Source organism: Oribacterium sp. FC2011 (genome assembly GCF_000701645.1).
Classification (GTDB): domain Bacteria; phylum Bacillota; class Clostridia; order Lachnospirales; family Lachnospiraceae; genus Oribacterium.
This window is the reverse complement of the sequence record NZ_JNJM01000018.1, coordinates 1-57,671: the sequence shown is the minus strand read 5'-3', so window position 1 is coordinate 57,671 and position 57,671 is coordinate 1. Positions and strand designations below refer to the sequence as shown.

Annotated in this window: 60 protein-coding genes, 16 tRNA genes and 1 pseudogene (1 of these 77 running past the window's edge); 70 read left to right on the top strand and 7 right to left on the bottom strand. The window is 43.4% G+C overall.

Translation table 11 applies throughout. From position 1 onward, the window contains the following. The 12 genes from hisG to pheT all read left to right on the top strand — a co-directional run. Positions 1–515: the 3' portion of an ATP phosphoribosyltransferase gene (hisG, locus tag T357_RS0114255; RefSeq protein WP_031554014.1), read on the top strand. The gene continues 142 nt to the left of window position 1, outside the view; only the last 515 of its 657 coding nucleotides appear in the window; the start codon falls outside the window, past its left edge; its stop codon occupies positions 513–515. Between the two features lie 17 nt (positions 516–532). Next, positions 533–1,819 (top strand): histidinol dehydrogenase, encoded by a 1,287-nt coding sequence (gene hisD / locus T357_RS0114250; protein ID WP_031554011.1) that lies wholly within the window; start codon positions 533–535, stop codon positions 1,817–1,819. 144 nt (positions 1,820–1,963) lie between these two features. Next, the gene (gene hisH, locus T357_RS0114245) at positions 1,964–2,593 is read left to right on the top strand and encodes an imidazole glycerol phosphate synthase subunit HisH (protein WP_031554008.1); all 630 of its coding nucleotides are present in this window, start codon (positions 1,964–1,966) and stop codon (positions 2,591–2,593) included. 13 nt (positions 2,594–2,606) lie between these two features. Further along, positions 2,607–3,323, top strand: coding sequence for a 1-(5-phosphoribosyl)-5-[(5-phosphoribosylamino)methylideneamino]imidazole-4-carboxamide isomerase (hisA, locus tag T357_RS0114240; protein WP_031554005.1), 717 nt, complete (start codon positions 2,607–2,609; stop codon positions 3,321–3,323). A 137-nt stretch (positions 3,324–3,460) separates the two neighbouring features. Continuing rightward, on the top strand, positions 3,461–4,219 hold the full coding sequence (gene hisF / locus T357_RS0114235; protein ID WP_031554001.1) for an imidazole glycerol phosphate synthase subunit HisF: 759 nt from the start codon (positions 3,461–3,463) through the stop codon (positions 4,217–4,219). A 22-nt stretch (positions 4,220–4,241) separates the two neighbouring features. Further along, on the top strand, positions 4,242–4,601 hold the full coding sequence (hisI, locus tag T357_RS0114230) for a phosphoribosyl-AMP cyclohydrolase (RefSeq protein ID WP_044917038.1): 360 nt from the start codon (positions 4,242–4,244) through the stop codon (positions 4,599–4,601). A 193-nt stretch (positions 4,602–4,794) separates the two neighbouring features. Next, the gene (locus tag T357_RS0114225; RefSeq protein ID WP_031553996.1) at positions 4,795–5,325 is read left to right on the top strand and encodes an NUDIX hydrolase; all 531 of its coding nucleotides are present in this window, start codon (positions 4,795–4,797) and stop codon (positions 5,323–5,325) included. A 175-nt stretch (positions 5,326–5,500) separates the two neighbouring features. Further along, positions 5,501–6,274 (top strand): spermidine synthase, encoded by a 774-nt coding sequence (locus T357_RS0114220; protein ID WP_031553994.1) that lies wholly within the window; start codon positions 5,501–5,503, stop codon positions 6,272–6,274. Positions 6,275–6,386: 112 nt separating this feature from the next. Continuing rightward, the gene (locus T357_RS0114215) at positions 6,387–7,319 is read left to right on the top strand and encodes a histidinol-phosphatase (RefSeq protein ID WP_049962453.1); all 933 of its coding nucleotides are present in this window, start codon (positions 6,387–6,389) and stop codon (positions 7,317–7,319) included. 374 nt (positions 7,320–7,693) lie between these two features. Continuing rightward, positions 7,694–9,166 carry an MATE family efflux transporter gene (locus tag T357_RS0114210; protein ID WP_242840123.1) on the top strand — a complete coding sequence of 491 codons (1,473 nt, stop codon included), beginning with the start codon at positions 7,694–7,696 and terminating at the stop codon, positions 9,164–9,166. 764 nt (positions 9,167–9,930) lie between these two features. Beyond that, complete coding sequence (pheS, locus tag T357_RS0114200; protein ID WP_031553985.1) at positions 9,931–10,953, top strand: phenylalanine--tRNA ligase subunit alpha; 1,023 nt, start codon at positions 9,931–9,933, stop codon at positions 10,951–10,953. A gap of 22 nt (positions 10,954–10,975) precedes the next feature. Beyond that, complete coding sequence (gene pheT / locus T357_RS0114195; protein ID WP_031553982.1) at positions 10,976–13,414, top strand: phenylalanine--tRNA ligase subunit beta; 2,439 nt, start codon at positions 10,976–10,978, stop codon at positions 13,412–13,414. A 32-nt stretch (positions 13,415–13,446) separates the two neighbouring features. On the opposite strand, the gene T357_RS0114190 is transcribed toward pheT, so the two are convergent. The 6 genes from T357_RS0114190 to murI form a co-directional block, all read right to left on the bottom strand. Beyond that, on the bottom strand, positions 13,447–13,857 hold the full coding sequence (locus tag T357_RS0114190) for a response regulator (protein WP_049962451.1): 411 nt from the start codon (positions 13,855–13,857) through the stop codon (positions 13,447–13,449). Between the two features lie 11 nt (positions 13,858–13,868). Then, positions 13,869–17,264: an ATP-binding protein gene (locus T357_RS20465; RefSeq protein WP_049962450.1), complete on the bottom strand. Its 3,396-nt coding sequence runs from the start codon at positions 17,262–17,264 to the stop codon at positions 13,869–13,871. A gap of 182 nt (positions 17,265–17,446) precedes the next feature. Next, positions 17,447–17,929, bottom strand: coding sequence for an SsrA-binding protein SmpB (gene smpB, locus T357_RS0114180; RefSeq protein ID WP_031553974.1), 483 nt, complete (start codon positions 17,927–17,929; stop codon positions 17,447–17,449). Continuing rightward, the gene (rnr, locus tag T357_RS0114175; protein WP_031553972.1) at positions 17,913–20,099 is read right to left on the bottom strand and encodes a ribonuclease R; all 2,187 of its coding nucleotides are present in this window, start codon (positions 20,097–20,099) and stop codon (positions 17,913–17,915) included. The genes smpB and rnr overlap by 17 nt, the downstream gene beginning before the upstream one ends. Positions 20,100–20,344: 245 nt before the next feature. Next, positions 20,345–20,572 carry a preprotein translocase subunit SecG gene (secG, locus tag T357_RS0114170; RefSeq protein ID WP_031553970.1) on the bottom strand — a complete coding sequence of 76 codons (228 nt, stop codon included), beginning with the start codon at positions 20,570–20,572 and terminating at the stop codon, positions 20,345–20,347. 875 nt (positions 20,573–21,447) lie between these two features. Then, entirely contained in the window at positions 21,448–22,266 is an 819-nt protein-coding gene (murI, locus tag T357_RS0114160) for a glutamate racemase (RefSeq protein ID WP_031553962.1), read from the bottom strand. Between the two features lie 384 nt (positions 22,267–22,650). On the opposite strand from murI, the gene hprK reads away from it, so the two are divergent. The 11 genes from hprK (at position 22,651) to lysS (ending at position 35,667) form a co-directional block, all read left to right on the top strand. Then, positions 22,651–23,586, top strand: a complete 936-nt coding sequence (gene hprK, locus T357_RS0114155) for an HPr(Ser) kinase/phosphatase (RefSeq protein WP_031553959.1) — start codon at positions 22,651–22,653, stop codon at positions 23,584–23,586. A 165-nt stretch (positions 23,587–23,751) separates the two neighbouring features. After that, positions 23,752–24,798: a UDP-N-acetylmuramate dehydrogenase gene (murB, locus tag T357_RS0114150; RefSeq protein WP_031553957.1), complete on the top strand. Its 1,047-nt coding sequence runs from the start codon at positions 23,752–23,754 to the stop codon at positions 24,796–24,798. After that, positions 24,783–25,646, top strand: a complete 864-nt coding sequence (gene rapZ / locus T357_RS0114145; protein WP_031553954.1) for an RNase adapter RapZ — start codon at positions 24,783–24,785, stop codon at positions 25,644–25,646. The genes murB and rapZ overlap by 16 nt, the downstream gene beginning before the upstream one ends. Positions 25,647–25,809: 163 nt before the next feature. Beyond that, the gene (gene whiA / locus T357_RS0114140) at positions 25,810–26,505 is read left to right on the top strand and encodes a DNA-binding protein WhiA (RefSeq protein WP_031553951.1); all 696 of its coding nucleotides are present in this window, start codon (positions 25,810–25,812) and stop codon (positions 26,503–26,505) included. Between the two features lie 88 nt (positions 26,506–26,593). Next, entirely contained in the window at positions 26,594–26,854 is a 261-nt protein-coding gene (locus T357_RS0114135) for an HPr family phosphocarrier protein (RefSeq protein WP_031553948.1), read from the top strand. Positions 26,855–27,026: 172 nt separating this feature from the next. After that, positions 27,027–30,509 (top strand): DNA polymerase III subunit alpha, encoded by a 3,483-nt coding sequence (locus tag T357_RS0114130; protein ID WP_031553945.1) that lies wholly within the window; start codon positions 27,027–27,029, stop codon positions 30,507–30,509. Between the two features lie 127 nt (positions 30,510–30,636). Next, positions 30,637–31,614, top strand: coding sequence for a 6-phosphofructokinase (gene pfkA, locus T357_RS0114125; RefSeq protein WP_031553942.1), 978 nt, complete (start codon positions 30,637–30,639; stop codon positions 31,612–31,614). A gap of 74 nt (positions 31,615–31,688) precedes the next feature. Further along, positions 31,689–32,312 (top strand): DUF6145 family protein, encoded by a 624-nt coding sequence (locus T357_RS21265; RefSeq protein ID WP_155991462.1) that lies wholly within the window; start codon positions 31,689–31,691, stop codon positions 32,310–32,312. Positions 32,313–32,455: 143 nt separating this feature from the next. Then, a complete protein-coding gene (gene dusB, locus T357_RS0114115; protein ID WP_031553936.1) occupies positions 32,456–33,415 on the top strand; it encodes a tRNA dihydrouridine synthase DusB in 960 nt (319 codons plus the stop codon). 111 nt (positions 33,416–33,526) lie between these two features. Further along, the gene (greA, locus tag T357_RS0114110) at positions 33,527–34,021 is read left to right on the top strand and encodes a transcription elongation factor GreA (RefSeq protein ID WP_031553935.1); all 495 of its coding nucleotides are present in this window, start codon (positions 33,527–33,529) and stop codon (positions 34,019–34,021) included. 131 nt (positions 34,022–34,152) lie between these two features. Next, the gene (gene lysS, locus T357_RS0114105) at positions 34,153–35,667 is read left to right on the top strand and encodes a lysine--tRNA ligase (RefSeq protein ID WP_031553932.1); all 1,515 of its coding nucleotides are present in this window, start codon (positions 34,153–34,155) and stop codon (positions 35,665–35,667) included. 302 nt (positions 35,668–35,969) lie between these two features. Here the strand turns inward: lysS and tnpA are convergent, their stop codons facing one another. Further along, the gene (gene tnpA / locus T357_RS0114100) at positions 35,970–36,425 is read right to left on the bottom strand and encodes an IS66 family insertion sequence element accessory protein TnpA (protein WP_049962449.1); all 456 of its coding nucleotides are present in this window, start codon (positions 36,423–36,425) and stop codon (positions 35,970–35,972) included. 82 nt (positions 36,426–36,507) lie between these two features. On the opposite strand from tnpA, the gene T357_RS19410 reads away from it, so the two are divergent. The 47 genes and pseudogenes from T357_RS19410 to T357_RS0113865 all read left to right on the top strand — a co-directional run. Next, positions 36,508–36,765 (top strand): helix-turn-helix domain-containing protein, encoded by a 258-nt coding sequence (locus tag T357_RS19410; protein WP_044917037.1) that lies wholly within the window; start codon positions 36,508–36,510, stop codon positions 36,763–36,765. 705 nt (positions 36,766–37,470) lie between these two features. Then, positions 37,471–38,052, top strand: coding sequence for a hypothetical protein (locus T357_RS0114085; RefSeq protein ID WP_031553921.1), 582 nt, complete (start codon positions 37,471–37,473; stop codon positions 38,050–38,052). After that, positions 38,052–38,249, top strand: coding sequence for a DUF6462 family protein (locus T357_RS0114080; RefSeq protein WP_031553918.1), 198 nt, complete (start codon positions 38,052–38,054; stop codon positions 38,247–38,249). The genes T357_RS0114085 and T357_RS0114080 overlap by 1 nt, the downstream gene beginning before the upstream one ends. Positions 38,250–38,388: 139 nt before the next feature. Then, a complete protein-coding gene (locus T357_RS0114075; protein WP_155991459.1) occupies positions 38,389–38,751 on the top strand; it encodes a helix-turn-helix domain-containing protein in 363 nt (120 codons plus the stop codon). 101 nt (positions 38,752–38,852) lie between these two features. Next, positions 38,853–39,467 (top strand): metallophosphoesterase, encoded by a 615-nt coding sequence (locus T357_RS0114070; RefSeq protein ID WP_081828184.1) that lies wholly within the window; start codon positions 38,853–38,855, stop codon positions 39,465–39,467. A gap of 158 nt (positions 39,468–39,625) precedes the next feature. Next, on the top strand, positions 39,626–40,270 hold the full coding sequence (locus T357_RS0114065; RefSeq protein WP_031553910.1) for a hypothetical protein: 645 nt from the start codon (positions 39,626–39,628) through the stop codon (positions 40,268–40,270). Between the two features lie 78 nt (positions 40,271–40,348). Then, positions 40,349–40,573: a hypothetical protein gene (locus tag T357_RS0114060; protein WP_031553907.1), complete on the top strand. Its 225-nt coding sequence runs from the start codon at positions 40,349–40,351 to the stop codon at positions 40,571–40,573. Positions 40,574–40,965: 392 nt separating this feature from the next. After that, positions 40,966–41,223, top strand: a pseudogene (locus T357_RS19405) (ATP-grasp domain-containing protein); the annotation flags it as partial. Positions 41,224–41,227: 4 nt separating this feature from the next. Further along, entirely contained in the window at positions 41,228–41,425 is a 198-nt protein-coding gene (locus tag T357_RS0114050; RefSeq protein WP_031553902.1) for a hypothetical protein, read from the top strand. Beyond that, entirely contained in the window at positions 41,406–41,981 is a 576-nt protein-coding gene (locus T357_RS0114045; RefSeq protein WP_031553893.1) for a hypothetical protein, read from the top strand. The genes T357_RS0114050 and T357_RS0114045 overlap by 20 nt, the downstream gene beginning before the upstream one ends. A 20-nt stretch (positions 41,982–42,001) precedes the next feature. Then, positions 42,002–42,541 (top strand): hypothetical protein, encoded by a 540-nt coding sequence (locus T357_RS21260; protein WP_155991456.1) that lies wholly within the window; start codon positions 42,002–42,004, stop codon positions 42,539–42,541. A gap of 89 nt (positions 42,542–42,630) precedes the next feature. After that, a tRNA-Ser gene (locus T357_RS0114035) sits at positions 42,631–42,714 on the top strand. A gap of 4 nt (positions 42,715–42,718) precedes the next feature. Further along, positions 42,719–42,790: transfer RNA gene (locus T357_RS0114030), tRNA-Trp, on the top strand. A gap of 4 nt (positions 42,791–42,794) precedes the next feature. Beyond that, positions 42,795–42,876, top strand: a tRNA-Leu gene (locus tag T357_RS0114025). Between the two features lie 29 nt (positions 42,877–42,905). Beyond that, a complete protein-coding gene (locus tag T357_RS0114020) occupies positions 42,906–43,163 on the top strand; it encodes a helix-turn-helix domain-containing protein (protein ID WP_044917036.1) in 258 nt (85 codons plus the stop codon). Positions 43,164–43,209: 46 nt separating this feature from the next. Next, positions 43,210–43,272: transfer RNA gene (locus T357_RS21255), tRNA-Glu, on the top strand. A 7-nt stretch (positions 43,273–43,279) separates the two neighbouring features. Continuing rightward, positions 43,280–43,363: transfer RNA gene (locus tag T357_RS21250), tRNA-Tyr, on the top strand. Between the two features lie 5 nt (positions 43,364–43,368). Next, positions 43,369–43,457 (top strand) — tRNA-Ser (locus T357_RS0114015). Between the two features lie 4 nt (positions 43,458–43,461). Then, positions 43,462–43,544 (top strand) — tRNA-Tyr (locus T357_RS0114010). A gap of 346 nt (positions 43,545–43,890) precedes the next feature. Further along, complete coding sequence (locus tag T357_RS0114005; protein WP_027206587.1) at positions 43,891–44,112, top strand: helix-turn-helix domain-containing protein; 222 nt, start codon at positions 43,891–43,893, stop codon at positions 44,110–44,112. 10 nt (positions 44,113–44,122) lie between these two features. Then, positions 44,123–44,193 (top strand) — tRNA-Gln (locus tag T357_RS0114000). A gap of 4 nt (positions 44,194–44,197) precedes the next feature. Further along, positions 44,198–44,269 (top strand) — tRNA-Cys (locus tag T357_RS0113995). 4 nt (positions 44,270–44,273) lie between these two features. Further along, positions 44,274–44,345 (top strand) — tRNA-Phe (locus T357_RS0113990). Positions 44,346–44,349: 4 nt separating this feature from the next. Continuing rightward, a tRNA-Lys gene (locus tag T357_RS0113985) sits at positions 44,350–44,421 on the top strand. A 4-nt stretch (positions 44,422–44,425) separates the two neighbouring features. Then, positions 44,426–44,498, top strand: a tRNA-Lys gene (locus T357_RS0113980). A gap of 4 nt (positions 44,499–44,502) precedes the next feature. Then, positions 44,503–44,575 (top strand) — tRNA-Gln (locus T357_RS0113975). Positions 44,576–44,579: 4 nt separating this feature from the next. Continuing rightward, positions 44,580–44,652: transfer RNA gene (locus T357_RS0113970), tRNA-Asn, on the top strand. 187 nt (positions 44,653–44,839) lie between these two features. After that, complete coding sequence (locus T357_RS20460; protein ID WP_049962445.1) at positions 44,840–45,196, top strand: helix-turn-helix domain-containing protein; 357 nt, start codon at positions 44,840–44,842, stop codon at positions 45,194–45,196. 287 nt (positions 45,197–45,483) lie between these two features. After that, a tRNA-Ile gene (locus tag T357_RS21245) sits at positions 45,484–45,553 on the top strand. A gap of 7 nt (positions 45,554–45,560) precedes the next feature. Continuing rightward, a tRNA-OTHER gene (locus T357_RS0113955) sits at positions 45,561–45,635 on the top strand. A gap of 150 nt (positions 45,636–45,785) precedes the next feature. Beyond that, positions 45,786–46,832, top strand: coding sequence for an RNA ligase (ATP) (locus tag T357_RS0113950; protein ID WP_031553881.1), 1,047 nt, complete (start codon positions 45,786–45,788; stop codon positions 46,830–46,832). 18 nt (positions 46,833–46,850) lie between these two features. Beyond that, on the top strand, positions 46,851–47,438 hold the full coding sequence (locus tag T357_RS20455; protein ID WP_049962444.1) for a metallophosphoesterase: 588 nt from the start codon (positions 46,851–46,853) through the stop codon (positions 47,436–47,438). Then, positions 47,435–48,541 (top strand): RNA ligase, encoded by a 1,107-nt coding sequence (locus tag T357_RS0113940; RefSeq protein ID WP_031553876.1) that lies wholly within the window; start codon positions 47,435–47,437, stop codon positions 48,539–48,541. Before T357_RS20455 ends, T357_RS0113940 begins: the two co-directional genes overlap by 4 nt. A 107-nt stretch (positions 48,542–48,648) precedes the next feature. Continuing rightward, positions 48,649–49,023 carry a hypothetical protein gene (locus tag T357_RS0113935; protein WP_031553874.1) on the top strand — a complete coding sequence of 125 codons (375 nt, stop codon included), beginning with the start codon at positions 48,649–48,651 and terminating at the stop codon, positions 49,021–49,023. Between the two features lie 42 nt (positions 49,024–49,065). Further along, positions 49,066–49,650: a hypothetical protein gene (locus tag T357_RS0113930; RefSeq protein ID WP_031553871.1), complete on the top strand. Its 585-nt coding sequence runs from the start codon at positions 49,066–49,068 to the stop codon at positions 49,648–49,650. A 30-nt stretch (positions 49,651–49,680) separates the two neighbouring features. Further along, a complete protein-coding gene (locus tag T357_RS19395) occupies positions 49,681–50,340 on the top strand; it encodes a TIGR02452 family protein (protein ID WP_242840122.1) in 660 nt (219 codons plus the stop codon). 193 nt (positions 50,341–50,533) lie between these two features. Beyond that, on the top strand, positions 50,534–51,355 hold the full coding sequence (locus T357_RS0113920) for a flavodoxin family protein (RefSeq protein ID WP_330373131.1): 822 nt from the start codon (positions 50,534–50,536) through the stop codon (positions 51,353–51,355). 44 nt (positions 51,356–51,399) lie between these two features. Beyond that, entirely contained in the window at positions 51,400–51,828 is a 429-nt protein-coding gene (locus T357_RS0113915; protein WP_031553865.1) for a GNAT family N-acetyltransferase, read from the top strand. Further along, positions 51,815–52,126, top strand: a complete 312-nt coding sequence (locus T357_RS0113910) for a TfoX/Sxy family protein (RefSeq protein ID WP_031553862.1) — start codon at positions 51,815–51,817, stop codon at positions 52,124–52,126. Before T357_RS0113915 ends, T357_RS0113910 begins: the two co-directional genes overlap by 14 nt. A 35-nt stretch (positions 52,127–52,161) precedes the next feature. After that, positions 52,162–53,022, top strand: a complete 861-nt coding sequence (locus tag T357_RS21490; protein WP_197027354.1) for a bifunctional class I SAM-dependent methyltransferase/N-acetyltransferase — start codon at positions 52,162–52,164, stop codon at positions 53,020–53,022. 237 nt (positions 53,023–53,259) lie between these two features. Next, positions 53,260–53,451, top strand: a complete 192-nt coding sequence (locus tag T357_RS0113895) for a DUF3791 domain-containing protein (protein ID WP_242840121.1) — start codon at positions 53,260–53,262, stop codon at positions 53,449–53,451. Beyond that, a complete protein-coding gene (locus tag T357_RS0113890) occupies positions 53,448–54,023 on the top strand; it encodes a DUF3990 domain-containing protein (protein ID WP_031553857.1) in 576 nt (191 codons plus the stop codon). Before T357_RS0113895 ends, T357_RS0113890 begins: the two co-directional genes overlap by 4 nt. Then, positions 54,013–54,237 carry a hypothetical protein gene (locus T357_RS0113885; protein ID WP_026512033.1) on the top strand — a complete coding sequence of 75 codons (225 nt, stop codon included), beginning with the start codon at positions 54,013–54,015 and terminating at the stop codon, positions 54,235–54,237. Before T357_RS0113890 ends, T357_RS0113885 begins: the two co-directional genes overlap by 11 nt. A 331-nt stretch (positions 54,238–54,568) precedes the next feature. Continuing rightward, positions 54,569–55,081 (top strand): TIGR02452 family protein, encoded by a 513-nt coding sequence (locus tag T357_RS0113880; RefSeq protein WP_049962442.1) that lies wholly within the window; start codon positions 54,569–54,571, stop codon positions 55,079–55,081. Between the two features lie 194 nt (positions 55,082–55,275). Continuing rightward, positions 55,276–56,442, top strand: coding sequence for a P-loop NTPase family protein (locus T357_RS0113875; protein WP_031553852.1), 1,167 nt, complete (start codon positions 55,276–55,278; stop codon positions 56,440–56,442). After that, the gene (locus T357_RS0113870; protein ID WP_031553849.1) at positions 56,420–57,142 is read left to right on the top strand and encodes a PD-(D/E)XK nuclease domain-containing protein; all 723 of its coding nucleotides are present in this window, start codon (positions 56,420–56,422) and stop codon (positions 57,140–57,142) included. The genes T357_RS0113875 and T357_RS0113870 overlap by 23 nt, the downstream gene beginning before the upstream one ends. Positions 57,143–57,501: 359 nt before the next feature. After that, positions 57,502–57,671: transposase (locus T357_RS0113865; RefSeq protein WP_031553846.1), on the top strand; the 170-nt coding region annotated here is incomplete at its 3' end.

Below are 57,671 nucleotides of genomic sequence, written 5' to 3'. Positions count from 1 at the left end.
TCTGGGTTAAGCCTTCGGATGTTGCGATCTATGTAGAGCGTGGCGCGGCAGACGTAGGTGTCTGCGGCAAAGACATTCTACTGGAGTACGATCCGGATTTATATGAGCTTCTGGATCTCGGGATAGGCAAATGCAGGATGTGCGTGGCCGGGCCCAAGGACTTTTATGACAATGAAGAGCGCACTCTGAGAGTTGCCACAAAGTTTTCCAATGTTGCCAGGACCTACTACGAGTCCATCGGCAGAGACATTGACATCATAAAGCTGAACGGTTCTATAGAGATCGCGCCGCTGCTTGGTCTCAGCGATGTCATCTTTGACATAGTGGAGACAGGCGGAACCCTGAGAGAAAACAATCTGGAGGTTCTGCAGGAGGTTGTGCCGGTCAGTGCGAGACTTGTATGCAACAAGGTGAGCTATCAGTTTAAGCATGAGGAAATCATACGACTGCGCGACGGCCTCGGGAATATCGTGAAGAGCGGCGAGGAAGTGCAGACTATAAAGCTGGAGCACTAAAAAAGGGAGGAGACACAATGATCAAGATTTTTGAAATGGGAAAGATCAAGGACGAAGAGATCTTTGCCAGGTTTGAACCAACTTCAAGCGTTGAAGATATTGTTAAAGACATCATCGCGAATGTCAGAAAGAATGGTGATGAGGCATTAAAGGAATACAGTTCAAAGTTTGATCATGTGGACCTTTCGGATTTTCAGGTGAGTGAATCGGAAATCGAAGCCGCTCTCAAGCAGGTGGAGCCGGAGTTTATAAAGGTTCTGGAAGAGGCTGCTGAAAACATAAGTGCATTCCATGAGAAGCAGGTTCGTAACAGCTTCATCATGGCTGACAAGCCGGGTGTTATCCTGGGACAGAGGGTGATCCCTCTTGAGAAGGTTGGTCTTTATGTTCCCGGCGGAACAGCAGCTTATCCTTCAACGGTATTGATGGATTCCATCCCGGCAAAGATCGCAGGAGTTGAAGAGATAGTCATGGTTACTCCTCCAAACAAGGAAGGATCAGTAAACCCGTACATCCTTGCGGCAGCTCATGTTGCCGGCGTTGGAAGAATCTTCAAGATTGGTGGTGCACAGGCGGTGGCAGCATTGGCTTACGGAACTGAGTCCATACCGAGAGTAGACAAGATCGTGGGCCCGGGTAATGCTTTCGTGGCAGAAGCCAAGAAGCAGGTTTTCGGTCAGGTGGGAATCGACATGATAGCAGGACCTTCGGAGGTTCTGGTGCTTGCAGACGGAAAATCAGATCCCCGTTTCGTAGCTGCGGATCTTCTTAGCCAGGCAGAACATGACAAGAATGCTTCTGCCGTGCTCATCACAGAATCAATGGAGCTCGCAAAGGCGGTTCAGCAGGAGCTTGAAGTTCAGCTCAAGCAGTTATCGAGAGAAGATATTGCACGTCCTTCCATCGAGAACAACGGAAAGATCATCGTTGCGAGAGACCTTAAAGAAGGAATCGATGCCGCAAACCGCATCGCCCCTGAGCACATGGAGGTTTGCGTGGATCAGCCATTTGATTACCTGCCGCTTATAAAGAATGCGGGATCTGTTTTCCTGGGACGCTACAATGCAGAGCCTACAGGCGACTATTTTGCAGGCCCTAACCACACGCTTCCCACATCCGGAACAGCCCGTTTCTATAGCCCACTTTCAGTGGATGACTTTGTGAAGAAAATGCAGTACAGCTACTACACAAAGGAAGCCCTGGAAAAGGACTATGACAAGATTTCGCTTTTTGCCCGCAGAGAAGGACTCACAGCCCACGCAAGAGCGGTGGACATCCGATTCGGTAAAGAAGACCGGGATTGAAGCGATGATCTATATGGACCATGGGTAACGGTGTTTATGGTACATCGTGCTAGATTCAGTATTTCGTAATGGGATCTGACCCCTTAAAGGGACTTGATCAAACATTAAATTATTGTATTGGGGGCTGACCCCTTTGGAGAAAAAATGATAGCAATTATTGACTATGGTGTTGGAAACCTGTTTTCACTAAAAAGCTCAATAGCCAGCATCGGAAAAGAAGCGGTGGTAACTTCAGATAAGAGTGTCATCGCCTCCGCAGATCAGGTTATCCTTCCGGGCGTTGGCGCTTTCGGGGATGCTGTTGAGAAGCTGAGAAGCAAAGGCCTCTTTGATTTCGTGAAAGAGCAAGCTGCTTCCGGAAAGCCTCTTCTCGGTATATGCCTCGGCATGCAGATGCTTTTTGACAAATCCTTTGAATACGGCGAGCATGAAGGTCTGGGACTGGTTCCCGGAGAAGTCAGACCTATAGAAGGTGTGATTCCTGCAAACCTTGACATTCCCCACATGGGCTGGAATGCTTTAAACTTTCACGCAGCTTCGGGAGAGGCATTTGCCGAAAGTCCGATCTTTAAAGAGCTCAAGGAAGGGGACTACGTTTACTTCGTTCACAGCTATGCGGCTTTCAACTGCGATAAAAATCTCATCGCAACCGCAGAGTACGGAGTTCCTCTGACCGCTGCAGTGCAAAATGGTAATGTTTATGGCACTCAGTTCCACCCTGAGAAGAGCGGTGAGATCGGCATGAAGATATTGAAGGCATTTGCAGAGTTGTAAAAAAGGAGGATATATGCTGCTTTTTCCGGCAATCGATTTATACGACAAAAAGGTGGTTCGACTTGTGAAAGGCGACTACCAACAGATGACCGTTTATAGCGAGGATCCTCTGGCAACTGCCAAAGATATCGAAGCAATAGGAGGCAAATGGCTACACCTTGTGGATCTGGAGGGTGCCAAGGACGGAACAACACCTAACTTTGATGTGGTAAAATCCATAGCACAGAACACCGGTCTCAAGGTTGAGATAGGCGGCGGCATCAGAAGCTTCGAGACTATCGAGAAGTATCTCAGTGCCGGTGTATCCAGGGTCATCCTTGGTACAAAGGCAGTTACAGATAAAGAATTTCTGAAGGAAACCCTTGGAAAATGGGGCGACAAAATCGCTGTCGGTGTGGACGCAAAGGATGGCAAGGTAGCAGTTAAAGGCTGGCTTGAGGTGCTGGATGTGGACATGTTCGACTTCCTGGAGGAACTCAGGGAAATGGGCGTGAAGACAGCCATCGTCACAGACATTTCAAAAGACGGCGCCATGAAAGGCACAAACCTTCCGCTTTATGAAAAGCTTTCAAAGCTTCAGGGCATTGACATCACTGCCTCCGGCGGAGTTTCAACTCTCGATGACATTAAAGCTTTGAAGGCTATGGATATCTACGGTGCAATACTTGGCAAGGCCATGTATAACGGAGCCATCAAGCTTGAAGATGCACTGATGCTGACCGAAGAATAAAACACAGAGTTAATCCACCGTCCCCGGTGGTATTCCGGGTGACTTAATAAAACCGTAATGGGGTCTGCCCCCTTACAGAGAATTAAACAATCATTCATATTATTGTAATGGGGTCTGACCCCATTTAAGGAGAAGTAATGATTACCAAACGAATCATTCCGTGCCTCGATGTCAGAGACGGGCGCGTTGTCAAAGGTGTAAATTTTGAAGGTCTCAGGGATGTAAATAACCCTGTGGAACTCGGAAAATATTATAGTAACTGCGGAGCAGATGAGCTGGTATTTTACGATATCACCGCAAGTTTTGAAGGAAGAAAGCTGTTCACCGATATACTTACAAAGGTGGCCAGCGAGATATTCATCCCTTTGACAGTTGGCGGCGGAATCAATACAGTAGATGACTTCGACAGAGTTTTGAAGTGCGGTGCCGACAAGGTTTCTGTAAACTCCGGAGCCATCAAAAATCCCGATCTTATAAATGAGGCGGCTCAAAAATACGGAAATCAGTGTGTGGTTCTGTCTGTTGACGCAAAGCGTGTGGATGGAAGCTTCCATGTGTTCCTGAACGGCGGCCGCGTGGATACCGGAATGGATGCTCTTAAATGGATTGAAGACGGCGTAAAGCGCGGAGCAGGTGAGGTTGTTCTCAATTCCATCGATACCGACGGCGTGAAACAGGGCTTCGACCTGGAGATGCTCAAAGCTGTCAATGCTATCGTCAAGGTCCCGGTCATTGCTTCGGGAGGAGCCGGCTCCATACAGGATTTCGTGACACTTTTCAAAGAAATCCCTGATATGTCCGCAGGTCTTGCCGCTTCCATTTTCCACTTCGGAGAAGTGAAGATCGACGACCTGAAGAAAACACTCAGAGACGAAGGCATACCTGTAAGATTGTAAACTTATCCACCGGGGAGGATTTATGGCGATTGAAGATTTTGATATTGATAAAGTGAAATTTGATGAGAAAGGTCTGGTGCCCTGTATCGTTCAGGATTACAAGACAAAAAGGGTGCTGACATTAGCATACATGAACCGTGAGTCCTTAGGCATCAGCCTCGAAAAAGGCTGCACCTGCTTCTGGTCCCGTTCACGTCAGGAGCTCTGGCTCAAGGGTTCCACTAGCGGTAACTTCCAGCATATCGTGACCATGGAGGCAGACTGCGACAGAGACGCCATACTTGTTCAGGTTATAAAGGATGGTCCTGCATGCCACCGCGGAAATGACAGCTGCTTTGATGACTCACTGTGTCAGTATTGGCCTGAGAACAAGCCATTCTAAGGTGCCAATCAGATCTGCATCTGTGTGTCAGATACTAAAGCTTCCAAATGCAACTTTAATTGAGCCGGTTATATTGACATATGTATGTCAGATATTAAAGCTCCCAAATGAAACTTACATATAGTCGGTTGGATCGACATCTGTGTGTCAGTAATAAAGGCGGAAAACATGCATTTATAGATGAGGAAAATATATGAGCAAAGAAACCGAATACATGGACATATATAACGAAAAAAAAGAAAAGACCGGAAGGGTAGTGGATCGAAAGACTCCTCTCAAAAAAGGTGAGTTCATGATGTATGTCCTGGCGATCCTGGAAAGGGAAGAAGACGGCAAACTCCTTATCACACAAAGATCTCTTGATAAAAAATGGGCTGCCGGTGCCTGGGAAATCCCGGGCGGAGGTTCCAAAGCCGGGGAGTCTTCATTAGACACAGTAAAACGTGAGGTAATGGAAGAAACAGGCCTTGATATCTCAGCATGTCCGGATGAACAGAAAACTCCGGTATTTTCCTATGTTAATGAAGACCTCGAGAGGGGTGACAACTACTTTGTGGACATATATCACTTCGTATTTCCTTTTGATGAGAAGGATGTAACTATAGAGCAATCCGAAGCCATAGACCACAAGTTTGCTACATTAGATGAAATCACAGAGCTAAACGAACAGTCGTCCTTCCTGCATTACAGAAGACTGCTTCAGGCACTTGGAAAAGAGAATTGAATATTTTATAATTTTATCAGTAGATTTCTGAATATACTTCAGAAATCTATTTTTAGTGAAACACTTTTTATCGTACATAGCAGGCAGATATCCACTGGGGACGGTTCTCTCCGGCGAGTAACATCCCCGGTGGATAACTGCTGAAATGCAGCTACACTCACATAGGAAAGCCTATATGGAAAACTTCAATATAGATGATTACATCGATGACCGCATAACAATTTACTCCACGGATGACCCGGATTTCGGACATATCGAAGTCTGCGAAGGTTATTACCTTGGGGATCATATGCGCTTTCTTTTAGTTGATGATGCCATGCAGTCAGCCAACTTTACGGACGAGGGCCTCGAAACCGCGCTGCCCTTTGACTATATGGAAAGCTTTAACTGGGTCTACAGAATCAACAAGCACATAAAGAAGACACTGCTGATCGGCGGTGGCGGATTTACATATCCTCGATATTATCTTGATATGTATCCCGACCGATATATTGACACCATCGAAATCAGCCCGACCATAGTCGATATTTCCAGAAAATATTTCGGCCTCACAGAGCTGGAAGAGAAGTACGGTGAGCACCTGAAGGTTATAGTGGAAGACGGCAATAAACACCTCATCGACCTTGCCCTCAGGATCAATGTTTCCGCTAATGCTGAATCTTTGAAATACGACCTGATCCTGAATGACGCCTACGTAGGTCACAAATCCAGTGATCTTTTGAGGAAATCTGCTGCTCTCATCAAGAGCTGCCTCAGGGAAGACGGCATTTATGCCGCAAATCTTGTGATTCCTCTCAAGGGAAACGGCGCCGTACAGCCTAAAAAGGATATGGAAATTTTTTCAGAAGTTTTTAACTACACCTTTTTGCTCCAGTGTGATGATGAGATAAACCCTTATGTACCCCAGAACTGCATCTTTTTTGCATCTGACGCACCTCTTGATATGTAAACAGGCAGTTATCAACCTGGACGGTTTTCTCCGGTAGATAAATGATTGATACTGAAGTATATCGATAGAAATATGATACAAATATGGTTCAAATCTGAGCCAAGGAGGTCTTATGACTATAAAAGCAAACTACCACACCCACACCACCTTCTGTGACGGCAGCGATTCCCCGGAGGAGGTTGTTCAGGAAGCCCTCAAAAAAGGCTTCACTCATCTCGGCTTCAGCGGTCACATGGATCCGGGCGTTCCCATGGATTTCGAAAAATATCTAGAAGAAATCAACCGCCTGCAGAGTCTCTATAAAGGTAAAATCCGGATCTTCCGGGGTGTCGAGCTTGATAATGTCTACGCCCCTGAAGCAGTCACCGGAGTCGAATACATCATCGGTTCCACACATTTTATCCCGATTCCGGGAAGCGAACTGTGGCAGAAAACCGCACCCTATGGCACTCATAAAGAAGGAGCTCAGGATTCTGAGGTCTGCGGTGTCGATGGCTCACCCGAGGCTGTCCATGACAATTGTAAAAAATATTTCCACGGTGATTACTATGAAATGTCCGAAAGATATTTCGCCTTTGAGTCAATGGTATGTGACAGACTGAAGCCTACCTTCATAGGACATCTCGACCTCATCACCAGATTCAATGACCTATCAAAAGAAGACGGAGGCCATTTCCTGAACGAAAGCGATGAGAGATATCTCGCACCTGCAAGAAAAGCCATAGATAAACTTGTGACCTATGGCATACCCTTTGAAGTGAACCTGGGAGCCGTAAACCGAAAAAGAAAACACCAGCCATATCCGTCTCTTGAGCTTCTTAAATACATAAAAGAAGCAGGCGGAGAAGTTCTTCTGTCATCAGACGCGCACCAAAAAGAACTCCTGGACGGAGCCTTCGAGGAAGGCATTGACCTTATAAAAGAAGCAGGCTTCGACCGTATAAACATACTATGCAGAATATCCGACTTCGAATACGTAATACCCGCCAAAAACACCAGGGATAATACCGGCGGCCCTCTGTACTGGAAACAGCTTCGGATTTAGTACAGTGTTTATTATATTTCTGACACATGAATTACCATAGAAGCCGCTTTAATACATCAATCGTACAATGCGTTATGTGCCGGTTACTAATTATTAGATATATTAGTCTTTATCCGGCGGACGAAACATTTAACCGTCTCGTCCGCCGGATATTTTTATTATTCTCGCGAGGTTGTGTAATCGCTTTCAACAAAATGCTGTGATAAGCATTAAACCATTCATATTATTTGTGAGACTCATCAATTGATGAAATTCAGAAAAGCATTATTATAGGATACTAATAAATGTAAAGGTTACTTATCATCATACTGGTGATTTAGCAAAGGAGGAACGTGAAATCCTCCTTTTAATTTAAAATAATTGGGATTTAAGTAATGAACAGTGCTAATACAGCAGGTCTTGGTCACATAACAAATAGTTTTAAAAAAAATAAAACACCATCAAATACATCAACAATGTCATCTAAGCCGGAAACAACAACAAAAATGAACCCCGCCACCAAAACCGCCAAATCCTCCGTCAACATGCTCGAAGGCTCCCTTCTCGACAAGATCCTGCTTTTCGCCATCCCACTTGCTCTCAGCAGCATGATACAGCAGCTCTTCAATACTGCCGACACCGCAGTGGTTGGCCGTTTTGCAAGCTCTCAGGATATGGCGGCAGTAGGTGCCAATGCCTCCGTCATCAGCCTCATCGTTTCCCTCTTCATCGGTCTTTCCGTGGGTGCCAATGTTGCCATCTCGAGACTCATCGGCTTAAACAAAACAAAAAAGATCAACGATGCCATAGGCTGCATCATGCTTCTTGCAGGCGGAAGCGGAGTAGTGCTTTTATTTGTCGGCATACTGTTATCAAGTCCCATACTAACCGCCATCAGCACGCCCTCGGACGTACTTCCCCTTGCCATAAAGTATCTCCGTATCTATTCGGCAGGCATGCCCTTTATCATGCTTTATAACTTCGGATCAGCGATCCTCAGAAGTAAAGGCGACAGCAAAACACCGCTTTACTCCCTGATAGTGGCAGGTGTGGTCAATGTCGTCCTTAACCTTCTCTTTGTTATCGTTTTTAAGCAGGGGGTTGCCGGAGTCGGCTATGCCACCGTGATCTCCAACATCATATCTTCGGGTCTGGTGGTGCAAACCCTCGTTAACGGAGAGGAAGATTTCAGATTAAAGCTCAGCAAACTAAAGCCTCAGAAAGATGTTTTATCCATTGTACTTAAGATAGGAGTTCCCGCAGGCCTTCAGGGCGTAATATTTGCCATCGCAAACACAGTCATCCAGAGCTCAATTAACAGCTTCGGTTCAGCCGCAGTAGCCGGCTCCACCGCCAGCCAGAACATGGAGTGTATGAGCTTTTTCTGGATTAATGCCTTCAACCAGGCAGCAACCACCTTCATCAGCCAGAACTACAGTGCGAAGAAGCCGGACAGATGCAGGAAGATATTTATCATGTGCCTCGTAAGTGCGTTCTTATCCTGCGGACTTATTAATGTCCTTTCACTGATTTTCCACGACAGTATCATTGCCATCTTCACCGGAGACCCTGAGGTAGCAGCATTCGCCCTTACCCGTATGTCCCACGTAATGATCTTCCAGTGGATGGCCGCTTCCTACGAAGTATCCGGATCCGCTCTCAGGGGCATGGGCATCTCAATGCTTCCAACCTTCCTTACTGTCTTCGGCTGCGTCGGTTTCCGCGTAATGTGGGTACTCCTGATATTCCCCCTGTTCGGCACCTTCACTTCACTCATGATGGTCTATATAGCTTCCTGGATCATCACCGGCACTTCAGTCCTGACAGCATATTACCTGAAATCAAAAAAACTTCTGAGATGGATTTAATAGTTAATCATCCTGAAGCAATAGATTTTCTGCAAACCTAATATCGCTGACTGACTCATATTGAATAAATCTGGATTTGCGGTCATTCCTTTAGTTAGCATCAGATGACTCATTTTGTATATATCTTGATATGCAGTCATATAGCTACCTTGCTATTGTTGACTCATATGGAACAATTCTGGAATTGCGGTCAATCCTTTAGTTAGCATCAGATGACTCATTTTGTATAAATCTTGATATGCAGTCATACAGTTACCTTGCTATTGTTGACTCATATGGAACAATTCTGGGTTTGCGGTCAAACTCACATGTTAACAGCGGTCATCCGGCTCTGATCCACTTGACAACTGTCCATTTTAGAAATATGATGTAACAAGTTTTATATTAAAAAGACGTAGATGGTGCACAGTAGTACAGAGCCACCTCTCCAAGAGAATGACCGTGAGGCGCTGAGAGCGGTCTGAGAGATTCTGATATGAATTTTCCCACCGGAGTCGTCCGGATGAAAACTATAACTTAAGCTTTCTTTGTAAGATTAATGAAATGTCTCTAAAATAATGACTGAGGCATTTGGAGTTATTCATTGAATGCGTAGTCTGACAGTAGTCCGGAACGTGTTATGCGCGTTAAGCATATCGAGTGTCTGATGATAAATCATCAGGAACCTGGGTGGTACCGCGAATCATTTCGTCCCTGTGTCTTAGAAATAAGACCCGGGGACTTTTCTTTTTCCCTACTCGAATAAAAAACAAAGGAGAGACCAAATGGAAAACACAAAGTTGGAAGAGCTTAAAAAGCTCGCGCAGGAGCATATCCAGAACGCAAAAGATACCAATGCACTTAACGACATCCGTGTAAAGTATCTCGGAAAAAAAGGTGAGATCACAACTATGCTTAAAGCAATGAAGGATCTGAGCCCTGAAGAGAGACCTAAGTTCGGTCAGATGGTCAATGCCATCCGCGAACAGATCGAAACAGAACTCAATCAGCAGATGACAGAGCTTCAGGAAAAAGCCAAGGAAGTTCGTATGGCAGCAGAAACCATCGACGTTACACTTCCTGCAAAGAAGATGGCTTACGGACATGCTCATCCAAACACCAGAGCTCTTGAAGAAGTTGAGAAGATCTTCGTTGGAATGGGTTATGAGGTAGTTGAAGGACCTGAAGTTGAGTATGACGAGAACAACTTCGAGAAGCTCAATATCCCTGCCGGACACCCGGCAAGAGACGAGCAGGATACCTTCTATATCAACAACAATATCCTCCTTCGTACCCAGACCTCATCAGTACAGGCCAGAGTTATGGAGCAGGGCAAGCTTCCTATCCGTATGATCTGCCCCGGACGTGTTTTCCGTTCAGATGCAGTGGATGCTACCCATTCACCTTCCTTCCATCAGATCGAGGGACTTGTTATCGACAAGCACGTAACCTTCGCAGATCTTAAGGGGACACTTGATAAATTTGCCAAGGAACTTTTCGGACCGGATACCAAAACAAAACTCCGTCCTCATCACTTCCCATTTACAGAGCCATCAGCAGAGGTTGATGTTTCCTGCTTCAAGTGCGGCGGAAAGGGCTGCCGTTTCTGTAAGGGAGAGGGCTGGATCGAGATCCTCGGCTGCGGTATGGTTCATCCTCACGTTCTCGAGATGTGCGGCATTGACCCGAATGTTTATCAGGGCTTTGCCTTCGGTGTAGGTCTTGAGAGAATCGCTCTCCTTAAGTACGAGATCGATGACATGAGACTTCTCTACGAGAATGACACACGTTTCCTCAGCCAGTTCTGATAAGAAAAAAAGGAGAATCACCATGAATACATCAATGAATTGGATCAAGGAGTATGTTCCTGATCTTGACTGTACTCCTAAGGAGTGGACAGACGCAGTAACACTTACAGGTACAAAGGTTGAGACCTGTACCATTTTAAATAAAAATCTCGACAAGATCGTAACCGGCCAGATTAAGTCCATGGAGAAGCACCCGGACTCAGATCACCTTTGGATCTGCCAGGTAGACGTAGGACAGGAGGCCAATGTTCAGATCGTTACGGGCGCACAGAACCAGAAGGTTGGCGATGTTGTTCCCGTTGTACTTGACGGCGGAAAGGTTGCCGGAGGACATGACGGCGGAGAGATGCCGGAGGACGGCGTAGTAATCAAGGCCGGAAAGCTTAGAGGCATCGAGTCTTACGGTATGATGTGCTCCATCGAAGAGCTGGGCTCAACCAGAGAGTTCTATCCTGAAGCTCCCGAGTCAGGCCTTTACATCTTCCCTGAGGGAACTCCTGTAGGACAGGATGCTCCTACATTACTCGGTCTCAATGACGCTATCCACGAGTATGAGGTAACTTCAAACCGTGTTGACTGCTACAGTGTCATCGGAATCGCAAGAGAGGGTGCAGCTACCTTCAAGAAGACCTTCGTAATGCCTAAGGAAGAGAAATCAGGCAACAGCGAGAATATCAATGACTACTTAAGCGTCGAAGTCATTGACACAGATCTCTGCCCGAGATACACAGCCAGAATGGTTAAGAACATCAAGATCGAGCCATCTCCAAAGTGGATGCAGATCCGTCTTGCCAGCGCCGGCATCAGACCTATCAACAACATCGTAGATATCACAAACTATGTAATGCTTGAGTACGGCCAGCCTATGCACAGCTACGATTACGATATGATCAGAGGTCACAAGATCATAGTTAAACGTGCTCAGGACGGAGAGGTATTTGAGACTCTGGATCAGCAGGAGAGAAAGCTTGACCACACTGTACTTACAATCTGTGACGCGGAGGGTGCCATCGGCATCGCCGGAATCATGGGCGGTCAGAACTCAAAGATCACTGATGACGTAAAGACAATGGTGTTTGAGGCAGCTACCTTCGACGGCACAAACATCAGACTCAGTGCCCGTAAGGTTGGCGACAGAACAGACGCTTCCGCTTACTTCGAGAAGGGTCTCGATCCAAACCTTGCAGAGTCAGCCATCAACCGTGCCTGCGCTCTTATCGAAGAGCTTCATGCAGGTGAGGTTATCGGCGGAATGATCGATGTTTATCCTGTAAAGCGCGAGGCTTCAGTGGTTAAGTGCAAAGCTTCCGAGATCAATCATCTCATCGGCTTCAACCTTACAGCACAGGAGATGAAGGAGTACCTTGAGCGCATTGAACTCAAGACCGAAATCGGTGCTGACGGAGACAGCCTCACAGTTACAGCACCTACCTTCCGTCAGGACATCCACCTTATGTGCGATGTAGCAGAGGAAATCACAAGATTCTACGGCTATGCCAATGTTCCCACCTCACTTCCCGGTGGCTCCGAGGTAACAGGCCGTCTCGCTCCGGATCTTGCAATCAATGAGAGAGTCAGACATTATGCTCAGGCACTTGGATACTCACAGGCCTTCATGTACAGTTTCGAGTCTCCGAAGGTTTATGACAAGCTCCTTTTCGCTGAGGACGCAGCAGAGAGACAGCAGATCAAGATCTCCAATCCGCTCGGTGAGGACTTCTCTGTTATGAGAACCTCCAGCATGAACGGAATGCTCACCTCACTTTCAACCAACTTCAACAGAAGAAACAAGGTTGCAAAGCTTTATGAGATGGCCAATATTTATATCCCGAAGGCATTACCTCTCACCGAGCTTCCTGACGAGCGCATGACTCTTACACTTGGCTCCATCGGAGAGGGCGACTTCTTTGATATGAAGGGTGATGTTGAAAACATACTTAACCAGCTTGGAATCAGAGGTCGTTTCCACTATGACGCGCAGGGATGTGAGAAGCCATTCCTTCACCCGGGACGACGCGCAAATATCATTTATGATGGCAAGGTTATCGGATACCTGGGAGAGGTTCATCCTACAGTGCTTGAGAACTATTCAATCGGTGACAGAGCATACATCGCAGTTCTTGATATGCCTGAGGTTTATCCTCTTGTTAATGATGACACCAAGTTCACCCCGCTTGCCAAGTTCCCTTCAGTAAGCCGTGACTTCTCAATGCTTGTACCTCTCAAGGTAACAGCAGGCGAGATAGAAGACGTTCTTACCCAGAGATCCGGAAAGCTTTGCGAATCAGTTGAACTTTTCGATATCTATGTTGGCGCACAGGTTCTTGCAGGCTACAAGTCAATGGCCTATAAAGTAACACTTCGTGCCCAGGATCACACCCTTACAGACGATGAGATAAACTCTGTAGTAAAGAAGATTCTGAACGGTCTTGAGAGACTTGGAATTTCACTCAGAAGCTAAAAAGAAGAACCGCCTTTCGGCGGTTCTTTTTTTTAAAAAGCAAATATATCATCTTCCGACTCACTTTGCTTTCTGAAGAAATTGTATATCGTATCAAAAATGTCTTTAAGCGAAGTGGACTTCAGCACATAGCCTGCCGGCTTAAGCTTGAGCACCTCCATAACGCTTTCCGAATCATTGGCTCCGGTCAGAAAGATAACCGGAATATCCATGGTTGCCGGATCACTTTGCATGATTTTAAAAACTTCCCTTCCGGATTTAACAGGCATGAAATAGTCGAGGAGTACCAGATCCGGCTTGTTTTTTTTAAGATATGCCAGTGCCTGATCCCCGTTCTTTGCAACCGCAACACGGTAATATTTCATCAATGCACCATGGAGCATCTTAAGGTACATGATATCATCATCAACCAACAGAATTAATTTTTGTTCTTCAGCTGTCATAGTTAGTCCTTCTAAAATATACTGTAATTAATATTGAAATTACTTACGAGCTGCTGTACCAGATCCCAGTCTATATCATCAAGAGCCCCTTTGATTTTTACAAGAGTGTTCTTCATATATGGAGAAACCGACTGAGCCGTAAGGAAATCTACAAGCTTTTCACAGGCATCCAGATCATACTCTTCAGCCTTATGTTCTAGAAGTTCGAATGCTTCTACCATTTCATTATAAGTCAGTTTCTCGACTTTTCCAATTTTTTCAATCGGATTATTTTCCTCTTTCTGCTCACCGACAGAATGAATCATCTCTGCAGCAGACGGTATACTGCCCTTTATAAATCCCTTCTGATCATTAACAGGCGCACCTGTAGACTGACCGGCAGCAAAGCTGTTTTTTATAAATACTTTCTTATCATCTGCGGAAGAACCTGACACAGGAGCAGAAGACATGCTGCCACTTTGATTATCTTTATTGATTAATAAAGCGTCTGCGGCTTCCGCAGGAATAGAATCCTTCTTAAAGTAATCCATTAGTGGACTCAGTTTTTCATAAATAACACTCAGGTTTGCCGCAAAGACAGGAGCGTTCTCTATGATGGTATCGACGTCACCGGCTATGCCTGCCTTCTCCAATACCTCTGCAAATCTGCTTAACTGTGTGGCACCTATGGCTCGGGAGGTGCTTTTTAAGGAATGCATCAGCATGGTAAATTCCTGACGTGCATTTCTGTCTTTTATGGATTTAAGTCTTTCAAGATTTCCCGGAATTCCGTCAACAAAACTCACAAGCGCTTTTGCTAATGTCTGGATATCGCCACAGTAGTTCAAACCTGATATGAGATTGATATCCGTCAGCTGTGTGATGAAGGCACCCGGATCCTTAGCCGAAGCATTAACCTTAAGGAAATCAGCATTCTTATCAGATTCTGCCTTATCCGACTTCACAATTTCCACCTTATCCTTTGGCAGGTACTGTATAAGTTTTGCTTCAAGATGCTCCGGTGATATAGGTTTTGGAAGATAATCTATAAAACCTTCTTCCAGATATGTGTTTCTGGCACCGGAAATGGCATTGGCGGTAAGAGCAATCACAGGGACCTTTGCTGCCCATGGCTTTTTAAGCTTTCGTATGGCGCGAAAAGCTTCTATACCGTCGATATCCGGCATAAGATGATCCATAAATATAAGATCAAATTCAAAATCATTACACAAAGCCACAGCTTGAACACCGCTTGAAGCTTCGGTTATATCAACTTCAGTCTTTTTCAGGAGAGACTTAAATACAAAACGATTTACATCTATATCATCCACAACCAGGATTCTGGCCTTTGGCGCCCTGAAGGATTCATGATAAAGATGCTTTTCCTGTAAAAGTCTCTTATATACAGACTTATGAGACCGGACAGTAGCCCAGTGTACAACCGGAACCTTGATGGTGAAGTAAAAATCGGAACCAACACCGTATTCGGAGACAAACTGAAGCTTACTGTCTGCCATAGCCAGAATTCTCTGTACTATGGACAAACCTAATCCTGTTCCCTGTATGCTTCGGTTTTTCTTCTCATCAAATCTTTCAAATTCCCGGAACAGTTTGTCCTTATCTTCAGGTTTTACACCTATTCCGGTATCCTTAACATGGATGGTCAGATATTCATTGTTCTCGTCAATTTTTTTGAAATCCATTGTAAAGGTAACCGAACCTTTTTCGGTGTATTTTACAGCATTGGATATGACATTGGTGAGAATCTGCTTCAGCCTGATCTCATCAAAACGGATCATGAAGGGCATATCCTCATTGATCTCAACATTAAATTTAAGGTTTTTCTTCTCACAGTATTGCTGTCCGATCTGAACCAGATCTGTAAGCAGCTTCAGGAGATCAAAATCAACCGGGATAAGATTCATCTTTCCGGCTTCGATCTTTGAGAAATCCAGTATATCGTTAACAAGGCTCAGTAAATGGTCACCTGAATTGGCGATTCCAGAGGCATATTGAAGAATCTGGAAATCAGTGGATTCCCTGAGAATCATCTCTGACATGCCGATGATGGCATTTATGGGAGTCCTTATCTCATGAGACATTCTTGACAGAAACTCGCTCTTTGATTTATTGGCATTGCCTGCCTTCACAACCATTTCATTAAGATCATACGAGGTCTTTTCAAGATAGGAAACAAGCCTTTCCGAAAGCGGCACCAGACCTCCGGACCTCGATTCGGTACTCTGTTTGAAATATGTTTTTGGTGTGGAATCCGTAACATGCCCCTCACGGAAACATATGGAAACGATGGAGCCTGCAAGAAGACCCCCCACGCCGTATTGTTTAAATATTTCCCCCGACCCAAAGGCATGAGTGGCCTGGGGGAGCATTCTTGTGAAAAATTCAATTTCTTTTTTGTATCTGTTATTAAGGAGCATATATCTGCTGACACAGACAAAATTACTCATGGCTTCGGGAACAAAATCCTGCATCCTCAGGCTGAGTTTTTCTGACTCATCAATCAATTCCTTGGGATTTCCGTAACCAATCTGAAGCTTTTCGCCTTCTTTTATATCACCATAGTAGTATAATTCTCCATGTTTACCGGCATAAAAAGGAATACGTACAAAAGGTACATCCTTTCGTTTTAAAATGAGCGGGAATTCATTGATATTAGCCATATTGTAGGCATTGAGATCCGCATCCAGATAATATTTATAAACCTCGGCCACCGGTGTATCATCCAGCTTTTCCAGGCAGGTTTCACCGATTTTAAGGTCGATGTCATTGCTCACATGGGCAGTAAAACTGCGTCCCAAAGGTTTCCACCCGAGACATGCATCATTTTTTATATTCAGATCTTTTCCGCAGTAAGCAACTGCTACAAGACCATATTCAACAGGGGTGTCCGTAAATACATAAGGCTGGGCACCCTGAAAAAAATCCTCAATATGATTGCTTGCCATTGCTCCAAAAAAAGGAAGTTCATCAAAACCATCACTTACATCATCAATTATTTTTGAGATGCCAATGTTCTTGCCCGCAGGGAACAGATGAACACCCTTAAGATGAGGCAGTCTTTTAAGCTTCCTGTTAAGCTCAGCGGCACCTTCTTCTTCAGAAATCTTTGAGAAATCATAAAGAAAAGTGTGGGTTTCGGATCTCTTAAAAAACATAAAACTCAGTATGGCAGTATACTGACTGTTGAAATCCCCGACGCCGAACAAAGACATACCGGCTATCTTGATATCCGGAAAAGAGGACTTAAGAACATTCAGAATCTCACCGATGTCATCCTTATGAATTCTGGTTGTGTAAACCTGAGCATAGGTATGGTAATTATTGGCGAAGAGATTTCTTATTTCCTTGTTTTTTGTAAGGTTATTTAAATCATTTAAGCCCTTAATAACAAAAGTCTTCTGATGCATATAGCCCCATTTCTATAAGACGAAACAGTAGAGACAAGGTATAAGTATGAAAGAGCCGGGGAGCATCCATTTAACAAACGGTGCGCTCGACGATAAATACTGAATAATTGTGTACAAACTTATACATTATCTTTATCGGCATCAGAAGACTTGTTAATAATATAATAACTATAAAAAAAGGTTCAGACTCTCAGATTAGCGCCCTTGAAATCTCTCTCAAGCTCACGCTTTTGCTGCTTCTTCGCAAGATCCGCTCGCTTGTCGTAAAGCTTCTTACCACGGCAGAGACCAACCTCCACCTTCACAAGAGATTTACGGAAGTAAACCCGGAGAGGAATGAGAGCGTAACCCTGTTCCTTCAGCTTACCCAGAATCTTGTTGATTTCGTATTTATGCATGAGAAGCTTACGGTCTCTGAGAGCGTCCTTGTTGAAGATATTACCCTTCTCATAAGGATTGATATGCATGCCCTGGATGAAGACCTCGCCGTTTCTTATGCCGCAGTAAGCCTCTTTGATGGAGCATTGGCCCAGTCTCAGTGACTTTACTTCGGTACCTGCAAGCTCAATGCCGCACTCGTAAGTCTCGTCTACAAAATAATCATGATATGCTTTTTTATTGTTGGCTATGAGCTTTGTGCCTTCCTCTTTACCATAATTCGCCATAGCAGTCCTCCTCATCCCTTATCAACTGGAAATCTATAGTCCTTGTGAGCTTGTCGGCCCTTATAGCCCTGACACGGACCTTGTCCCCGAGCCTGTAAACCCTGCCGGTTCTTTCGCCAACCAACTCATATTTGTCTTCATAAAACACGAAATAATCATAGTCCATAAGCCTAAGGGAAACCATTCCCTCCACGGTATTTGGCAGTTCAACATAGATGCCGTAGTTTGTAAGACCGGAGACTATACCGTCAAACTCCTCGTCAAGATGATGCTGCATCCATTCGCATTCCTTCAGCTTATCGGTTTCTCTTTCCGCCTCATCGGCCCTTCGCTCCAGAGTTGAAGATCTCTCGGCAACGCCCGGTAGGAGATTGTGATAATGTGAAAGCCTCTTACCCTTAAGCTCACCCCGGAGGTCCTCCTTGATTATACGATGTATCTGAAGATCCGGATATCTTCTGATGGGAGAGGTGAAGTGACAGTAGTACTTTGCTGCCAGACCGAAATGTCCGCTGCACTCAGTAGAGTAGCGCGCCTGCTTCATTGACCTTAGTGTCATGGTCTTAACAATCGGTTCCTCCGGCTTACCCTCTATGGACTCAAGAAGCTTCTGTACTTCCTTTGGCCTAATGCTTTCTTCGTCACGTATTCTTATAAAATGTCCGAAGTTCTCAATGGCACGTCCCAGAGCCTCAAACTTTTCCGGATCCGGTCTTTCATGAACACGGTATACGAAAGGCATTTGCTGCCAGAAAAAGTCCTCGGCCACAGTTTCATTGGCGGCCAGCATGAAATCCTCGATGAGCATGTGAGCTTCGTTTCTGATGTATGGAAGAATCTCCGTGACCTTGCCCTTTTCATCAAGAAGGATCCTGGTTTCAGGGAAATCAAAGTCAATGCCTCCGCGCTCGTGACGGCGGTTTCTCAGAAGCTTTGAAAGCTCATACATTCTGAAAAGCATATCTTTATATGGGAGATATGTTTCGAGGTCTTCGCCGTTTGTAAGCTCCGCCCCTGTAAGAACGGAATGAACCCCGTTGTAGGTCATTCTCTTATTGCTGTGGATCACGGATTCACAAATCTCATGGTCGATGATCTTACCTGTTTCATCAATCTTCATTATGCAGCTGAGGGTCAGTCGGTCTTCATCCTCGTTGAGTGAGCAGATGCCGTTACAGAGCACTCTCGGAAGCATGGGGATGACTCGGTCTGTAAGATATACGGAAGTTCCGCGGTTCAAAGCCTCCTGATCGATGAGGCTGTGTTCTGTCACATAATGGGAGACATCCGCAATGTGAACATAAAGTGTATATATCTTTGAGGCCTCATCGTAAGTGAGAGAGATGGCATCATCCAGATCCTTGGCGTCCTCACCGTCGATTGTGACAGTGGTAAGGTTTCGGAAATCGTGATCTTTTCTCTGAGCGATAGCCTCCTCCGGAACCGTATCGGGAACACTTTGCGCCGCTTTTATGATTTCCTTCGGAAATTCCTCCGGCAGTCCGTAAGCCCTGACTATAGAGAGGATGTCCACGCCGGGATCATTAACATGACCGAGAATCTCGGTGATGACACCTTCAGGCTTATGCTTTGCATCTCCGTAGTTTACGACCTTGACGACTACCTTGTGGCCGTTTACAGCCCTCATATCCTTGCCCTGAGGGATGAAAATATCCTTAAGTATCCTCTGATTGTCAGGCTCAACGAAGCCGAAGTTTTTCTGCTTTCGATAAATTCCTATGATTTCTTTATTTGCATGTTCAAGTATCTGAGTAACGTGTCCCTCGGAGCGATGATTGCTGTCTGAATTTCTTGTGATGATGATCCTGACTCTGTCACCATCCAGAGCATCCCCTGTAAAATCAGCGGGAATGAAAATGTCGTCTTCATCCTCATGTCCTTCGAGACTTACAAAGCCAAAACCTCTCTGGTTTGCTATAAATGTACCAACATGTGTAAAATTCTCTGTACGTCCGTATCTTCCTTTTTGTGAGATACCGATCTTTCCGGAAGAAACCAGTTTGTCCAGAACTTCCTGAAAATCCCTTCTTTCAGGCTTCGGTACACCCAGAAGCATGGCCATTTCTTTAGCTTTCATGGGCTGATAAATCTTATCTTTGACTAAATCGACTATCAGCTTTGCAAGCTTGTCCTTTTGATAATCCTGCATATAAACTCCTTGTCCGGATTCTGTGATCCGTCGAAATTGAAGCATAAGTCCTTGAAACGACAGTCCTTTAACGTGAGGGCTGACGCTACATGCCGAGTTGAATTCGAAAGCCTGTAGCAGACCAACACATTGCTGTATTGATACCGAACTTATGCAGAAAAAAACCTGCATACTAATTGTATGCAGGTGTGAGATAACTGTCACTAAACTTATAGTTCAATCTTTTTGAGATCTTATAAAAACAATCACCAGATGATATCAAGTATCAATGCGATAACAAAAAATAAAGCTGCAGCGATCTTTGTGAACTTCTCAAGTCCGCCTTCGATGGAACGTCCTTTATTCTTTGACCAGTATGACTCAGCCATTCCTGAGATAGCTCCAAGTCCTGCACTCTTGCCTTCCTGCATAAGAATGATAGCTGAAAGTGCTACGCCAATGATACAAAATATGATTACAAGTGCGATTTTCATAAATCTTCACCACCTTATTCGCAATTAGTTTTTAAAATACCGTAGTACTATAGCATGTTTTTATTTTCATTTCAAGTGGGTCTTGAAAATTCGAGGGGATGCGCGACGGGCCACGAAGTTGAAAGAACATTCGACACATTCATGTTCGCCCCAGCTGCACTGACGTGCATCTGGTTCGTACATGCCTGTGCCGAATGTTCTTTCAGCATCAAGGAGAAAATGCCATGGGAATGCGCTACGCGCAAGCATTTTCGTTTGATTTCGTCTTACGCCGAAACAGCCTCGCCGCCTGGGGGCATCAGCATTTCTTACGAAACGCTGATAAGGCAGCCCTAGCCGCACATCCCCTCGAATTTTCAATCACGTATTGGAAGGCGGTATTTCATAGTAATGAGTCAATATAACCTTCCATTCAGGATGACCTAAATCCTGATTGCCTGAAATTGAGTCAATGTAACCTGCTATTCAGTATGACCCAAATCCTGATTACCTGAAATTGAGTCAATGTAACCTGCCATTCAGTATGACCCAAATGCTGATTATTTGAAATTGAGTCAATGTAACCTGCCATTCAGTATGACCTAAATCCAGATTACCTGAAATTGAGTCAATGTAACCTGCCATTCAGGATGACCTAAATGCTGATTATTTGATATTGAGTCAATGTAACCTGCCATTCAGTATGACCCAAATGCTGATTATTTGAAATTGAGTCAATGTAACCTGCCATTCAGTATGACCTAAATCCAGATTACCTGAAATTGAGTCATTATTACCTGCCATTCAGGATGACTCAAATGCTGGTAACCGGAATATGAGTCAATGTAATGCCTTGTTCACTGCGAAAATAAGGCATCCTGGATGAACTGTAATTGTTATGGACTATAGTTAAATGGCAGGTCGAGGAGGCGCTTTGCTAATGCAGTAGGGTCGGGCGTTTGTGCGGTGGAGTAGAGCTCTACTTTGCCGGGGGTGGTGCTATCCGTGAGGAGGTCGGCTTCGCGAAGGCGGCGGCGGGTTTCCCGGGAGGTGCCGTAGGCTCCGTCATGGAAGATCACGTCGTAGCCAAGGGCTTCACTGATTCTGTCGGTCACGAAGGGGAAGTGGGTGCAGCCGAGGACGACGCTGTCTACAATTTGACCTCCGCCTCCGTCTTCTTTTTTACGGAAGGGCTGCAGCAGATCCTTCAGGTAGGCGTCTATCTCAGGTGAGTTTTCTTTGCCTGCTTCCACCAAAGGAACTATTCCCGGAGCTGCAACGGGGTAGATGTCGGCATTTTCGCTGAATCTTCCTATAAGATGGTGGAGTCGCTCTCCATGGATTGTGGAGTTGGTTGCAAGCACCAGAACGTGGGGATAAGCATTAACCGCTTTATCCACTGCGGGTTTAACCGCGGGTTCCATGGCGACGATGATGGCGTCTTTATATTTTTCTCTCAGATATGTTGCAGCGGCTGATGTTGCAGTGTTGCAGGCGATGACTATGGCTTTTGCACCATGATCAAAAAGAAAGCGAATGCTGTCGTCGCACATTTCCCTTATCCGTTCTTCACTTTTATCGCCGTAGGGTGCATTGATGCTGTCCCCGTAAAAAATATAATCTTCATTTGGCATATCGTGCCTAAGGATTCGAAGCACGGAGATGCCACCCACCCCTGAGTCAAAAACTCCGATGGGAGATCGTCTAGAAATCATACTTACTCCATAAATCTATATTTAATATCATCAATTCAGTTGATGAACTCAGATACAAACAGTTATGCCGGCTATCCGCCGAGAATTACCAGCCTTTATCCACCGGGGTCGGTTATCGCCGGCGAGAACTGTCCCCGGTAGATAAGTTTGTATTCAATTCCGGATTCTTAAACCAGGGCACTCCGTTCATTAACAGATGCCCACCGGCTTTCACTTTACAATCAGTATATTAAATGATAGGACTATTTCCCCGCCGCTTCAAGTTGATTTTTCCCTGTCCTCAAAATATACTTAAATGAGTGGGACTGCGGGAGAGTGATCTCTGAGCAGTCCGGTATCGGCTGTTTATAATCATATCATATTTATTTAATTTGGAGGTCTCCTATGACAAGTGAAGACAAAGTCAGTGTAACCGAACTAATAAACAGAGTGAAGCTTGTGAATCTCACTCCCGAGATCAACACAGATAATGTATACATTACCATACCCAATGTTAACCGCCCGGCTTTACAGCTTGCGGGATTCTTTGATCAATTCGATTCAGAGCGCGTTCAGCTTATCGGTAATGTTGAGAATGCTTACCTCATGACTTTCGAGGCACCTCAGAGAAGAGCAAAGTATGACGCCATTACAAAATTCCCGATACCTTGTATCATTTACGCAAGAGATATCGTTCCTGACAGCTGCATGGTAGATGCCTGCCGCACCGCAAGGATACCTCTTTTGCAGTCTTCAAAGCCTACGACTGAGCTTGAAGCCGAGATCATCAGTTTTCTCAAGGTAAAGATGGCTCCGATGATTTCTGTTCACGGAGTTCTGGTTGATGTTTACGGCGAGGGTGTTCTCATCATGGGTGACTCCGGAATCGGTAAATCCGAGGCAGCCCTTGAACTTATCAAGAGAGGACACAGACTTGTATCCGATGACGTTGTTGAGTTAAGAAAAGTAAGCGACGAAACACTGGTAGGATCGGCTCCCGATATCACAAGACATTTCATCGAGCTTCGAGGCATTGGCATCATAGACGTTATGCAAATGTTTGGTGTTCAGTCTGTTATGGATACCCAGAACATCGACATGGTCATAAAGCTTGCAGAGTGGTCAAAGGATAAGGACTACGACAGACTGGGACTTAAAGACAATTACACAGAGTTCCTTGGCAACAAGGTTATATGTTATGATATCCCGGTTCGTCCCGGACGTAATGTTGCCATCATAGTAGAGTGTGCAGCCGTCAACAATCGTGCAAAGAAGATGGGTTACAATGCGGCACAGGTGCTTTACGAGCGTGTAACCGCAAACATGAAAAACAACGAATAATGCAGAAACAAAAACCTATGAGATGTCCACTGAGGACAATTCTATCTACTGGGGACAATTCTGTCCACCGGGGACGGTTCTTGCCGGAGAGAACCGTCCTTGGTGGATAGAGCCGTCCACGGTGGACAACTGACGGATAAAGACTAGATTAAAGGAAAATGTTGAATGAAAGTTTTGAAAAATGAGCCTCTGAAGAAGCACACAAGTTTTCGTGTAGGAGGTCCTGCAAAGGTATATGTTATTCCGGAGGACGATTATGAGCTCCGGAAGCTTATAGAGTTTCTCTATGAGGAAAAGCTTCCTTACAAGATCATCGGTAACGGAACAAATCTTCTGGTAAGCGACGAGGGCGTGGATGCCATTGTCGTGGAGATCGGAAAGACTCTGGAGGGACTGACACTCACTGTTGAGGGTCAGGCTTCGGAAATCTCCTGTGCTGATAAACAGTGCACAGTGACTGCATCTTCCGGAATAAACTCAGGCATCGATGCAACCATCGAAAAATCCGGTAAGAAAACCAAATCCGGAGCCACAGATTCAGACCGAAAAAAATCAGACAAATCCACCGAAGAAAAGGATGCCAATGTTTACCTCCTTAAGGTTATGGCCGGCACTCTCATCGGTAAAGCCGCTCAGTTTGCTGCCGATAACAGTCTCGCCGGAATGGAAGCCCTGAGAGGAATTCCCGGAACTGTTGGCGGCGCGGTCACAATGAACGCCGGTGCCTATGGTACCGAGATGATAGATGTTCTTCACTCTGTAGATGTGATCACAAAGGAAGGAAAGCTCCTCACCCTTACTCCCGGAGAGCTCAAGCTCGGCTACCGTTACAGCATCGTTCCCGAGAAGGAATATGTTGTAGTGTCGGCAACATTTGCACTGAAAAAGGGCGATAAGAAGGAGATTAATGCCCTGATGGCGGACTACCAGCAGAGGCGTAAGGACAAGCAGCCTATAGATAAGGCCTCAGCCGGTTCCACCTTCAAAAGACCTGAAGGACACTTTGCCGGAAAGCTTATCGAAGACTGCGGTTTAAGAGGCTACAAACACGGCGGTGCCATGGTAAGCGAAAAGCATTGCGGATTTGTGATCAATGACGGCACCGCAAGAGCAGCCGACATATACTGGCTCATTGGAGAAATACGTAAGAGAGTACTTTTGGAACAGGGTGTAGAACTCACTCCGGAGGTTAAAATATGGGGAAACTTCTGATAGTTACAGGCATGAGTGGTGCAGGAAAAACCATTGCCCTTAAATCTCTTGAGGACATGGGGTACTACTGCGTTGACAATCTACCCATCCCTCTCGTGGATAAATTTGCCGAGCTGATCACTGACGGTAATGAGCAGATCACCAAAGCTGCTCTCGGCATAGATGTACGTTCCGGAAAGGATCTTCCTTTACTAAAGGAAATCTTTGATGAATGGGACATCAAGGGAAATGTGGATTATGAGGTGGTTTTTCTTGATGCATCGGATGAAACACTTTTAAAGCGTTTTAAAGAAACAAGACGTGCCCACCCTCTCAGTAAGGATGGAAGAGTAGAGACCGGAATCGAGGCTGAACGTCAGGAGATGAACTGGCTGAAGGAAAATGCCGGTTTCATCATTGACACTACCCGTTTACTCACAAAGGAACTGAGAGCACAGCTTGCGAATATATTTGAAAAGAACAGGGCTTATGAGAATCTTCAGGTAACAATATTAAGCTTTGGATTCAAGTACGGTATCCCGGAGGATTCCGACCTGCTTTTTGATGTGAGATTCCTGCCCAATCCCTATTATGTTCAGGAGCTTAAGACTCATACGGGACTTGAGCAGTGCATAAAGGATTTTGTTCAGAAGGACGGTGTGGCAGATGAATTTCTGACGAAGCTGAAGGATATGGTAAGCTTCCTCATTCCTCATTATATAGAAGAAGGAAAAAACCAGCTGGTTATCAGTATCGGCTGCACAGGTGGAAAACACCGTTCAGTTACCATAGCTGAGCTTTTATACCAAAGCCTCAGTAAATCAGCGGATTATGGCATACGTATCGATCATAGGGATATAAACAAATAGACATTAAGACAATTTATATGAATTTTAGGTATGTTTCCTATGTAATATTTTTATGGATATGCCCATAAAGAATTTTGTATCCAATGTCTTTGTCGAGTTTCAACAATACGACTGGTTTTTGATTACCGTTTTTGATACTTTTTTCAAACCCGGGAGATTCAGAATGGAACATTCTAAAAACAAAATATCTTTTTCAAGCCGGGTAAAGGATGAGTTACGGAAAAAAGACTTTACAGCTTATGAAAAAGTAATTAATATTGGTAGCGTCGATTCAAGGGATTTGAAAACCCGTTCTTATATAAGAGAATGTTTTTTAAATTCCGGTTCGGTTACAGATCCAAAAAAAGATTATCATTTGGAGTTTGTCTGTGAAGGTGCAGAAGATGCAGACCGGATTTCAGACGGATTATGTGCATTTCAACTTGAACCAAGGATTATGGAAAGAAACGGTCATCTGGTGGTTTACCTGAAGGATGCCGGACAGATATCTGACGTTCTTAATCTCATGGGGGCTGTTGACGGCCTTATGGAATTTGAAAATGTACGTATACTCAAGGAAGTCAGTGAAAAGGTCAACCGACGCGTTAACTGCGAGACAGCCAATCTGCAGAGAACTGTATCTGCAGGCATCAGACAGGTTGAAGATATCGAACTTATCGAAAGGGAACTGGGACTTAAGAATATAGATCCGGGACTTAGAGAGATAGCTGAAAAGAGGTTGGAAGACCCCAATGCTTCTCTTTCGGAACTGGCAGAAAGACTCAGTGAACCTATTGGAAAGAGCGGAGCCAATCACCGTATGAGAAAGATTGCAAAAATCGCTGACTCCTTACGTGAAAAGACCGCCGAGAGAGTATGAAAAGAAGTTGAGTTTTTTGTTAATTGCAATGCAAGGGGGAATCCCGGTATTCATTGCTCACATTAGCTGATCTTCATGGAGGACAATGATGAAGGACACAAACGTAGTAGTTAATTTACCAAAGAAATCTGATGACCACCCTGTGGCTATGCTTGTACAGATCGCCAGCAGATATGAGTCACGTATATATATGGCTGACGGCCCAAGAAAGGTTAATGCCAAGTCAATTATGGGCATGATGGCACTCGGTGTAAACAATGGCCAGGAGATCGTTATTTCCGCTGAAGGTTCAGATGAGGATGCAGCTGTTGAGGCTATCTCACATTACCTCAAGGGTGAGGCAGTTTAATAAACATAAATAGTGAAACGCTCAAGGGGGCTATCATTTTAGATGATCATCATCTGAAGGATAGCTCCCTTTTAATGTCTCAAGTTATTCAGAACAAATATTCTAAATTTCCACCATGTGTGGTATGATGTATATGTTTTTCAAACGAAGAAAACAGCAATAGGAGATCACAATGGCTTTTACACATTTGCATGTACATACATCCTACAGTCTTTTGGACGGGGCGGGGCGGATTCCGGAGATGATTGCCCGCTGCAAGGAGCTGGGGATGGATTCCATGGCCATCACGGACCATGGCGTAATGTACGGAGTCATCGACTTTTATAAAGAAGCAAAAAATCAGGGCATCAAGCCCATACTTGGCTGTGAGATCTATCTGACTCCAGGTTCAAGATTTGACAGAGAAGTCGGGAAGGGTGACGATAGATATTATCACCTGGTGCTTCTTGCGGAAAATGACCTTGGTTACTCAAATCTCATGAAGATCGTGTCCCGCGGCTTCACAGACGGTTACTACTATAAGCCGAGAGTAGATTTTGAAACCCTTGAGGAATTCCACGAAGGAATCATTGCCCTTTCGGCCTGCCTTGCGGGAGAGGTTTCCAAAAATCTCTCCAGGGATCTTTATGATGAAGCAAAGGCTGCGGCTCTTCATTATGTTGAGATTTTCGGGCGTGACAACTTTTTCCTGGAGCTTCAGGATCACGGCTATCCCGAGCAAAAAAAGGTTAATGCAGGCATCCTCCGTCTCCATGAAGAAACCGGGATACCTCTGGTTGCAACCAATGATATACATTATACCTATAAGTCCGACGCTGAAGCTCACGATATCCTTCTGTGCCTCCAGACCGGCAAGAAAGTGTCCGATGAGGACAGAATGAGATACCCCGGCGGGCAGTTCTATATAAAGTCAGAAGAAGAGATGCAGGCACTTTTTCCTTATGCAAAGGAGGCCCTTGAGAACACCCATAAAATTGCCGAGAGGTGTAATGTTGAGATCGAGTTCGGACATTATCACCTGCCTAAATATGAAGTTCCTGAGGGCTATACCGCCGAAAGCTATCTTACAGAGCTTTGTGAACAGGGCATGAAGGAGCGCTACGGGGAGGAAGCTTCCAAATATGAGGACAGACTCAGATACGAGCTTGACACCATAAGCTCCATGGGCTTTGTTGACTACTTCCTTATCGTCTGGGATTACATCCATTATGCCAAAACCCACGACATTTCCGTAGGTCCCGGAAGAGGTTCGGCTGCCGGCTCCATCGTTGCCTACGCCATAGGCATTACCGACATCGACCCCATGAGATACAATCTCATATTTGAGCGTTTCCTTAATCCGGAACGTGTAACCATGCCCGATGTTGACGTGGACTTCGAGTACGAAAGAAGACAGGATGTCATAGATTATGTAACAGAGAAATATGGCAAGGACAGCGTTTCCCAGATCGTAACCTTCGGTACCCTTGCGGCCAGAGGCGTTATCCGCGACGTGGGACGTGTTCTTGATGTGCCTTACGCAAAGTGCGACCTTATCGCGAAGCTGGTACCTAACGAGCTTAACATTACCCTGGACAAGGCTCTGGAAATGAACCCGGAGCTGAAGACAATGTATGAGTCTGATGAAGAGACCCATCGTATCATTTCCATGAGTAAACGTCTGGAGGGACTCCCCAGGCACAGCTCCATGCATGCGGCGGGAGTGGTTATCTCCGGGCAGCCGGTTGTGAATTACGTTCCTCTGTCAAGAGGCTCCGACGGCTCCATCACCACACAGTTCACCATGACCACCATTGAAGAACTGGGACTTCTGAAGATGGATTTCCTGGGGCTCAGAACCCTTACGGTTATAAAGGATGCGGTCCGCTATGTTAATGAATCCTACGGGGTAAATCTCGATATAGATAAGATCGACTACACCGATCCCAAGGTATATAAAATGATCTCCCAGGGCAAATGCGAGGGCGTGTTCCAGCTGGAATCCACGGGCATGAAGAACTTCATGAAGGAGCTGAAGCCTAAGAACATCGAGGACATCATAGCCGGTGTGGCTCTCTACAGACCGGGCCCCATGGATTTCATTCCAAAGTACATCAAAGGAAAAACTGACCCCGACCATATAAGCTACGACTGCCCGGAAGTTAAGCCCATACTTGAAAACACCTATGGCTGCATCGTTTACCAGGAGCAGGTAATGCAGATCGTCCGGGATCTGGCCGGCTACTCTATGGGAAGATCCGACCTGGTTCGCCGTGCCATGAGTAAAAAGAAGACTTCCGTCATGGAAAAGGAGCGGAAGAACTTTGTATACGGAAATAAAGAGGAAAACATACCCGGCTGCATAGCAAACGGCATCAGTGAAGATATAGCAAACCGAATCTATGATGAGATGATCGACTTCGCGAAGTATGCCTTCAACAAGTCTCATGCAGCCTGCTACGCGGTTGTGGCTTACCAAACAGCCTTCCTCCGCTGCTATTATCCGGCTGAGTTTTATGCGGCTCTCATGACCTCATTTATGGACAATATGTCAAAAACCGCAGAGTACATAGATGTTGTTAAGTCCTTCGGAATCAGGATACTTCCCCCGGATGTAAACTATGCGGAGGTTGGCTTCTCAGTTAAGGACGGCGCCATAAGATACGGCCTCAGTGCCGTAAAGGGTGTGGGACGTTCCGCCGCCATGCAGATCATTACCGAGAGAAATCAGCATGGTCCATTTAAGGATTTTGAAGATTTCGTCACCAGAGCCTCGGCCAAAGGCATTAACAAAAGAGCCATCGAGTATTTTATACAGGCCGGCGGAACCGATGAATTCCCCGGAAACAGAAGACAGAAGATGATCGTGCTTCCCATGATCCTTGAAAACAAAGCCAAGGAAAAGAACAGCTCCATGGCCGGGCAGATGACTCTGGCAGATCTTCTGGGAGAGGACAGCAAGGATGCGGAGGAGTTCAGGATCACCATGCCGAAGCTTCCCGAATTTGATCTGTCAGAGATACTCCAGTTCGAGAAGGAGGCCCTGGGATTTTATCTCAGCGGACACCCACTGGATGAATTCAGAGAGGTTATGAGTGCCAATATCACTGCCACCAGTCTGTCATTTAACCGTGAGGCACAAACCGACCGGGAGCCTCTCAGGGACAAGCAGCAGGTCACTGTAGGAGGCATCATCACTGATATAAAAAATAAAATAACCAGCAAACAACAGCAAATGGCATTTATAGAAATCGAAGATATGGTCGGTACTATAGATGTAGTGGTATTTCCCAATACTTATCAGAAAAAGCGTGAGCTGATAAAGCCGGACAATAAGGTCTTCATATATGGTTCAGTAGATATTTCAGATGACGCCAATGCAAAGCTTATCGCCAACAACATTTACACCTTTGATGAGGCACCGAAGGAGCTGTGGCTTCAGTTTGATGATAAAGACAGTTACCTGAATCTGGCTGCCAAAGTAGACCGGATTCTGGCTGAACATAAGGGTCTTGACCAGGTTTCGGTATATCTGAAAAAAGAAAAGGCCGTAAAGAAACTGAACCGGGATCAGGCTGTCAATGTGAATAATGCACTATTAACAACACTCAGCAGCCTACTTAGTGAAAAAAATGTCAAAGTTACATATAAAGTATTGAAAAAAATACAAAATTAAACTAATATATAGTCTCAGTTTAGAGTATTTAATTTAAATAAATAGTTGTTTGGATACGTTCTGTTTTAAGTCTGTAACAGATTTCAGGCTGATCCAGATGAATCTTGTCAAATACAGAGGAACTACTATGGCTGCTAAAGCTGTGAAAACAATTGGAGTTTTGACATCAGGAGGCGATGCACCGGGCATGAATGCCTGTGTAAGATCCGTTGTAAGAACCGCTATTCATGAAGGTCTCAAGGTAAAGGGAATTATGAGAGGTTATGCGGGACTTCTTCAGGAAGAAATCGTGGATATGGATACCACATCCGTTTCCGATACCATCAGCCGTGGCGGAACTATTCTTTATACAGCAAGATGCCAGGAGTTCACAACACCTGAAGGTCAGCAGCGTGGTGCAGAGGTCTGCAGAAAACACGGAATCGACGGAATCGTAGTAATCGGTGGAGACGGATCATTCAGAGGTGCCGGAAAGCTTTCAGCTCTCGGCATTAACACCATAGGCTGTCCCGGAACCATCGACCTTGATATCGCTTGTACAGATTATACCATCGGTTTTGATACAGCCATCAATACAGCAATGGAAGCTATCGATAAACTCAGAGATACTTCCACCTCCCATGAGCGTTGTTCAATCATCGAGGTTATGGGCAGAAGAGCCGGATATATCGCTATGTGGTGCGGTGTAGCAAACGGTGCGGAGGAGATCCTTATTCCGGAGCGTTACGATGGAGATGAGCAGGCGATCATCAATCGTATCATCGAGGCTCGTAAGAGAGGCAAGAAGCACTACATCATCATCAATGCCGAGGGTATCGGACACAGTACATCCATGGCTAAGCGTATCGAGGCTGCTACAGGAATCGAGACAAGAGCAACCATCCTCGGACATATCCAGCGTGGCGGTTCACCGACCTGTAAGGATCGTTACTATGCATCCATGATGGGCGCAAGAGCAGCAGAGCTCCTTCGCGACGGTAAGTCAAACAGAGTCGTTGCTTATAAGCACGGCGAGTTCGTGGATTTCGATATCCAGGAAGCACTCCTGATGAAGAAGGACATCCCTGAGGATCAGTACAGGATTGCAAGTCTTCTCGTAAGATAATATAATGTGAAAGATGTGGTTTCTTAAAAGAAGCCGCATCTTTTTTACTCTAAATTATTTTGGAAGGACTAACTATGGCAGATTTTAATAATAAAGAAAACCTCGAGGGCAGCAACATCGTCCTTTGTGCGGCTAATGCCTATAATCAGAAGTTCTTTTTGAATCCGGATTACAACAATCTTCCTGAGGATGTAAAGAAGGAGCTTAAGATAATCTCAGTAGGTTATACAGAGGAGATAGGCGGCATCTTCCTGATGGAGTTCAACAGGGATGACAAGCTGGTTCTTAAATCCATGCATGAAGACGGTGACAGCCTTTTTGATGAAGATAACTCGAGAAAGAAGATAGACGAGCTTGCCGAAAAATATGAGCCCCTGTTTTCAAAACTGGAAGCTTACTACACAGCCCTTCAGACACTTCGTGGAAATGCCAAAAGAGGCGGAGAAGAGGTTGAGATCACCGATGAGGACCTTAAGGGAGAGTCAGGTTTAAACAATCCCGAAGGTATCGCAGAGGTAAGACAGGCCACTGCCGAAGAGATGCAGAGCTTCTACGGCGATGATACCGATATGGATCAGACTGTAGTTACCGAGGAAGAGCAGGGAACCATCAAAAAGACCGGCTCCTGGGATATGCCGGTACACCCCGACGACCCCGACGCCGAGCAGAACGCATATCATACGTTATTTGGTGATTAATCCACAATCGGAGATTGTGGATGCCGCCCAGCCGGCGAGGCTGGTTTCTGCGTAAGCAGAAATCAAACGAAAATGCCCGGCGCTTTAGCGCCATCCAAATGGCATTTTCTCCTTGTAACTGTAAATTGATAGAAAGACTACTAATGCATATAGGAAATATAGAATTAAAAAACAACGTCTACATGGCGCCCATGGCCGGCGTTACAGACCTACCCTTCAGAACCCTTTGCCATGAAATGGGAGCCGGTCTTACCGTAACAGAGATGGTAAGCGCCAAGGCCATATTATATAAGAACAAAAACACCGAGGAGCTCATGACCCGGGGCGGAGACGGTAGTCCCGTTGCGGTACAGCTTTTCGGCTCAGACCCGGAGATAATGTCTGATATTGCCCATCAGATAGAAGACCGGTTCGAAATCATTGACGTGAACATGGGCTGCCCGGTTGGCAAGATCGTCAGCAACCACGAAGGCAGCGATCTCATGAACCACCCGGATCTGGCTTATGAAATATTAAGTCAGATGGTAAAGAAATGTCACACCCCCATAACCGTCAAATTTAGAAAAGGTTTTGCAAAAGAAGATGATACGGCAGTGGAATTTGCAAAAATGGCAGAAAGTGCAGGTGTTTCAGCTGTCACGGTACATGGAAGGACCAGATCCCAGATGTACGCTGGAAAAGCTGACTGGGACGTTATAAGACGTGTCAAAGAGGCCGTAAAGATACCTGTATTCGGAAACGGGGACTTATTCGAGCCTGAGGACGCGAAAAGGATGATTGAAGAAACCGGCTGCGACGGAGTAGCTCTGGCAAGAGGCGCACAGGGTAACCCATGGCTCATAAAAAGGACTGTGCATTACCTTGAGACCGGTGAACTGCTGCCGAAACCAACCATATCAGAGATCATCGAAATGATCCACCGGCACACTGAACTTATGAAGGAAATCAAGGGCGAGTACACCACCATCAGGGAGATGCGTAAGCATATCTCATGGTATACGGAAGGGCAGCCTAAATCATCAAAACTGAGAGCAGAAATCAACACAGCCGGCAGTATCGAAAAACTCTTTGAGATTGTTGACAAACTAGCCATTAATGTATAAAATCACCATTTGTAAAAGAAGCATTCAAATTTGACATATGTACAAATTTTTATGATAACAGTTTGCCGGGTCTTTCCGACAGCAATATATGTGAAAGGAGCTATGTAAAACATGGCAGAAGAGCAGGTAGTTAAAAAGAATTTACTCACACGTGCAGGTCTCAACAAGTATGAGGCTGAGCTTCATGATCTCAAGGTTAACCGCAGACAGGAAATCGCTGCCAAGATCAAGGAAGCAAGAGAGCAGGGTGATCTTTCAGAGAATGCCGAGTATGATGCAGCTAAGGATGAGCAGCGTGATATCGAGGCAAGAATCAGTGAGCTTGAGGCTCTTCTTAAAAATGTCGAGGTAGTTGACGATTCCGTTGAAGGCGAGATCAATGTAGGCTGCCGCGTAGTACTCCTGGATGAAGAGTTTGATGAAGAGGTAACATATTTCATCGTAGGTTCATCAGAGGCCAACAGCCTTGAAGGAAAGATTTCAAATGAGTCTCCTGTAGGACATGCACTCCTTCATCACGTAGCAGGTGACGAGGTTGAGGTTGAGACAGCAGCAGGCATTCTTAAGTTTAAGGTACTTGAGGTTGCCCGTCACGAAGCAGAATAAGAAATCTACTTAAAGTCTTTTTATTCCTTCTGTCAGACAGAGGAATCGGAAGTTTAATATCACAGACGGCAGGGTGAAGATGACCCGGCCGTCTTCATTAGCATAATAGATCAAAGTTCAAGGAGAAAAGAATGGCAGAGAATCAGCAGAACAATCAGCAGAATCAGCCGGTTGAAGATACCAATCACATCGTACAGGCACGTCTTGACAAGCTTGCGGAGCTTCAGTCAGCAGGACAGGATCCTTTTCAGATAACCAAGTTCGATCAGACACATCATTCAAAGGAGATCAAAGAAAATTTTGAGGCACTCGAGAACCAGCATGTAGCTATCGCAGGTCGTATCATGCTGAAGCGTGTTATGGGTAAGGCATCCTTCGTACACCTCCAGGACAAGCAGGGCCGAATTCAGTCATATGTATCACGTGACGGTATCGGCGAAGAGGAGTACAAGGCATTCAAGAAGCTTGATATCGGCGACATCATCGGTATCGAGGGCTATGTATTCAAGACAAAGACAGGTGAGACCTCAGTTCATGCCGAGAAGCTTACACTTCTTTCAAAGTCACTTTATCCGCTTCCTGAGAAGTTCCATGGAATCCAGGACACAGATACCAGATACAGACAGAGATACGTTGACCTCGTTATGAACGAGGAGTCAAAGAGAGTATTCATCAAGCGTTCCCAGATCATCAGTGAGATCCGTAACTTCCTGGCAGGACGTGATTTCATGGAAGTTGAGACTCCTATGCTTGTTTCCAATGCCGGCGGTGCAGCTGCACGTCCATTCGAGACACATTACAATGCTCTGGATGAAGATGTTAAGCTCCGTATATCTCTTGAGCTTTACCTTAAGAGACTTATCATCGGTGGTCTGGAGAGAGTATTCGAGATCGGCCGTGTATTCCGTAACGAGGGTGTAGATACCCGTCACAACCCTGAGTTCACTCTTATGGAGCTTTACCAGGCATATACAGACTATGAAGGCATGATGGAGCTTACAGAGTCAATGTTCCGTTACCTTGCAGAGAAGGTTTGCGGTTCAACAACCATCACATATCAGGGAACTGAGATTGACCTTGGAAAGCCATTCCGTCGTCTCACCATGACAGAGGCTATCAAGGAAGAGAGTGGTATCGATTTCGATACAGTAAAGACACTTGAAGAGGCTCGTGAACTTGCCAAGAAGAACCACATCGAGTTTGAGGATCACCACAAGATCGGTGACATTGAGAACCTCTTCTTCGAGACCTTCTGCGAGGAGAAGATGATCCAGCCTACATTCATCATGGATCACCCGGTTGAGATCTCACCTCTTACAAAGAAGAAGCCATCAGACCCATCAAAGGTTGAGCGTTTCGAGCTTTATATCTACGGACGTGAGATGTGTAATGCTTACTCCGAGCTCAACGATCCTATCGATCAGAGAGAACGTTTCAAGGCTCAGGATGCACTTGCAGAAGCCGGCGATGAGGAAGCAAACCACACAGATGAGGACTTCCTTCACGCTATGGAGATCGGTATGCCGCCTACCGGTGGTATCGGCTATGGAATCGACAGACTCGTAATGCTGTTGACAGATAGTGCGGCGATTAGAGATGTGTTGTTGTTCCCGACGTTAAAATCCGTCCCTAACGCCCAGAACTGACTCAACCCAACCCTCCCCATGACCGCCCTGAATGATTACGCGTTTGAAAAGTGCAGACCGCTAAACCCTAGTATTTATGCGGTTCTAAGCCATGGTGAAGACGTTCTTTCTTCGTTTTGAAAAGTGCAGACCGCTAAACCCTAGTATTTATGCGGTTCTAAGCCATGGTGAAGACGTTTTGACAACAAATTGACAACAAATCTTCCATTTATCACGAAGAATCACAAAGAATTATAAGTTGTTGAAGAAAATTTCAGATTAAACAATCAGGACCCGAAGGGACCACTTTTTTGAAATATATTTCAGGAGAGTGGTCTTTTTTGCATTAACAAGACATCTGTACAACAAATAATTATTTTTGGAGGAATGAACATGGAAGAAGCATGGTGCACACCTGCCAGGATTTTTCTGATCAAAGATTCAGAAGCCGAATTAAAAAGCTCAACCCTGACATCATTTATGTCAATGACCGCATCAGGTGCCACCTTAGCCTTTTTAGGAACTTCTGTCTGTAAAACATTTGGAAGTTCATAAAAAGAAACACCATCAACCGGAGCAGTACAATCAGTTGAATTATCCGTTTGGATTATTTCGTATGCCTGCTTGCGAAACTTCCTGAGCCAGTAGTAATAGGCTTTCTCCTTTATTCCATTCTCTCTCAGCCATTGCTTTGTAGAAACACCTTCCGGTTTTGCTTGGCACTGTGCGATGATCTCACCCCAATGCTTGCTTCTTACTTCATGTGTGATTAGATCCATTAGAGTCCTCCCTAAAAACTTGAATTAACTAGTAGTTTTTTCAAGTCTCTCAGAAAAACTAATGAGAGTCTAGGCGCACGGTTTGACGTTTACCACGATCGGATCAAGGATCAGAGAATGCAGAAAGGCACTGGGGCTTTCCCAAGAGGCTCTGGCAGAGCTTCTTTATGTGAAGAAGAACACCATCTGCAGATATGAAAAGGATGAACATGATATTCCTTCCAGTGGCATTGTAGCTTTAGCAAAGGCGCTACATACGACTCCGAATTATCTTCTGATGGGAGAGAGCGAGGAGGATCCATGGGCGGAGGATGTAATGCAGATACTCTCTGAGATCTAGGATCCGGCCATGAGGAAACTGGCGATCAACCAGCTAAAATGTATTGCGTGTATTTCATAGTATTGACTACGGATTCAAACGTTTAACGTGTGCGAAATTGGCAAAACGCAAAAAACGCACACGTTAAAGAATTAAAACGGCTCAAAACGGCAAAAATATATATTGACAGCCGCTTAAAGATCTATTAATAAACACTTTGGGAATACAAGGGGTCAATACAACTGCTTCGGCGTGGTCAAAGCGGGATGACGATAAAGAAGGGGCGCAAATCGATCTTCTGATATCAAGAAAAGACAACGTCATCAATATGTGCGAGATTAAGTTTTATGGAGGGGAGTTTACTGTTAATAAAGAATACTACCAAAAACTGTTGCGTCGGCAGGAACTGTTGATAGAAGCTGTTAGTCATAAGGTGTCGATACGCAGCACTCTTATTACGACATATGGGTTGGAACACAATGAGTATAGCGGAGTATTTACTAACGTTATCTTGTTAGACGATTTGTTTGAGTAAATACAATGATATGATTTTAAGAGGATCTCATGGCGAGGTCCTTTTTTTATGTTCTAGTTCCCTGACAAGGAACCAAAGTTCCCGGATGGGGCGTTGTTTATCCTGATTAAGTCCGATAGAATTAGTCTTGTCAAAAGGAAAGACAAAGCAAACCGGTTCGCTTCTGTCTCATCAAATCAAAGGAGGATGCGATGAAAGACGAAGCAAATATAGTTGAGCAGTACGCAGACTCAGATGTCGGGAAACGGATAGATATCCGGATCAGATACTATCCCAATTTCATCCGCCTGGTGGAAGGGTTTGAGCAGAGCCTCAGCTTCATTATCAAACAGGAAAAAGAAATGAAAAGAAGATCAGCCATTGGAGAACTGGGCGTGCGGGTACAGAATTCCCACATCAGCGATCCGACGGCCAGAGAAGCCATCGACAACATCATGATCATGGAGGCTATCAAGAAGGGTGACCTGGACAGCGTGATCTCGGAACTCGATGAGGATGTAAGGATCCTGCATGAGATGGAGATCCGGACCATCCGGGATATGAAAGAGGACTTCAGGGTTTTGAATAATACCTTCTATTACTTAAACCCGGTAGACTCGGACATGCTCAGGAAGTATCTCGAAGGCGGAAGCCACACCGAGCAGATGGCTTACGATCTGAACATGAAACCGGATGCCCTGAGGGTCAGGATCCATCACATCAAGAAAACAGTGATCGAACAGACAAGCAACATATTGATCAGAAAGTATCGGGTTGAAGGAGGAATCGCATAATGTCATATAAGAAATTTAAGAGAAATGTAGCCCCTGAGTATTTGAGATTGAAGGATGCCATGGTGATGTTTTCCATGGGAGCGGACAAGATCGAAGCACTGACCAAGGAGTGCGGTGCGTATTTCAAAGTGGATCGGGTTGTACTCATCCATACAGACACAATGCGTGAGTATATCGAAACGTTTAGGGAGGTTTAATGTACAGCATTGCGAGCATTAACCTACGTAAATAAAGGATTTTTGAGAATTCATCAACCACGAGTTTAATGACAGGGCTGAACTTTGCTATTAGAATATAAGTAGTACTAGAGAAAACATAAATAGATGGAGAGATGATATGCCTAATAATAGTCTCAGGAGAATACTGGAAATGATAGGTTCACATACGTTTTGCGAAATGATCGGATGCGAAGAATATACAGTGAGTTGTAAGTGGCCGGATAGAGCTTCAGGTATGGATATGGAGGCTACGAAGAAAAACATCTGTGAAATGATAAAGACCAAGGGTCTAAAAGACAGGGCTATTGCGGAGAAGATGGGTGTTACGCCTCAGGCTGTGAATAAATGGAGACATAAGGGAACATTTCTTGTTATCGATAATCTTTATATTATAAGTGGCATGTTGGGAGTAAGCATTGATGAGCTTATTATTCCCAAGACATGGAAGGAACAGACTTTTTTGATAGAAACAAGGTGTTGATTCGTGAGTAGAGTTTTAGTAATTCCAGATGTGCATTTAAAGCCCTGGATTTTTGATACTCTGACGAGGAAATTCGAAGAGGCAAAGTAGGGACTGATACGATGATATATTTTACTGCAGATATGCATTTTGGACATAGGGCAATAATAACAATGCAGAACAGACCATTTGAATCTGTTGAGGAAATGGATAAAGTTCTTTTGCAGAATTATAATGCTGTTGTCCAAAAAGATGACACTGTATATATCCTTGGAGATATCTGTCATCATATGAAAATCAAAGACGCTGATAATTTGATAAAGAAGCTGAATGGAAAGAAATATCTTATTCGAGGTAACCATGATAAGAATTATGATCCGCGGCTTTTTGCAGATATTCAGGATTTTATGAAAATCTCTGTAGATGGGAAAGCTTTTTCTTTAATGCATTATCCGATGTTATCTTGGCCTAAAAAGGGTAGCGGAGGTTACCATCTCCATGGACATATCCATGCACGTATGGAGTACAACGAGACTAATAGGTCTGATGGACAGAGAAGATATGATGTTGGTGTAGATGCCAATAACTTTTTCCCGGTATCAGCTAAGCAGATTGTGAGTTTTTTTGAAGAACATAGTACTGACGAATTTTCTATATCTAGGAACACGTTAAATGTGATGGATGCTGCAATTTCTAATCTAAATGAAGGCAAAGTTTCAGAACGGATAGAAATTTGATGTTTCGTGATTTTGTAAAACAAGCTTTACATTTCATATTACAGGTGCTGATTTAGGTTCATATATCTTACACTTGTTTACAGAAAACTTGTACCAACGGTACACGGGGCATGGAAGTTCGGTTTCACATGCCCCTTTTTATATGAATGGAGAACGAGATGGGTAAGACAAATAAAAAGACCGGATATTCCTGCATTGAAGAGAAATTTGGTAAAAAGGAGAGCCTTAAAGAGAAGATAAAGAGGTCGCTTCGCAATGTCAAATATGTTTATCAAAGGGCAAAGTATGGCTACTGTGATAGTGATGTATGGTCAATTGATTACTGGTTTCTTAGAGTTATGCCGGGAATGCTCCAGCAACTCAAGGACACCACTGATAGCTACCCAGATTTTCCAGAAATGACTTCCCATGCTGTTTATAGGACAGGGAGACCTAAGGATGTGGAAGATGAAGGCATGGCAAAATGGCAGGATGTTTTGCAGGAGATGATATTTCTTTTACGTGAAGCAAACGAAGAGACCTGCACGAGAGAAAACAGATATGAGCATGAATATGATGAAGCCACTCAACGGTTTGAAGAAAAGTATGGCAGCTTAGGTGAAAAACTAAAGACCAAAGAGGATATGGAAAGAGAGAAGACGGAAGGGCTTCATAAAATGTTTATGCCTGGAGATGTACCTGAGTTTAAAGATATTTCAGATAGATACTATGAAGAATATGCCGCTATCAATGAATACAGAAATCAGTGCAAGGACAAAGCACTTGAGCTGTTTGGAAAATGGTTTTGGCATCTATGGGATTAGGGTTTCAACCACGCGTTGAATGAAAAAGGCAAGGGACAAGGATAGAATAGGATTAGGCAAAAATTTTGGAGAAGGAAAATGAATTCAAAGATATTCAGTCATGCTGGATTAACAGAGAAATTCGTCCTTCATTCATGTGGATACCATATGAATGAAATAGAGGATATATTGGCCAAAGTAAATCGCATGGGTAAGCAGGAATTATGGAGAGACCGTTCTCCAATATGGGCTAGACCACAGCATGATTTCTATCGAATGTTTAGGGATGATTTTTTTATCAAGTGGTGGGGCATACTCCTGTAGAAGAGCCACTTGATGCATGTGGGGTGTTGACGTTAGATCTATTTTCTACATACTCTGATGGAAGTCCCTATGGAAATCAAAAACTATATATTTTGGATACAGAGACAAAGAAACATGAGGAAGCAATTCTTCTCTAATTATTGAGCTGAATATACAAATCTATAAGCGGAACTTTAGTGTAGTCGGCATACGTCGGCACGAATGACGAGTCGTCATTCGGAAAAAGAGATTAGTACCATTTTAATTGCAGCTGCTCCACTGTAGCAGGAGGCACGTTTCACGTGCTTAACTACAGCTCCGCAGCAGCGATATTCTTAATGTTTTGTTCCGCTAAATCATAAAAAGGAGGATACCTTGATTTCAAAAGATATGGTGATCGAACTAACGAGTATCGTGTCTTTTACATAAACCATGAGATTGCTAGTATATCAAGAAATTCAGGTCAGATGGCTCATGCTCCAGAGCCACCCAAAGAACTACTCGGAAAATATAAGAATTTAAATAGTCCATACTATACGGTGGATTATGCAGAGCTTGAAAATGGTTCTTGGCAGATTGTGGAAGCTGGTGATGGAGAGGTATCAGGGCTTTCTGATAACCAGGATTACGAAGCCTATTTCAGAGCTTTATATCAGTGCTTTAAGGAGTAATGACATGGCTTATATAAATCTAGGCGGAAAGATTTGTGGAGAGATTCCTGACGAAATGGCAAGAAGTATTATTGCGGAAATACGAGCGTCTGAAAAACCTGATTATGAAAAGATGAGGCGAGTGTCTGATGAGTTGAAGGTTAGAATTTTAGAGCAGGAAGCTTCTAGAAAGCAGGATAATAATGAAACAAAAGGAAATTGAGAAACAAAGGCTAATCGGAAAACAATTAATGCTTGTAGATTTAATTCATGAAGAAAATGACTCAAATACTAGGTTTTCCTTTGTTTCAAAGGATGATCTGAGCAAATGGTCAAGAATTGAAAAAGAAGAAATCATTAAGCTTGTAAACACATGCGCTTATATGGACGATTTTACGATGCAGTGCAATGCGGCCAATGACCTTGCTTATCATAAGGATGGCTCAGTGGGAAGCAATGCTTACTTATTTTACTTAAGCACTTATAGGCGGTTTTGGTATTTTGCATTGATGCTTATTGATAAAGACTCTATTGATGGATATAGTCACAAAAATGCTCAGAAAAACTATGAAGAATACATGAAGAAACATCAAGAATACCCAGTAGATGAGGGGATGGCTAATGCTGAATTCTTTAAAAATGTCTTAGAGCATTATGTAAGATGGTTTGTAGATTGCTTTAATAATGCACTAGAAGATGGATATGATTGGGATGTTGTAACCAGAATGGCAAGAATTGATTTATCTCAAGAAAGATTTAAGGTATTAGAGCAGATATAGAAGAAAATGACAGAAGGATCATGGATAAGAGAATAGCAGTTGCGTCTATTTTGCTTGCAGGAGTACTGCTTATTGGTTGCGGCAATGAGGAGAACACCTATAGCGAAGGCTTGCAAGAGGGTTTTAAGACTGGATATTCAGAGGCACTTTTTCAATATGATAAGATTGCTGCCGATTCCGGTAAGATATTTGTATACGTCGATAAATATGGATATTTAATGGGGTATCATGATGGCTTGGCTGGAAATGACCATATTTCGGAGGATGAATATGAGACGAAGTATGGATATGAGTCTTTGGAGCTGATTTTTTATACTACAAATATAATGACAACTAATCTTACCGGTGTTATCATTCGATATATAAGAGAGATAAGCGGAGCAGATAGACGCTCCCGGAAAGGAAAAGAAAGAGACATGACAACAATGAATCGCAATTATTGCCTCTATAGCGAAAGTTATGAATCATCACTCCAGAGCAAATCAGAGTGGATGTTTAATTTTATGCGCTCATTTAAGGATAGGCAAATGCGAGAAAATGTTGTTTGGGCAGGATTGTGAGAGACAGGATCCAAGCTTATAGATAAACATGTTTAGCAGCTGCTTACCTCTTAGATGAGGTAGGCAGCTTTTCTTTTGTCTAAAAATATGCAGAGCTGGCTCAATTGGTACAGCATCGGTCTTGAAAACCGACATTCTTCACGGATATCTGGGTTCGAATCCCAGGCTCTGCGCTAAAGATTCGTGGTGTAATTGGCAGCACAGCAGTCTCCAAAACTGTTAGTCCGGGTTCAAGTCCTGGCGGGTCTGTTTTGCACGAGTGGCGAAGTTGGTAGACGCACCTGACTTAGGATCAGACGCGGTAACGCATGTGGGTTCGAATCCCACCTCGTGTACTTGGCCAGAGGCCAGAAAGGAGTCGGAAATGACACAGAATATTCCAGCGATCGATATGGTCGCTACGGGACAGAGAATTACAGATTTAAGAGTGGCAGCCGGTATGTCTGTGAGGGATTTACAGGATGTGTTCGGTTTTGCTACTCCACAGGCGATTTACAAGTGGCAGCACGGAACTGCCATGCCAACACTGGACAATTTAGTCGTATTAGCAGCTGTTTTAGGTGTTGCTATGGATGACATTATCGTAGTCGAAGGGGAATGGCTTTATTCAATAAGCGCATGAACTGAATATAGATTGCAGGCGTTAAAGTGCCTGCGTATGGTCCCATAGTCTAATGGTTTAGGACGCTGGCCTTTCACGTCAGAGATACCGGGTTCAAGTCCCGCAGGAGCTATTATGGGTGGGTATGCCTAGAAGCGAGGGCAAGAGTCTGTAAAACTCCCACATTAGAAACACCGCAGGTGCAATTCCTGCTCCACCCACTTATGTTTGCGTGACCGAGATGGCTTATGGTATCGCTCTGCTAAAGCGAAGCACGGCTAAACTGTGCCGAAGGTTCGAATCCTTCCGCAAACGCTCCGGGTAGGTATGCCTAGTGGCGAAGACAGGGGTCTGTAAAACCCTGACAAGGAAACACCGTGAGTTCGAGTCTCACCCTGCCCACTTAAGTGTCATCTGATGACACTATACAAATAGGTCCGACAGGGCGATAATACTAACAGAACAAAGATATGGAGCTGCGGGGAGCAGCAGAAAGTTAAGAGGATTTATTGTAAATGTACTACGTAACTATCAACAAGCAATTTAATAACAAACAGTTTATGCAGTTCTGCAAAAATCAGAAGTGCTTTGTTAGTTATGCAAATTGCAAGTTGGTGGAAAGTGGTCCTGGATATGCCAAATGATGGATGATCCGGAGCATTAAGAATAAATGAGGTCATTGAGATCTGTAGCCACTTAGCTTGCAAGAGTTAAGTGGTTTTTTAATGCGAAAAAGGAGAATGGAAGAATGGATTATCCAGTAATTGATATTGAAGGAACAGGAATTAGGATTAGGGAACTGATCAGAGAAAGCGGACATACAGTACCAGAGGTTTCTGAGTACCTGGGAGCAAGCACATCCCTTGTATATAGATATCTGCGAGGGGAAGTGCTTCCAAGCATAGATAGGATTGTAGCGCTTTCAGTTTATCTGGAAGTTCCTATTGATGACATAATTGCAGTCGATTAAGACTGCGCGTTGCGGCATGGGGTAATGGTAGCCCACAGGATTTTGGTTCCGGTAATCTTGGTTCGATTCCAAGTGCCGTAGTTAAGACATAGTAGCCAAGCTGGAAAGGCAGCGGACTGCAACTCCGCCAACGTGGGTTCGAATCCCACCTATGTCTCTTAGGGCTTGTAGCTCAACTGGTAGAGCTGGGGACTGAAAATCCCTGCGAAGTGGTTCGACCCCACCTGGGCCCATTATGCTTCCTTGGCAGAGCGGATATGCACCGGCCTTTTAAGCCGAGAGATGCGGGTTCAACCCCCGTGGGGAGCACTAAGCTGTTGTAGCTCAGTTGGAAGAGCAGCAGACTCTTAATCTGAAGGTCGTGGGTTCGAGCCCCACTAACAGCATTATTGCGGTATAGCTCAATTGGTAGAGCACCTGACTCTGACTCAGGATGTTGCAAGTTCGAGCCTTGCTACCGTAGTTCCGGACACATAGCTCAATCGGTAGAGCGCCCGGCTGTTAACCGGGAGGTTGTGGGTTCAAGTCCCTCTGTGTCCGCTATTCCAGGATAGCGTGGGAGGTAGAGCATCCGCCTCATACGCGGAAGGTTATGGGATCATGGCCCATTCCTGGGACTCTTTTCCTATAGAGGTGCTTTGTAGATTAGCTATCCAATTTATCAACCACGAGTTTATATACAATGAGATAAATCTCCAATAAAATAAAAATATAGGAGGCAATATCGATGGATGATGGATATAGAAAAGTAATGGAGATCCTAGAAGCAAATAGATTTAGACACATGTTGGAGCCTTTGGATTACACTGTGTCTTGGGAAGAACCTGACAGGGTAAAAGGACTTGACCTTGAAGCTACAAAGAATAGAATGTGCAATCTGATTAAAACAAAGGGATTAAAAGATAAGACCATTGCTGATAAATTGGGTATTACTACACAGGCAGTTAATAAATGGCGCCATAAAGGATCATTTTTTGTGATTGAAAACCTTTATGTTCTCAGCGGTCTCTTGGGTGTAAGTGTTGATAATCTTTTAGTCCCTGTGGCCGTAAAGAAATGGGAAGTTTTGATTGAGAAAAGATGAGAGCCCTAATGTTAGTGAAGGTAAGGTTTTAAGCTTTCAATGAGAAATATGATGTTTACAAATTTTACAGCCATAGAAACTACAGCATATGATTGCACGATCGATATGCTTAGTACTCGTGCGCTCGATTTGGCGACATCACGCGGCAAAAAAGGTATAGAAAGAAATAGAAGGATAGATTATAAAGTCCGATGTTAGACTGATACCAGGCACATTGGAATAATAATCAGGGTTTTAGGATCTATCCGTGAAAGTGGGTAGGTCCTTTTTTAATATAAAAAATGATGGGCGGTAGTTCAATGGTGAGAACCAGTGTCTTATATGCATCTAACCTGAGTTCGATTCTCTGTAGAGTCGTTTATATTGCGGGATAGTCTGGAGATGGTTCCAGCCCAGCCTCATAAGCTGTGCAACGCAGGTTCGAATCCTGCTCCCGCGACTAAGCTATAGAAAACTTGCAGGTTTCAGCTTCATGTTTTATCAACCACGAGTTAACTGACAGTCAGTATGTATAGGGATATCATTTAATTAAATGGATTGTGCGCCGTCACAGTCGGATTTAAAGAGAAGATAAGGAAGGTATAGAACAATGAGAAAATTAGCATCAATACAGAAGATAAAGGAAGTCTTTCCAATACCCGATGCAGACAGACTGGAACTTGTTCAAGTTCTTGGATGGAAGTGTGTCGGAGGAAAGGGAGAATTTCATGTGGGAGATCTGGTGGTCTATTTCGAGATAGATTCCTTTCTCCCTGTATGTGAGGAGTTTGAATTCCTGAGAAAGAGTTCCTACAGAAGTAATGATTTTATGGGTGAAGGATTCAGATTAAAGACTATGAAGTTCAGGGGAGAGATATCCCAGGGATTATGCCTTGGGATTGATAAGCTCTCAAAGCTTCAGGGGATGAGTCTTGAAGAAGGAATGGATGTGACGGAAATCCTTGGAGTTCGCGAGTGGGAAATGCCAGAAAGGGCAGGATCAGGAGGAACCATGATAGGTGATAGGCCCGGATATATACCTAAGACTGATGAGACAAGGATACAGTCAGCGCCGGAGCTGCTTAATGAGTTTAAGGGGCTGCCTTATTACATAACAACCAAGATGGATGGTTCAAGTCATTCTATAGGTGTAAGGGATGGAGAAATTTCTTTTACCGGCCATAACTTCACTTATAAGGATGACGGAAAGTCAGCGTTTGTGGAGCATGTAAAAACAGCAGGTATTCCAGAAAAGATGAAGACATATGCAGAGGAACATGGACTGAACTCTTTGGTTCTCCAGGGAGAATGGTGCGGGGAAGGAATACAGAAGAACAGACTTAGGCTTAAGAAGCCAGAGTGGTTTGTATTTACGGCAAGAGCTGATGATAAGAGAACTGACCTGACAACGCTTAAGGAAATCTGCAGATATGTCGGATGTCAGATGGTTCCGGTGGAAGAGGAAGGCGATGATCTCTTAGCAAAGTATCCTGATGAGGCGGCTCTATTAGCAAGGGCAGAAGGTGTTGGATATAATGGGACAATAAGAGAGGGAATAGTAATAAGACCTGTTACGCCTGTTCACTCTTATACACTTAGCGGACCTTTATCAATGAAAGTGATAAACAACAAGTATCTAATGAAAAATGATGAGTGATCATAGACGGGAGGCAGCATGATATCAACTTTATATGAACCATTTAGGCACTGGTCAGAAAATGGATCTGTTTATATCCTGTCTGATACGCATTTTAAAGATTCTGATTGTAAACTCATGGACCCTGACTGGATAGAACCAGATGAACAGGTTAATATCCTGAATTCTGTGATCATGAAAAATGACACATTTGTCTGCTTGGGAGATGTTGGAAGTCCTGAATATATAAAGAAGCTCAGGGGCAGAAAGAAGATACTGCTTTTGGGAAACCATGACAGAAGGGGAGATTACAAGGGACTGTTTGATGAGATATATTCTGGGCCGCTATTTATAGCAGACAAAATCCTTTTGTCGCATGAGCCGGTATACGGACTTCCGTGGTGTCTAAACATTCATGGTCATGACCATAGTAACATGGAGATGTACAAGGAAGGCTGCAAGCATTTAAACCTTGCAGCCAATGTATGCGGATATACTCCGGTCAATCTTGGAAAACTGATAAAAGACGGGATTCTATCTGATATCGACAGTATACACAGGATCACGATTGACCATGCAGTGGAGAAGAAAGAAAAGAAGTGGATTAGTAAAGAGACGCAGCAATGAAATCGAAGATATTAGAGTTTATAGAAAATAATACAGATAGCTGGGAAGAAAAGCTGAACTCAAGGCTCATTAGGATAAGCCGTAATGGTGATCTGGCGTGCTTTAAGTATGTGGCAGAAGCTGATTTCTCTGATCCACTGGTATGTGAAGCAAGAGGAATCATAATCGATGTGGTTCAGCTTTCTGTGGTCTGCTGGCCGTTTGATAAGTTTTTTAATGTACAGGAACAGTATGCTGCAGATATCGACTGGAATAGCGCCAGGGTGCTGGAAAAGATAGATGGCTCTATGATAAAGCTTTTCTGGTACAAAGATGCTTGGAGATTTGCGACAAGTTCTACCTGTGATGCTAAGGATGCAGCTATTCCAGGGTATAACGAACTGACTTATGCGGACATAATTGCCCGTGCTGAAAACGTAAATGAGATTCCTTTTGAGGAACTGAATAAAGACTATACCTACATTTTTGAGATTGTTTCTCCACTTAGTCAGATTGTTGTCAGATATGAAATGACTGAGCTGTTCTTCCTGACCGCAAGAAATAATCTTACAGGTGAAGAGTTGGATACAGAGCTTCTGCAATTTAGGAGACCCAGGAGCTTTGCGCTAATATCTTTGAATGAGTGTCTTGTTGCTGCTCTTGCGCTAAATAAGGGTGGCGAGATAGAGGATGAGGGTTTTGTCGTGGTTGATGAGAAACATAACAGGGTCAAGATAAAGTCTCCGGCATACGTGGCTATGCACAGATTATCTACGAATAAAGTGTTCACCGTAAAGAGAATGGCTGAGTTTTTCTGTAATGGTGAGGATCTTTCAAAGCTGGCAAAAGATTTTCCGGCTAATGCCCATATCATTAAGTACTATGATTGGCAGTTTGCTGAGATGAAGCATAAAGCAGAAGACATGATGCTTTATTCCAGGCGCCTTTATGAAGAATACGACCACGACAGGAAAGCAGTAGCCATGACCATAAAGGATTCTCCATACGCATGGGCTGGATTCAAGGCAATTGGGAACGAAAAGGACATCACTGATATCATGGCAGTGCTTGCACCGGCAAATGTTGAAAAACTGATTGTGGAGTATCCTGAGATAAGTAATTGAAAGCTGAGAAATTATGGAAGTTATAGGAAAGAATTAAGGGAGAACCTGAAAGCTTGCTGACAGAAGATGCGTGGGATTTATGAATAGCAGTTAAAAGAATGTAGCTTATGAATTCGGGAATCGAAAACAATAATAGAAATAGTATTAAATATCGCCCTATTACATTTGATTCAGCTAAGAAAATGTTCACATACTTGCAGGATGTTGGGGATTTATATAGTCCTGATGAACGTATCTATGTATTTAACTATAGTGAATCTGGAGCGCTTGCGGTGTATAGGATTTGTGAGCTAAGAGCCAAAGAGCTTAGTAGGGACAGTAAGGAAGCTGATGAATACTGGGGTGCATTCCTCGGACCAGGAGGAAGTATCTATGACGTTCCTGGCGAACAATGTGGCGTTGATTATGCAATGAAGTTCTGTGAGGACTGGTACAAATCAGAATGGTACGACACCAGAGATTATGCTGATTTAGTTTTATGAGAGAAGATGAGGCACTAGAAGGATGGAAACAGGAGAATATAGATGCAAACTGAGGACATCACATTTAAAATAATAGGCAGAGATGCGAAAAAACTTAATGAATTCCAAAAGCTTCATGATGGCTGTCTTGAGGGACTGGCTGGAGACAGGTTTTCCTATTCTTTTTCACCAACGTCTCTTGGCATGGCAATAACTGTCAGCTATTCCTGCGGACAAAAACTGTATTTAGGTAATTTTCTCGATCATGATGAGAAAGAAATAGATTTGAGTAAGTACGGTCCATTATCAAAACGTGATCTTGAGAATAAGAAGTTCGAGGAAGATGTCCTTAGGATACTTCAAATGGAGGATCCGCGGATATGTGCGATAGCATCCGCAAGGAAACAGACCTTTGATATGATATATTTTTTTGCGATGGGAGTTGCATGTCATTCGGATTCGAGAATTTCAAAATCGGTTCTTTATAGTTACAGTCTGGATAAGAATCATCACGAAACTAAAAACTATACTGGAACGGAGCAAGAAAATATAGAATTATTCTTCAAATATTTTAAGCAAAAGATTCGTGAAGAAATTGAAAAATATGATTGTGAAAATGAAGCTCTTTTGAAGAAACTGTCTTCTTGATATGAGTGGACGGGATAGGAAGGCGAAGAAATGGGACGAGATGAAAATGTAGCAATATTCCAAGATACAGAAAAGATGTGCAGAGAGAACGTTCGGCTAAGGGAGTCTATAAAACAGGCATCTGAGAATCAGAAGCTTATTCTGGAGGGAGATTCATTATTTGCAACTGAGAAAGATAAGTATGATGAATCAGCTAAGATAGTAGTCTCAAAGAAAAAGACATTTGAGGCTGCAAGTGCATACAAAGGTATGAAAGTTGCTGTTCATAATTTTGCGTCAGCAACAAATCCGGGCGGTGGAGTGGTTAAGGGATCTACAGCCCAGGAAGAATGTCTGTGCAGATGCTCGACTTTGTACAGCATGCTTAATGTCAAGGAGATGTGGAATGGATTTTATGCTCCTCACAGGAATGCAGCTGATCCAATTCACAATGATGACATTATATATACTCCGGGAGTTGTAGTGTTTAAAACAGACACAGCAGCTCCTGTTGTTATGCCAGAAACGCAGTGGTATGAAGTTGACGTTATTACCTGTGCTGCTCCTAATCTACGGGACAATCCAAGTAATCCATATAACAAGAACGATGGAAATAGAAAGGCAAAAATATCAGATAGAGAGCTGCTTGAACTTCATGAAAAGAGGCTCAAGAGAATACTGGATGTTGCTGTGGTAATGATGATGAAGTAGTTATATTGGGGGCATTTGGATGTGGAGCATTTCAGAATAAACCAGATATTGTTGCCAAAGCTGCAGCAAATGTGATAGGCGACTTCCTACACCTGTTCAAAAATATAGAGTTCGCCGTATATTGCAGTCCAAGAGATAGCCGAAATTATGACGTGTTTAAGAGGCTATTAGCTAACAGATAGGAATAGGGATAATGAAATTTGGCGATTTAAGGCAAATGATAGATAGAACAGCAAGGATACAGATTTGTGATCACGTCTCTGGAGATTATATGGATTACAGATTTGTTGAGGATGTCCCACATGAAAATGATAGCAGGACGGTCTTTGGTATCGGGCTTGTGAGAAGCGAATACAGAGAAGAGGGAGTGTTAAGCTATGGGCGAAATTGCTATGCAATAGAGATAAGACTATTGGAACCAGAAACAATTCTGGGTAGCAAGGTATTAGAATATGAGGCAAAAGACAAAATGAAGGCATTGATCATTAATTGTAGTCCTGTTCGTACAGGATCAACTGCTGAAATAGCCAAGCTAGTCTCAGAACAGTTATCAAATAAATATAGTGTTAATAGCATCTGCATAGATGATTATTCTTTTGCTTTCTGTAAAGGCTGCCGTTTATGCCACAATACAGCGAAATGTGCTATGAGTGATGCGAATGTCATCGAAGATATAATGGATGAGTTTGATGCTGCGGATTTTATTGTCTCCGTTTCTCCGTCATATTGGGCAGATATTCCCGGGCAGTTTAAGGCATTCATCGACAGATGTACACCTTGGTGCAATACACACGAACCTCATGCGTATATTAAGCCCGGAAAGAAGGGATATGCCATTGCTCTGAGGACTGGTCCTAATATGCCAGAATGTGAGAGAATCATCGGCAGCATAGAACATTTTTATGGCCACTTGGAAATAGAAAGTGTGGGTCACCTTGGACTGACATCTATCGAATATAAAGCGGATGTAGAAACGAGAAAACAGGAAATCATAGAATTCTGTAAGATTATTTAGTCGTATGGATTTTGAATTTCAGGTTAAATAGGTAAGGAATAACAATGATAAGACTTGTTGAGCAACGGGATAAAGAAATATGGTATACCCTGGATAGGCATCTACCGGAATCAGTGTTTGATGAAAAGGTGAGATGCGAACAGGGATATGTCTGTGTTGAAGATGGTAAGATAATCGGGGTGCTGAGATATAATCTTTTTTGGGATAATACTCCATTTTGCACCATGCTTTTTATTGACTGTGATTATCGTAGAAAGGGATATGGAGTTCAGTTGATGCAGCACTGGGAACAGAATATGAAATCCCAGAGCTATGGAATGCTGATGACATCGACTCAGGTTGATGAAGATGCTCAGCATTTATATAGAAAACTGGGCTATAAGGATTGTGGTGGGTTTGTGGTCGATATCCCGGGGTATGAGCAGCCGATGGAAATGATCATGATAAAGGGGTTAACAGATGGCATCAAATAAAGATTATTTGGATTACATATTGGAGCAACTGTCGGAGCTTAATGATATAACACATCGTGCGATGATGGGTGAATATGTCCTATATTATCGAGGTAAGGTATTTGGCGGTATCTATGATGACCGCTTCCTGGTGAAACCTACAAAATCTGCTATAGCTATGATGCCTGATGCGGAGATGGAACTTCCGTATGAAGGAGCAAAAGAAATGATCCTTGTAAATGATGTTGATAACAGGGAGTTTATGAGGGAACTCGTAGAGGCGATGTATGAGGATTTACCGGTGCCGAAGAAGAAATAACTTTACGATAACTTTCAGCATAATCGAGGAGAATTATGAGTAATCCGTGGGAAGAAGTCAGTTTGAATGATTATGAGAATCATATGAGCCTTGATTCTGTAAAACAACTTCAAACTATGAATTCAATAATGAAGGAGCAGTTTGAAGATTATCCGGTTTCAACGGCTATGGTCCTTGGAGTCGCCGGTGGAAATGGCTTGGAGCATGTAAGCCGGGATAAGTACCGGACTGTTTATGGAGTGGATATCAATGAAGATTATATTCAAATAGTTTCGGAACGATATGCACATTTGTCTGATATACTTAAATGCTTGAAGATAGATCTGATCTGCGATGCGGATCAGCTTCCCGGGGCGCAGTTGCTGATAGCAAACCTTCTTATAGAGTATATTGGTTATGATGTATTTCAGAGAGTGGGCTATAAGATTTTTCGTGATGACGGCAACAGATATTTAATGAAAAAAGATGAGATTCATATTGCGGAAGAGCGCATTACTGCTGAGGAATATGTTGATTTTTTAAAGAGAACCGATTTGGGGTCACAATATCCGAAAGAGCGTTTTGAAGAACGAATCAGGAAGCTTGTTAAGAATGTTTCCATCAGTCTGATCGCGCGTAATGATGAAGGACTGATTGTTGGGACTTTGTTTGGACTTACAGATTTCTGCTATTGGTTGTACGTGACAGACCTTGGCGTGGACAGGAATTATGAGAGGCAAGGCATCGCGAGCAGGCTCATGAAGACTGCACATGAAATTGCCGGCGGAGAAAAGGATATAGCCGTATATCTGATTGCCAATGAAGATGCTGTAGGCTTTTATGAGAAAATCGGTATGAAAAGGGCTGACGATGTAATGAAATACAACCACATAGAATGGACTGAATGGACAATATGAGTGGCTGGCAGATTTATATTTCAGTTGTTGAAAAAAATGTGTAGAAGATCAAATTGAGGTAATTATCTGATAACTGCCTCAATTACATTTTTAGAATGGTTTATATGTTATGACATGGCCGTATTATTTTCAAAGAAATGACATTCTTTTAGAAAAGATTGTATAATTAAGGAGAAGAAAACAGTTGCATTATCAAGAAAGTAGTGGGTGTGCATAATGATAAATGAAATTCTATATATGGAAATAAGGTTAGTAGGTGCTTTTAGCGAAAGATATAAGCTTACCAGGGCAGCTGCAAACAGAATTTTTACAAAGTATAATATCTGGCAGTACATTGAGTCATGCTATGATGTTTTCCATATCAATGGGGATGACTACAATTTGGATGATATATGTAATGTTTTGAAGCGGAAAGGGGCAGCTCTATGAAATTAAAAGATGGGATGCTTCTTTACCATGGTAGTTATACGAGTGTTGAAAACATTGATTTGAACCAGTGCATGAATGGCAAAGATTTTGGCAAAGGTTTTTATCTTACAAGTGATCCTAATCAGGCCAGAAGTTTTATAAGGTCTTCTTTGATTAAGGCACAAAATACCGGAAATGCCCCTATAACACAGAATTATGGGTATGTGTCATCATTTCGTTATCATAAACCTGAACAGGAAATAGCGGTACATGAGTTTGAAAATGCCGACAGAGAGTGGCTTTGGTTTATTTCTCAAAATAGAAGAAAACGGCTAGCGGAGGACTTGATTCCGCTGATTACTGGCAAAATATTTGACGCTGAAATCATTATTGGCAAAATTGCGAATGATACAACGAATCCTGTTATTACAGCGTATCTTAATGGATTGTATGGAGACATTAAGACTGAGAAGGCAGTAAATTTTGCTATTGAACAATTATTGCCAGATCACCTGTCGGATCAGTATTGTTTTCTTACTGAAGGTGCGGTTAGTTGTTTGGAGTTTCAGGAGGCAAGGAAATATGTCATCTGATAAAATGAATGCTTGTGCAGATATGGTTCTTACTAATGCTATTGAAGATATGGCAATGGAAGAGAATATCTCAATAGATGAAGCAAGAAATAAGCTTTTGGATTCGGACGCTTGTAAATGTTTGTACGATTTTGATTCAAAGTTATGGATGGAAGGTTCTGATTATTTTCTTGATTTTTACAGAATGATTGAAAATAAGCAGCATATCTCCTAGATAAATCGTGAAAATCGTCTAGAAAGGCGGGGGATCAGAATGAAGGCTTATATCCGCCGTACTCGGTACGATTGTTCGCTGGTTTGAACTTGACATGCCGATCAGTACAAGAAAACTGGCTGAGCTTATCATAGGCTCCACAAAGTATGGGATCTTGTAATGAGATGATAATTGACAACTTCTAATTGAAGAAGAGAAACATAATACTATTATTGAGAAAGATCGGGAAACTGGTCTTTTTCTTTTACCCAAAATCAGTAGACCCTCAAACCAAACCCTCAAACAGCCCTCAAACTAGACCCGCAAAATGATTGACCCTCAAAAACTTTGAATGCTTAATGTCAAGGAGATGTGGAATGGATTTTATGCTCCTCACAGGAATGCAGCTGATCCAATTCACAATGATGACATTATATATACTCCGGGAGTTGTAGTGTTTAAAACAGACACAGCAGCTCCTGTTGTTATGCCAGAAACGCAGTGGTATGAAGTTGAAGTTATTACCTGTGCTGCTCCTAATCTACGGGACAATCCAAGTAATCCATATAACAAGAACGATGGAAATAGAAAGGCAAAAATATCAGATAGAGAGCTGCTTGAACTTCATGAAAAGAGGCTCAAGAGAATACTGGATGTTGCTGTGGATAATGATGATGAAGTAGTTATATTGGGGGCATTTGGATGTGGAGTATTTCAGAATAAACCAGATATTGTTGCCAAAGCTGCATCAAATGTGATAGGCGACTTCCTACACCTGTTCAAAAATATAGAGTTCGCCGTATATTGCAGTCCAAGAGATAGCCGAAATTATGACGTGTTTAAGAGGTTATTAGCTAACAGATAGGAATACTTTGAACTATTTTTTCAATATTTTCTCACATAATCGTATTTCACCATTATCTTACATTAAAAACATATAAAAATGCATTGAAACCTTTAAAAACCATTAAAATACATTAAAATCCATTAAATATACAATAAAGTCATTAAAAGCCTTTAAAAAGTGATATAATACCATTAACAGGAGGTATAACTTTCATGAACAAATCAGCTGAAATTTTTAAGCCAGGGGCATTACCTGTGACTACTTATATTTCCAGAGAAGCTGCGCTAGGTTTTACTTATGAGGAGAGACTTGAGCAGGCGTTAAATATGTCTGGGTATATAACACTTATTTCCGGTCCATCCAAAATAGGAAAAACGGTACTGTGTGAAAGAGTTGTGGGAATCGACAACCTTGTAGAAGTATTGGGTTCAGACTTTTTGAATAAAGAAAATGTATGGAAGACAATCGGTGCAAAGGCAGGGATGCCTTTATCGGGAATGGTTACTACAGGAAATACTGATAATTCTATATCTGAGGAGTACATTGTAACACGAGAAAATGTTATAGCTTATTATCAGGAGCATGAACTTGTGCTGCTTATTGATGATTTTCATTACGCAAGCGAAGAAATACAGCGATTTTTATCGCAACAGCTGAAAGATGCTATCAGGAAAGGACTAAAGGTAATAATATCTTCGCTTCCTCACAGATGTGACGATGCAATCAGAACCAATCCTGATCTGCAGGGACGTATAAGTATAATCGATATTAAGCCCTGGTCTAAGGATGAACTGAGACAGATTCCAAGAAAAGGATTTGAGCAGCTTGGAATACATGTTGATGATAAGTATATTGAAAGCTTAGTCGGCGAGAGCCTTGCATCACCTCAATTGATGCAATTGTTATGCCTGAATCTGTGTGTGCTTATAAAGGCAGATTCTGGTAATGCAGTTGATGTTAGCGAAGAGATTATAAAAAAAGCTTATAAGTTTTCAACTCTGAACCTGGACTTTAAAAACGTCACTGCTGTTATCAGTAATGGAAAGACAAAACGTGGTAGAGAACGAAAAAAATATTGTACAAGCAAGGGAGAGTTGGATTTATATTCGCTTATACTTGAAGCTATTGCTCAGGATCCGCCAATAGAGGAGATTGGATTAGATGACCTGTTGACGAGAATCAATAAAACAATTGTTGGAGATGATAAGGTTACACCTAAATCATTAAAAGAATATCTGGGCAACATACAGGAAGTCCTAAACGATAAAAACAGAACTTTTGTGGTTCTTGAGTGGAGAGATAACGTACTGTATGTTATAGAAGCATTATTCTTATTCTATTTACGTTGGGGACGCAATGAACAGGGAACAGAGTATTGATTTTATTCAGGCTATAGAAGACACTAAAGCGTTAGAAAGAGCAATTTTAGATATCATAGATGAATTGAAATCAGAGGGCTCCAAAGAAATCGCAGATGGCTTAGAGCAGCTTATACCGATATCAAATAATAGATTTTCTGTAATTGGCCAGAAGGAACTATTACAGGAATCCAAAAGAAGAGCTATCAGCATACTTAAGAGTGAACCCCAATTTAATCACGTCAGCGAGAAAGAAGCATGTTGCATCGTTGAGAGAGTATTAGGAAATGTGCAGCTTTATCTGCAGGATATGTTTAAGCGACAGCCACATACTAAATGTACTGACAGTGTTTTGAGTATGCAAAAGTGTTTTGATATTGGTAATGAATATGATCTGCAACATATAGTATATGCTCTGCTAAGAGCAGTGTTTCCGCTTGCCAGAATAGAAGAGTATCAGGATGCAGGAGCGTGTGCTGTTAGAAAAGACATATGTATTGATGAGTTTGACATTGCGATAGAGTTAAAATGTACAAGAGATAGCCTTTCCGCTAAAAAGCTTTCAGAGGAAGTAGCATCTGACATTGTTCACTATGATAATAAAAACATTTTCTTTTTAATATATGATAAAGCTAGAATAATAGACAATATCGATGTATTTAGGGATACCTATGAGAAAACTGACATGAGTAAAAACGTGAAGGTGTTTGTGATGCTATAGAAACCGATAAACATTCCTCGGCATCTATTTTTTGCCAAGGGAATTGCACAAATAGCCAGTATGGATGTTTTTTAATACAAAAAATAATAGTTAGCTGTCTGGCTGAGATGGATGAAATATAGTCGTAATACTGAGCATCAGCTCATGAGTGCACTGGCACTTGTGGCTGGTGCTTTTTCTTGTAGGTCGTGACCACGTGCCGCGCGCTGCTTCAAGTTTTGCCGGCAGCAAAACGATCAAGCGCGTGGCACACAAAACCACCCGCTAAGCGGGTGGGTGTTCAAGTTATACAAAATCACCGTATCCTCACTATAATAGTAGTGCTCAAGCCACTATGTAGAAAGGATACGGTGATATAAATGGCGAATAAAGAATACTCGCTCGCCCATACGAAATGGATGTGTAAATATCATATCGTATTTACACCAAAGTATAGACGAAAAATAATTTACAATCAATATAAGGAAGATTTGCGCGATATAATAAAGCACCTATGTAATTACAAAGGTGTAGAGATAATAGAGGGGCA

Bases quoted from the DNA above. Each gene is read 5' to 3' on its own strand.
- hisD (WP_031554011.1), top strand. From the start codon at position 533: ATGATCAAGATTTTTGAAATGGGAAAGATCAAGGACGAAGAGATCTTT.
- hisH (WP_031554008.1), top strand. From the start codon at position 1,964: ATGATAGCAATTATTGACTATGGTGTTGGAAACCTGTTTTCACTAAAA.
- hisA (WP_031554005.1), top strand. From the start codon at position 2,607: ATGCTGCTTTTTCCGGCAATCGATTTATACGACAAAAAGGTGGTTCGA.
- hisF (WP_031554001.1), top strand. From the start codon at position 3,461: ATGATTACCAAACGAATCATTCCGTGCCTCGATGTCAGAGACGGGCGC.
- hisI (WP_044917038.1), top strand. From the start codon at position 4,242: ATGGCGATTGAAGATTTTGATATTGATAAAGTGAAATTTGATGAGAAA.
- T357_RS0114225 (WP_031553996.1), top strand. From the start codon at position 4,795: ATGAGCAAAGAAACCGAATACATGGACATATATAACGAAAAAAAAGAA.
- T357_RS0114220 (WP_031553994.1), top strand. From the start codon at position 5,501: ATGGAAAACTTCAATATAGATGATTACATCGATGACCGCATAACAATT.
- T357_RS0114215 (WP_049962453.1), top strand. From the start codon at position 6,387: ATGACTATAAAAGCAAACTACCACACCCACACCACCTTCTGTGACGGC.
- T357_RS0114210 (WP_242840123.1), top strand. From the start codon at position 7,694: ATGAACAGTGCTAATACAGCAGGTCTTGGTCACATAACAAATAGTTTT.
- pheS (WP_031553985.1), top strand. From the start codon at position 9,931: ATGGAAAACACAAAGTTGGAAGAGCTTAAAAAGCTCGCGCAGGAGCAT.
- pheT (WP_031553982.1), top strand. From the start codon at position 10,976: ATGAATACATCAATGAATTGGATCAAGGAGTATGTTCCTGATCTTGAC.
- T357_RS0114190 (WP_049962451.1), bottom strand. From the start codon at position 13,857: ATGACAGCTGAAGAACAAAAATTAATTCTGTTGGTTGATGATGATATC.
- T357_RS20465 (WP_049962450.1), bottom strand. From the start codon at position 17,264: ATGCATCAGAAGACTTTTGTTATTAAGGGCTTAAATGATTTAAATAAC.
- smpB (WP_031553974.1), bottom strand. From the start codon at position 17,929: ATGGCGAATTATGGTAAAGAGGAAGGCACAAAGCTCATAGCCAACAAT.
- rnr (WP_031553972.1), bottom strand. From the start codon at position 20,099: ATGCAGGATTATCAAAAGGACAAGCTTGCAAAGCTGATAGTCGATTTA.
- secG (WP_031553970.1), bottom strand. From the start codon at position 20,572: ATGAAAATCGCACTTGTAATCATATTTTGTATCATTGGCGTAGCACTT.
- murI (WP_031553962.1), bottom strand. From the start codon at position 22,266: ATGATTTCTAGACGATCTCCCATCGGAGTTTTTGACTCAGGGGTGGGT.
- hprK (WP_031553959.1), top strand. From the start codon at position 22,651: ATGACAAGTGAAGACAAAGTCAGTGTAACCGAACTAATAAACAGAGTG.
- murB (WP_031553957.1), top strand. From the start codon at position 23,752: ATGAAAGTTTTGAAAAATGAGCCTCTGAAGAAGCACACAAGTTTTCGT.
- rapZ (WP_031553954.1), top strand. From the start codon at position 24,783: ATGGGGAAACTTCTGATAGTTACAGGCATGAGTGGTGCAGGAAAAACC.
- whiA (WP_031553951.1), top strand. From the start codon at position 25,810: ATGGAACATTCTAAAAACAAAATATCTTTTTCAAGCCGGGTAAAGGAT.
- T357_RS0114135 (WP_031553948.1), top strand. From the start codon at position 26,594: ATGAAGGACACAAACGTAGTAGTTAATTTACCAAAGAAATCTGATGAC.
- T357_RS0114130 (WP_031553945.1), top strand. From the start codon at position 27,027: ATGGCTTTTACACATTTGCATGTACATACATCCTACAGTCTTTTGGAC.
- pfkA (WP_031553942.1), top strand. From the start codon at position 30,637: ATGGCTGCTAAAGCTGTGAAAACAATTGGAGTTTTGACATCAGGAGGC.
- T357_RS21265 (WP_155991462.1), top strand. From the start codon at position 31,689: ATGGCAGATTTTAATAATAAAGAAAACCTCGAGGGCAGCAACATCGTC.
- dusB (WP_031553936.1), top strand. From the start codon at position 32,456: ATGCATATAGGAAATATAGAATTAAAAAACAACGTCTACATGGCGCCC.
- greA (WP_031553935.1), top strand. From the start codon at position 33,527: ATGGCAGAAGAGCAGGTAGTTAAAAAGAATTTACTCACACGTGCAGGT.
- lysS (WP_031553932.1), top strand. From the start codon at position 34,153: ATGGCAGAGAATCAGCAGAACAATCAGCAGAATCAGCCGGTTGAAGAT.
- tnpA (WP_049962449.1), bottom strand. From the start codon at position 36,425: ATGGATCTAATCACACATGAAGTAAGAAGCAAGCATTGGGGTGAGATC.
- T357_RS0114085 (WP_031553921.1), top strand. From the start codon at position 37,471: ATGAAAGACGAAGCAAATATAGTTGAGCAGTACGCAGACTCAGATGTC.
- T357_RS0114080 (WP_031553918.1), top strand. From the start codon at position 38,052: ATGTCATATAAGAAATTTAAGAGAAATGTAGCCCCTGAGTATTTGAGA.
- T357_RS0114075 (WP_155991459.1), top strand. From the start codon at position 38,389: ATGCCTAATAATAGTCTCAGGAGAATACTGGAAATGATAGGTTCACAT.
- T357_RS0114070 (WP_081828184.1), top strand. From the start codon at position 38,853: ATGATATATTTTACTGCAGATATGCATTTTGGACATAGGGCAATAATA.
- T357_RS0114065 (WP_031553910.1), top strand. From the start codon at position 39,626: ATGGGTAAGACAAATAAAAAGACCGGATATTCCTGCATTGAAGAGAAA.
- T357_RS0114060 (WP_031553907.1), top strand. From the start codon at position 40,349: ATGAATTCAAAGATATTCAGTCATGCTGGATTAACAGAGAAATTCGTC.
- T357_RS0114050 (WP_031553902.1), top strand. From the start codon at position 41,228: ATGGCTTATATAAATCTAGGCGGAAAGATTTGTGGAGAGATTCCTGAC.
- T357_RS0114045 (WP_031553893.1), top strand. From the start codon at position 41,406: ATGAAACAAAAGGAAATTGAGAAACAAAGGCTAATCGGAAAACAATTA.
- T357_RS21260 (WP_155991456.1), top strand. From the start codon at position 42,002: ATGGATAAGAGAATAGCAGTTGCGTCTATTTTGCTTGCAGGAGTACTG.
- T357_RS0114020 (WP_044917036.1), top strand. From the start codon at position 42,906: ATGACACAGAATATTCCAGCGATCGATATGGTCGCTACGGGACAGAGA.
- T357_RS0114005 (WP_027206587.1), top strand. From the start codon at position 43,891: ATGGATTATCCAGTAATTGATATTGAAGGAACAGGAATTAGGATTAGG.
- T357_RS20460 (WP_049962445.1), top strand. From the start codon at position 44,840: ATGGATGATGGATATAGAAAAGTAATGGAGATCCTAGAAGCAAATAGA.
- T357_RS0113950 (WP_031553881.1), top strand. From the start codon at position 45,786: ATGAGAAAATTAGCATCAATACAGAAGATAAAGGAAGTCTTTCCAATA.
- T357_RS20455 (WP_049962444.1), top strand. From the start codon at position 46,851: ATGATATCAACTTTATATGAACCATTTAGGCACTGGTCAGAAAATGGA.
- T357_RS0113940 (WP_031553876.1), top strand. From the start codon at position 47,435: ATGAAATCGAAGATATTAGAGTTTATAGAAAATAATACAGATAGCTGG.
- T357_RS0113935 (WP_031553874.1), top strand. From the start codon at position 48,649: ATGAATTCGGGAATCGAAAACAATAATAGAAATAGTATTAAATATCGC.
- T357_RS0113930 (WP_031553871.1), top strand. From the start codon at position 49,066: ATGCAAACTGAGGACATCACATTTAAAATAATAGGCAGAGATGCGAAA.
- T357_RS19395 (WP_242840122.1), top strand. From the start codon at position 49,681: ATGGGACGAGATGAAAATGTAGCAATATTCCAAGATACAGAAAAGATG.
- T357_RS0113920 (WP_330373131.1), top strand. From the start codon at position 50,534: ATGAAATTTGGCGATTTAAGGCAAATGATAGATAGAACAGCAAGGATA.
- T357_RS0113915 (WP_031553865.1), top strand. From the start codon at position 51,400: ATGATAAGACTTGTTGAGCAACGGGATAAAGAAATATGGTATACCCTG.
- T357_RS0113910 (WP_031553862.1), top strand. From the start codon at position 51,815: ATGGCATCAAATAAAGATTATTTGGATTACATATTGGAGCAACTGTCG.
- T357_RS21490 (WP_197027354.1), top strand. From the start codon at position 52,162: ATGAGTAATCCGTGGGAAGAAGTCAGTTTGAATGATTATGAGAATCAT.
- T357_RS0113895 (WP_242840121.1), top strand. From the start codon at position 53,260: ATGGAAATAAGGTTAGTAGGTGCTTTTAGCGAAAGATATAAGCTTACC.
- T357_RS0113890 (WP_031553857.1), top strand. From the start codon at position 53,448: ATGAAATTAAAAGATGGGATGCTTCTTTACCATGGTAGTTATACGAGT.
- T357_RS0113885 (WP_026512033.1), top strand. From the start codon at position 54,013: ATGTCATCTGATAAAATGAATGCTTGTGCAGATATGGTTCTTACTAAT.
- T357_RS0113880 (WP_049962442.1), top strand. From the start codon at position 54,569: ATGCTTAATGTCAAGGAGATGTGGAATGGATTTTATGCTCCTCACAGG.
- T357_RS0113875 (WP_031553852.1), top strand. From the start codon at position 55,276: ATGAACAAATCAGCTGAAATTTTTAAGCCAGGGGCATTACCTGTGACT.
- T357_RS0113870 (WP_031553849.1), top strand. From the start codon at position 56,420: ATGAACAGGGAACAGAGTATTGATTTTATTCAGGCTATAGAAGACACT.